54 protein-coding genes (1 of these 54 running past the window's edge) are annotated in these 57,671 nt (G+C 51.1%); 40 read left to right on the top strand and 14 right to left on the bottom strand.

The genetic code is table 11. The annotated features are described in order from the left end of the window. Both leuS and DEALDRAFT_RS04705 read left to right on the top strand, forming a co-directional pair. Positions 1-1,494, top strand: partial view of a leucine--tRNA ligase gene (gene leuS, locus DEALDRAFT_RS04710; protein ID WP_040378469.1) — the 3' portion only. It extends 990 nt beyond the left edge of the window; the window shows 1,494 of its 2,484 coding nt (coding positions 991-2,484); the start codon falls outside the window, past its left edge; its stop codon occupies positions 1,492-1,494. A 99-nt stretch (positions 1,495-1,593) separates the two neighbouring features. Next, positions 1,594-2,172: a helix-hairpin-helix domain-containing protein gene (locus tag DEALDRAFT_RS04705; protein ID WP_008515374.1), complete on the top strand. Its 579-nt coding sequence runs from the start codon at positions 1,594-1,596 to the stop codon at positions 2,170-2,172. A gap of 132 nt (positions 2,173-2,304) precedes the next feature. On the opposite strand, the gene DEALDRAFT_RS04700 is transcribed toward DEALDRAFT_RS04705, so the two are convergent. The 4 genes from DEALDRAFT_RS04700 to DEALDRAFT_RS04685 are packed head-to-tail and all read right to left on the bottom strand — an operon-like array spanning position 2,305 to position 6,554. Beyond that, the gene (locus DEALDRAFT_RS04700) at positions 2,305-2,502 is read right to left on the bottom strand and encodes a hypothetical protein (protein ID WP_008515372.1); all 198 of its coding nucleotides are present in this window, start codon (positions 2,500-2,502) and stop codon (positions 2,305-2,307) included. A gap of 15 nt (positions 2,503-2,517) precedes the next feature. Continuing rightward, positions 2,518-3,795 (bottom strand): Ger(x)C family spore germination protein, encoded by a 1,278-nt coding sequence (locus tag DEALDRAFT_RS04695; RefSeq protein ID WP_008515369.1) that lies wholly within the window; start codon positions 3,793-3,795, stop codon positions 2,518-2,520. Beyond that, positions 3,788-4,909 (bottom strand): GerAB/ArcD/ProY family transporter, encoded by a 1,122-nt coding sequence (locus DEALDRAFT_RS04690; RefSeq protein WP_008515367.1) that lies wholly within the window; start codon positions 4,907-4,909, stop codon positions 3,788-3,790. Before DEALDRAFT_RS04690 ends, DEALDRAFT_RS04695 begins: the two co-directional genes overlap by 8 nt. Next, positions 4,893-6,554, bottom strand: coding sequence for a spore germination protein (locus DEALDRAFT_RS04685; protein ID WP_008515365.1), 1,662 nt, complete (start codon positions 6,552-6,554; stop codon positions 4,893-4,895). The genes DEALDRAFT_RS04690 and DEALDRAFT_RS04685 overlap by 17 nt, the downstream gene beginning before the upstream one ends. A 143-nt stretch (positions 6,555-6,697) precedes the next feature. Here DEALDRAFT_RS04685 and DEALDRAFT_RS04680 point away from each other — a divergent pair, with 143 nt between their 5' ends. From DEALDRAFT_RS04680 to DEALDRAFT_RS04650, 7 genes are all read left to right on the top strand, one after another. Beyond that, positions 6,698-9,457: a UPF0182 family membrane protein gene (locus DEALDRAFT_RS04680; protein ID WP_008515363.1), complete on the top strand. Its 2,760-nt coding sequence runs from the start codon at positions 6,698-6,700 to the stop codon at positions 9,455-9,457. A gap of 327 nt (positions 9,458-9,784) precedes the next feature. Further along, positions 9,785-10,216 carry a ribonuclease HI gene (gene rnhA / locus DEALDRAFT_RS04675; protein WP_008515361.1) on the top strand — a complete coding sequence of 144 codons (432 nt, stop codon included), beginning with the start codon at positions 9,785-9,787 and terminating at the stop codon, positions 10,214-10,216. Between the two features lie 54 nt (positions 10,217-10,270). Next, entirely contained in the window at positions 10,271-11,155 is an 885-nt protein-coding gene (locus DEALDRAFT_RS04670) for a DUF4349 domain-containing protein (RefSeq protein ID WP_008515358.1), read from the top strand. A 166-nt stretch (positions 11,156-11,321) separates the two neighbouring features. Beyond that, entirely contained in the window at positions 11,322-13,655 is a 2,334-nt protein-coding gene (locus tag DEALDRAFT_RS04665; protein WP_161598015.1) for a DNA internalization-related competence protein ComEC/Rec2, read from the top strand. Positions 13,656-13,742: 87 nt separating this feature from the next. Further along, positions 13,743-14,999 carry a glycosyltransferase family 4 protein gene (locus tag DEALDRAFT_RS04660; RefSeq protein ID WP_008515355.1) on the top strand — a complete coding sequence of 419 codons (1,257 nt, stop codon included), beginning with the start codon at positions 13,743-13,745 and terminating at the stop codon, positions 14,997-14,999. Positions 15,000-15,031: 32 nt separating this feature from the next. After that, entirely contained in the window at positions 15,032-17,506 is a 2,475-nt protein-coding gene (locus tag DEALDRAFT_RS04655) for a sugar phosphate nucleotidyltransferase (protein WP_008515353.1), read from the top strand. Positions 17,507-17,638: 132 nt separating this feature from the next. Next, on the top strand, positions 17,639-18,097 hold the full coding sequence (locus tag DEALDRAFT_RS04650; protein WP_008515352.1) for a hypothetical protein: 459 nt from the start codon (positions 17,639-17,641) through the stop codon (positions 18,095-18,097). Positions 18,098-18,131: 34 nt separating this feature from the next. Here the strand turns inward: DEALDRAFT_RS04650 and DEALDRAFT_RS04645 are convergent, their stop codons facing one another. Both DEALDRAFT_RS04645 and DEALDRAFT_RS04640 read right to left on the bottom strand, forming a co-directional pair. Beyond that, positions 18,132-19,751 (bottom strand): glycoside hydrolase family 57 protein, encoded by a 1,620-nt coding sequence (locus DEALDRAFT_RS04645; RefSeq protein WP_008515350.1) that lies wholly within the window; start codon positions 19,749-19,751, stop codon positions 18,132-18,134. Continuing rightward, complete coding sequence (locus tag DEALDRAFT_RS04640; RefSeq protein WP_008515348.1) at positions 19,744-20,259, bottom strand: DUF4912 domain-containing protein; 516 nt, start codon at positions 20,257-20,259, stop codon at positions 19,744-19,746. Before DEALDRAFT_RS04640 ends, DEALDRAFT_RS04645 begins: the two co-directional genes overlap by 8 nt. Before the next feature lie 242 nt (positions 20,260-20,501). On the opposite strand from DEALDRAFT_RS04640, the gene DEALDRAFT_RS04635 reads away from it, so the two are divergent. From DEALDRAFT_RS04635 to holA, 4 genes are all read left to right on the top strand, one after another. Further along, on the top strand, positions 20,502-21,683 hold the full coding sequence (locus DEALDRAFT_RS04635) for a glycosyltransferase family protein (protein WP_008515346.1): 1,182 nt from the start codon (positions 20,502-20,504) through the stop codon (positions 21,681-21,683). Positions 21,684-21,714: 31 nt separating this feature from the next. Continuing rightward, positions 21,715-23,790 (top strand): alpha-amylase/4-alpha-glucanotransferase domain-containing protein, encoded by a 2,076-nt coding sequence (locus DEALDRAFT_RS04630; RefSeq protein ID WP_008515344.1) that lies wholly within the window; start codon positions 21,715-21,717, stop codon positions 23,788-23,790. Further along, entirely contained in the window at positions 23,790-25,487 is a 1,698-nt protein-coding gene (locus DEALDRAFT_RS04625) for a glycoside hydrolase family 57 protein (RefSeq protein WP_008515343.1), read from the top strand. The genes DEALDRAFT_RS04630 and DEALDRAFT_RS04625 overlap by 1 nt, the downstream gene beginning before the upstream one ends. Positions 25,488-25,564: 77 nt before the next feature. Continuing rightward, positions 25,565-26,602, top strand: coding sequence for a DNA polymerase III subunit delta (gene holA / locus DEALDRAFT_RS04620; protein WP_008515341.1), 1,038 nt, complete (start codon positions 25,565-25,567; stop codon positions 26,600-26,602). 121 nt (positions 26,603-26,723) lie between these two features. Here the strand turns inward: holA and rpsT are convergent, their stop codons facing one another. Then, positions 26,724-27,005 (bottom strand): 30S ribosomal protein S20, encoded by a 282-nt coding sequence (gene rpsT, locus DEALDRAFT_RS04615; RefSeq protein WP_008515339.1) that lies wholly within the window; start codon positions 27,003-27,005, stop codon positions 26,724-26,726. A 140-nt stretch (positions 27,006-27,145) separates the two neighbouring features. Between rpsT and DEALDRAFT_RS04610 the strand changes: the two genes are divergently transcribed. The 13 genes from DEALDRAFT_RS04610 (at position 27,146) to mtaB (ending at position 40,956) form a co-directional block, all read left to right on the top strand. Next, positions 27,146-27,472 carry a phage holin family protein gene (locus DEALDRAFT_RS04610; protein WP_008515337.1) on the top strand — a complete coding sequence of 109 codons (327 nt, stop codon included), beginning with the start codon at positions 27,146-27,148 and terminating at the stop codon, positions 27,470-27,472. A gap of 73 nt (positions 27,473-27,545) precedes the next feature. After that, complete coding sequence (gene gpr, locus DEALDRAFT_RS04605; RefSeq protein WP_008515335.1) at positions 27,546-28,541, top strand: GPR endopeptidase; 996 nt, start codon at positions 27,546-27,548, stop codon at positions 28,539-28,541. Positions 28,542-28,833: 292 nt separating this feature from the next. Further along, positions 28,834-29,904 (top strand): stage II sporulation protein P, encoded by a 1,071-nt coding sequence (gene spoIIP / locus DEALDRAFT_RS04600; RefSeq protein ID WP_008515333.1) that lies wholly within the window; start codon positions 28,834-28,836, stop codon positions 29,902-29,904. Between the two features lie 66 nt (positions 29,905-29,970). Beyond that, on the top strand, positions 29,971-30,180 hold the full coding sequence (locus DEALDRAFT_RS04595; RefSeq protein WP_008515332.1) for a hypothetical protein: 210 nt from the start codon (positions 29,971-29,973) through the stop codon (positions 30,178-30,180). A gap of 139 nt (positions 30,181-30,319) precedes the next feature. Next, positions 30,320-32,116 (top strand): translation elongation factor 4, encoded by a 1,797-nt coding sequence (gene lepA / locus DEALDRAFT_RS04590; protein ID WP_008515330.1) that lies wholly within the window; start codon positions 30,320-30,322, stop codon positions 32,114-32,116. A 1-nt stretch (position 32,117) separates the two neighbouring features. Then, entirely contained in the window at positions 32,118-33,260 is a 1,143-nt protein-coding gene (gene hemW / locus DEALDRAFT_RS04585) for a radical SAM family heme chaperone HemW (protein ID WP_040378465.1), read from the top strand. Between the two features lie 87 nt (positions 33,261-33,347). Then, positions 33,348-34,376 (top strand): heat-inducible transcriptional repressor HrcA, encoded by a 1,029-nt coding sequence (hrcA, locus tag DEALDRAFT_RS04580; protein ID WP_008515327.1) that lies wholly within the window; start codon positions 33,348-33,350, stop codon positions 34,374-34,376. 28 nt (positions 34,377-34,404) lie between these two features. Next, positions 34,405-34,941, top strand: coding sequence for a nucleotide exchange factor GrpE (grpE, locus tag DEALDRAFT_RS04575; RefSeq protein ID WP_008515325.1), 537 nt, complete (start codon positions 34,405-34,407; stop codon positions 34,939-34,941). Positions 34,942-34,990: 49 nt separating this feature from the next. Then, complete coding sequence (gene dnaK, locus DEALDRAFT_RS04570; RefSeq protein ID WP_008515323.1) at positions 34,991-36,829, top strand: molecular chaperone DnaK; 1,839 nt, start codon at positions 34,991-34,993, stop codon at positions 36,827-36,829. A 15-nt stretch (positions 36,830-36,844) separates the two neighbouring features. Beyond that, entirely contained in the window at positions 36,845-37,981 is a 1,137-nt protein-coding gene (gene dnaJ, locus DEALDRAFT_RS04565) for a molecular chaperone DnaJ (protein WP_008515321.1), read from the top strand. Between the two features lies 1 nt (position 37,982). Beyond that, entirely contained in the window at positions 37,983-38,924 is a 942-nt protein-coding gene (gene prmA / locus DEALDRAFT_RS04560) for a 50S ribosomal protein L11 methyltransferase (protein ID WP_008515318.1), read from the top strand. After that, positions 38,921-39,661 (top strand): RsmE family RNA methyltransferase, encoded by a 741-nt coding sequence (locus DEALDRAFT_RS04555; RefSeq protein WP_008515317.1) that lies wholly within the window; start codon positions 38,921-38,923, stop codon positions 39,659-39,661. The genes prmA and DEALDRAFT_RS04555 overlap by 4 nt, the downstream gene beginning before the upstream one ends. Continuing rightward, the gene (mtaB, locus tag DEALDRAFT_RS04550) at positions 39,661-40,956 is read left to right on the top strand and encodes a tRNA (N(6)-L-threonylcarbamoyladenosine(37)-C(2))-methylthiotransferase MtaB (RefSeq protein WP_008515315.1); all 1,296 of its coding nucleotides are present in this window, start codon (positions 39,661-39,663) and stop codon (positions 40,954-40,956) included. Before DEALDRAFT_RS04555 ends, mtaB begins: the two co-directional genes overlap by 1 nt. A 48-nt stretch (positions 40,957-41,004) precedes the next feature. On the opposite strand, the gene DEALDRAFT_RS04545 is transcribed toward mtaB, so the two are convergent. From DEALDRAFT_RS04545 to DEALDRAFT_RS15860, 6 genes are all read right to left on the bottom strand, one after another. Next, on the bottom strand, positions 41,005-41,127 hold the full coding sequence (locus tag DEALDRAFT_RS04545) for a cyclic lactone autoinducer peptide (RefSeq protein WP_008515314.1): 123 nt from the start codon (positions 41,125-41,127) through the stop codon (positions 41,005-41,007). 92 nt (positions 41,128-41,219) lie between these two features. Then, positions 41,220-41,816 carry an accessory gene regulator ArgB-like protein gene (locus DEALDRAFT_RS04540; protein ID WP_008515313.1) on the bottom strand — a complete coding sequence of 199 codons (597 nt, stop codon included), beginning with the start codon at positions 41,814-41,816 and terminating at the stop codon, positions 41,220-41,222. A gap of 22 nt (positions 41,817-41,838) precedes the next feature. Continuing rightward, positions 41,839-42,294: a hypothetical protein gene (locus DEALDRAFT_RS04535; protein WP_008515312.1), complete on the bottom strand. Its 456-nt coding sequence runs from the start codon at positions 42,292-42,294 to the stop codon at positions 41,839-41,841. 67 nt (positions 42,295-42,361) lie between these two features. Then, on the bottom strand, positions 42,362-42,853 hold the full coding sequence (locus DEALDRAFT_RS04530) for a hypothetical protein (RefSeq protein WP_008515311.1): 492 nt from the start codon (positions 42,851-42,853) through the stop codon (positions 42,362-42,364). Positions 42,854-42,878: 25 nt separating this feature from the next. Further along, a complete protein-coding gene (locus DEALDRAFT_RS04525; protein ID WP_008515310.1) occupies positions 42,879-43,364 on the bottom strand; it encodes a hypothetical protein in 486 nt (161 codons plus the stop codon). After that, on the bottom strand, positions 43,364-44,494 hold the full coding sequence (locus DEALDRAFT_RS15860) for a two-component system sensor histidine kinase NtrB (protein WP_008515309.1): 1,131 nt from the start codon (positions 44,492-44,494) through the stop codon (positions 43,364-43,366). The genes DEALDRAFT_RS04525 and DEALDRAFT_RS15860 overlap by 1 nt, the downstream gene beginning before the upstream one ends. A 179-nt stretch (positions 44,495-44,673) precedes the next feature. Here DEALDRAFT_RS15860 and DEALDRAFT_RS04515 point away from each other — a divergent pair, with 179 nt between their 5' ends. After that, the gene (locus tag DEALDRAFT_RS04515; RefSeq protein WP_008515308.1) at positions 44,674-45,213 is read left to right on the top strand and encodes a hypothetical protein; all 540 of its coding nucleotides are present in this window, start codon (positions 44,674-44,676) and stop codon (positions 45,211-45,213) included. 48 nt (positions 45,214-45,261) lie between these two features. On the opposite strand, the gene DEALDRAFT_RS04510 is transcribed toward DEALDRAFT_RS04515, so the two are convergent. Next, complete coding sequence (locus tag DEALDRAFT_RS04510) at positions 45,262-46,365, bottom strand: PRK06851 family protein (RefSeq protein WP_008515307.1); 1,104 nt, start codon at positions 46,363-46,365, stop codon at positions 45,262-45,264. 151 nt (positions 46,366-46,516) lie between these two features. Here DEALDRAFT_RS04510 and DEALDRAFT_RS04505 point away from each other — a divergent pair, with 151 nt between their 5' ends. The 13 genes from DEALDRAFT_RS04505 to cdd all read left to right on the top strand — a co-directional run bounded on the left by DEALDRAFT_RS04505 (position 46,517) and on the right by cdd (position 57,296). Next, complete coding sequence (locus DEALDRAFT_RS04505; RefSeq protein WP_008515306.1) at positions 46,517-46,849, top strand: histidine triad nucleotide-binding protein; 333 nt, start codon at positions 46,517-46,519, stop codon at positions 46,847-46,849. 119 nt (positions 46,850-46,968) lie between these two features. Continuing rightward, entirely contained in the window at positions 46,969-47,157 is a 189-nt protein-coding gene (gene rpsU / locus DEALDRAFT_RS04500) for a 30S ribosomal protein S21 (RefSeq protein WP_008515305.1), read from the top strand. 130 nt (positions 47,158-47,287) lie between these two features. Further along, positions 47,288-48,601 carry an NfeD family protein gene (locus DEALDRAFT_RS04495; RefSeq protein WP_008515303.1) on the top strand — a complete coding sequence of 438 codons (1,314 nt, stop codon included), beginning with the start codon at positions 47,288-47,290 and terminating at the stop codon, positions 48,599-48,601. 37 nt (positions 48,602-48,638) lie between these two features. Next, positions 48,639-49,607 (top strand): flotillin-like protein FloA, encoded by a 969-nt coding sequence (gene floA, locus DEALDRAFT_RS04490; protein ID WP_196776600.1) that lies wholly within the window; start codon positions 48,639-48,641, stop codon positions 49,605-49,607. Between the two features lie 17 nt (positions 49,608-49,624). After that, on the top strand, positions 49,625-50,068 hold the full coding sequence (locus DEALDRAFT_RS04485; RefSeq protein ID WP_008515300.1) for a hypothetical protein: 444 nt from the start codon (positions 49,625-49,627) through the stop codon (positions 50,066-50,068). 229 nt (positions 50,069-50,297) lie between these two features. After that, positions 50,298-50,585, top strand: coding sequence for a sporulation protein YqfC (gene yqfC / locus DEALDRAFT_RS04480; RefSeq protein ID WP_008515296.1), 288 nt, complete (start codon positions 50,298-50,300; stop codon positions 50,583-50,585). Between the two features lie 21 nt (positions 50,586-50,606). Then, on the top strand, positions 50,607-51,839 hold the full coding sequence (yqfD, locus tag DEALDRAFT_RS04475) for a sporulation protein YqfD (protein ID WP_008515294.1): 1,233 nt from the start codon (positions 50,607-50,609) through the stop codon (positions 51,837-51,839). Between the two features lie 5 nt (positions 51,840-51,844). After that, complete coding sequence (locus DEALDRAFT_RS04470) at positions 51,845-52,822, top strand: PhoH family protein (protein WP_008515292.1); 978 nt, start codon at positions 51,845-51,847, stop codon at positions 52,820-52,822. Positions 52,823-52,828: 6 nt separating this feature from the next. Continuing rightward, on the top strand, positions 52,829-54,952 hold the full coding sequence (locus DEALDRAFT_RS04465) for an HD family phosphohydrolase (RefSeq protein WP_008515290.1): 2,124 nt from the start codon (positions 52,829-52,831) through the stop codon (positions 54,950-54,952). Continuing rightward, positions 54,933-55,400 carry an rRNA maturation RNase YbeY gene (ybeY, locus tag DEALDRAFT_RS04460; protein ID WP_008515288.1) on the top strand — a complete coding sequence of 156 codons (468 nt, stop codon included), beginning with the start codon at positions 54,933-54,935 and terminating at the stop codon, positions 55,398-55,400. Before DEALDRAFT_RS04465 ends, ybeY begins: the two co-directional genes overlap by 20 nt. Continuing rightward, entirely contained in the window at positions 55,390-55,767 is a 378-nt protein-coding gene (locus DEALDRAFT_RS04455; RefSeq protein ID WP_008515286.1) for a diacylglycerol kinase family protein, read from the top strand. The genes ybeY and DEALDRAFT_RS04455 overlap by 11 nt, the downstream gene beginning before the upstream one ends. A gap of 77 nt (positions 55,768-55,844) precedes the next feature. Further along, the gene (locus DEALDRAFT_RS15855) at positions 55,845-56,888 is read left to right on the top strand and encodes a DUF881 domain-containing protein (RefSeq protein WP_008515284.1); all 1,044 of its coding nucleotides are present in this window, start codon (positions 55,845-55,847) and stop codon (positions 56,886-56,888) included. Between the two features lie 18 nt (positions 56,889-56,906). Next, entirely contained in the window at positions 56,907-57,296 is a 390-nt protein-coding gene (cdd, locus tag DEALDRAFT_RS04445; protein ID WP_008515282.1) for a cytidine deaminase, read from the top strand. The last annotated feature ends 375 nt before the right edge of the window (positions 57,297-57,671 follow it).

Raw genomic sequence — 57,671 nt, 5'->3', positions numbered from 1 at the left:
TATGTTTTGATGGGTTATGGTACCGGAGCGGTGATGGGTGTTCCTGCCCATGACCAGCGGGACTTTGAATTTGCCAAGAAGTATAACCTGCCCATTCAGGTGGTAATTTCGCCGCGGGATAAATTTCTGCAGGTTGAGGATATGCAGGAAGCATACGTTGATGCGGGGGTATTGGTGAATTCTTCCCGCTTTGACGGTACGGACAGCGTTGCGGCTAAAAAGGCCATTATTGAGTATCTGGAAGACAATGACTGGGGCACGGGGAAAGTTACCTACAGGTTGCGGGATTGGCTTATTTCCCGTCAGCGCTACTGGGGTGCGCCCATTCCCATGATTTATTGTGATGAGTGCGGGCCGGTGCCGGTTCCCGATGAGGATTTGCCGGTGATGCTGCCTGAAGATGTGAAATTTGAGGCCGGGAAGTCTCCCTTGGCTGAGCATGAAGGTTTTCTTAACGCCAAGTGCCCCACCTGTGGTGGAAAAGGACGGCGGGAGACCGATACCATGGACACCTTTATCTGCTCGTCCTGGTATTTCTTCCGCTATACGGATCCCAAGAATGAAAATGAAGCTTTTGCCAAGGACAGAAGTGATGCCTGGCTGCCGGTGGATCAGTATATCGGTGGCATTGAGCATGCTATCCTGCACCTGTTGTATTCCCGCTTTTTCACCAAAGTACTCCATGATGCCGGCATGACCGAGGCGGTGGAGCCTTTCACCCGACTGTTGGCCCAGGGTATGGTAAACAAAGACGGGGCCAAGATGTCTAAATCCAAGGGTAATGTGGTTAGCCCCGATGAAATTATTGAGAAGTATGGCGCCGATACCGGGCGGCTGTTTATTCTCTTTGCCGCGCCGCCGGAGAAAGATCTGGACTGGAGCGACCGGGGAGTGGAAGGGTGTTACCGCTTCCTGAAACGGGTCTGGCGTCTGGTGGACCGCTATGCCGACGATGTGCGGGGGCAAAACGGGGAAACGGCAGAGTATGACAAGCAGGACCAGGAGCTGCGCCGGGCGGCACATACCGCCTTGAAAAAAGTCACCGAAGATATTGAGGAGCGGTTTAACTTCAATACCGCCATCTCCGCTGTAATGGAGGCTGTTAATACAGCGTACGGATATATGAATGAAAAGGAAGACCATATTAACACTGCTGCCATGGCGGAGTTTTTGGAAATGCTGGTACTGGTATTGGCGCCCTTTGCTCCCCATCTGGGAGAGGAAATGTGGGAGCGGCTGGGCAAGGAAGGCAGTGTGCATCAGCAGCAGTGGCCCGCTTATGATCCGGACGTGCTGCAGGTGGCGGAAGTGGAGATTGTGGTGCAGGTTAACGGTAAGGTGCGGGGTAAGCTGACCATCCCTGCCGGCCTGGACAAAGAGGCCATGCAAAAGCAGGCTATGGCCGATGACCGTATTGGCCAGTTGGTGGAGGGCAAGCAGGTGGTTAAAGCCATTACTGTCCCGGACAAGCTAGTTAATTTGGTCGTACGCTGACATTTCCCAGGAAATAATGTCAAAAATTAAGCCTCCCTGGCAGGAAAAGAGTGACTTCGTCAAGAAGAATCACTCAAAATTTGTCGGGAGGCTGTTTTAATGCTGCAAATGACCAGAAAAGAGCAAATTGGCGCTCTGGTCTTGGCCGGCATGCTGGTGTTGGGACTTGTCATCCGCTTTGCCCTGACACCGAAAACCCCTGGTGAATTTGTCATCGAAGCTCCTGAAGAGAGCGCAGGAGAGTTGGAAGTTAATGAAGTTCATGAGATTATGGTTCATGTGGCCGGGGCGGTGCAAAATCCCGGGGTGTATACCCTCTCAGACGGTGCCCGCATTTATGAGGCGCTGGAGGCGGCGGGGGGAGTGCTGCCGGATGGCGATGCCCATGCGCTGAATCTGGCGGAACCGCTCTATGACGGGCGGCGGATTAACGTACCTTTTGCCGAAGATGTGGAAACACCGACCGGCGGTGTAGCAGAAAGCGGGAAGGTAAATATTAATACCGCCACCGCTGCGGAGCTGGAGGCATTGCCCGGCATAGGCCCGGCTAAAGCGGCCGCTATTAGCAGTTACCGGGAGGAAAACGGACCGTTTCGTTCCGTGGAAGATTTGGTGCAGGTCTCCGGAATTGGGGTTAAGACAGTGGAGTCACTAAAAGAACATATTACGTTGTATTGAGGAAAGCACACGCCCTGACAGTTAGGGCGTGTGCTTTTGTAGGAACTGAAAATGGGACAGTTGACCTGCCTGTCCTCGCAGAGGGTCCCCCTGTCCCAACCTGTCTGTCATGGTAGAGGGTGCCTTGTTCCACTAGGGGAGGAAGATTGCATGTAAGATGTCGGTGGGGTTGGGTAGGTCCACGCCAATAAACTGTGCTACGGCCAAAGAAGAGGCGATGGCCCACAAGCCCAGAAAAACAATTAGTTCTTTCCACATCTTTTTGAGCAGCAGGCGCGGTGCTTCCAGCAATACAATGAGGAAGAGGCCTGACAAAAGTAAAATCAGCATGTTCTACCCTCCAATTTAGCGGTTTACCCGGGTGGTGTGGGAGTGCTGGCCGGTGCGGCGGATATTGGCTTCCACGTGGATATCAACGTTTACCTTGCTGAATTCTTCGGGCCAGCGATCCGCCACTTCTCGGTACACCTGGGGGTGCCTGCGGTTTAAGCGCATGCCCAGGCCCATAACGTCTGTCTGCAGTTCCTGCAGTCTGCGCAGGGTCTTTTCCATCTCTTCCTTAATGACTCCGGCTAAGGCGTCGTTTAATTTTTCAATTTCTTCAGGTTTTGACAAGTCTGTTTCACTGCTCTGGCTCTCAAGGTCTCCTTCGGTATCAACTTCGATGCGGAAAGAAAATTCTCCGTTTTCCATAACCGGGGTGATTTTAGTCGCGGTGCGGGCGATACTGATGTTGACGATATGCTCCGGGTGAACCGGGTCACTTACCGCCATTATGCTGCGGCGCATGTTGTTGGTCAGCCAGAGAATGCCCCGGGATTCCGGGTACTTAAGAATGTCCGCCAGTTTGTCCCCGGCAAAAACGGCAATACCTTCCAGTGCATGCACATCATCTTCCTGATTACCTGTATCGTTTTCCTCACCGTTACCATTGTCTTGCTCATTTTCGCCATTTTCTTCTTGATCATTATCATTATTCTCATCTTCGTCGTCCTCATTGGCTATTTGTTCAGCCAAAGGCGCCTTCACCGTAAGTGCGCCGGCGTGGGGGTCTTTGCCCGGAGTAGCCATCTGGCGCAGAAAAATGAACACCTCATCCACCTCTGTTTCCGAAGTTTCCTGAGATGTGAAAATCAGGCTGAGAATCTCCTCACTGACACTTTCTTCCATCCGTTCAGTAAGCTGTAGGGCATCATGGGCCATTCCTTCTGTGACCAGCATAAACCCGTTTAACCGGGTCTCCGGGTGGCGGATAATAAAGTCCAGAAAAGGGGAGACCCCGGCTTTGGCAGCTTCTTCGCCTACCAGATATACTTCCGCGTGGGCTAAAAAGATGGTTTTGGACATGGAATTGGTGGCCTGCTGAATGGCCAGGTCAACTGAGGCTCCCACTCCGGAGTAAATAATGGTGGGTTCACCGCCTGCACCCCCTTGCTCATCAATGCCCGCAGGACGTTTGATTGCCAGGGTCACAAGATATGGTGATTGCCTTCCCGGCAGATAGTCTAAGCCGATGGCCCGCACCACAGCCAGATCTTCAATTTCCACCTGGTCCCAGCAGCCGGCAAAAAGAGGCAGAGTTAAGATAAGGATGGCGGTTATCAATTGTCTGAGCCTAATCACGTTTGGTCCCTCCAAATTTGGTGCCGAAAATTTTTTCGCGAATCAGTGTTACCGCCAAAAAGAGCGATGGCAGGCCCAAAAAATAGATGGAAATGCTGTAGCGAGGCCATATTTCCCCTAAGAACTGGGAGAGGACGGTGACATCGGGAAAAAGCAGGATGGATAGAGTGCCGGCCATTACTCCCAGGGGCAGTACCACCAGGCGGTATTCGGAGAGCCCCAGGACCTGTGCCAGGCCCAGCGAGGCGCAGTAATAAAAGATGGAAGTTTTGAGAAACACACCGGCCACCCAGGTGGTCATAACCACCGGTTCAAAGCGGGTGAGAAGGTCGCCGATATTGATGGTGCGGGTAAAAAGGTGAAAGGGAAAACGGAAAGACGACACCAATTCCGGGCCCAGTACCGCCAAAGCCGCCACAACACCCGTGGTCAGTAATATTGCTGAACCGATGATACCGCCGGCACCGGCCAGAAAAGCCCGGCCCGGCCGGGTCATAAAGGGAATAATGACGGCCAGCCATACCACTTCACCGTGCCAGGCGGCGGGGGCTTGGGCCCCTTCCAGAATAGGCATGATGCCGCGCGAATAAAAGGGCAGAAGTAAGCCCAGATCCCACCTGCCAATGGAGAGGGTAATGATGAGCAGTAAAAATGAAACCACCAGGATAATGATAAATTCGTTCATGCGGGCGATGGCTTCCAGGCCGGCAATGACGGCCCAGGCGCAGAGGACAAGGAGGCTGAAGTTAAATACCGACAGAGGAGTGTTGGGCATAAAGGAAGTGGTCATAAAATCGCCGAATTCGCGGACAATGATAGCCACCATATGTAAAAACAGCCATACATAGGCCAGCCCGATCAGTTTACCTATGTATTTGCCAAAGACTGTTTCACTGTACTGAAACAGATTCTGGCCGGGATGTTTTACACTGAGCCAGGATACTATGGCCAGGGTTACCAGCCCGAAAAGTGAACCGGTAAAGGTGGACAGCCACGCATCGTGGCCGGCGGCTGTGGCGGTGATGGCCGGCACAAAGAGGATGATGGTGGCATGGATGGATATGAATACCAGCTGGCCTGTCTGGCGGGGTGAGATTTTACCTTTTTCCAGCATTGTTATCCTCCGTTTTTTCATGGACCAGTTCCCGTTCATCACCGGGCGGTTTACGCATGAACATGTTATTGGCCTGCCGTGTGGTATCCTGGGGTTTCAATTCGTGGGGGCGCTTGCCGGTCATCCACCAGAAAGGACGGGCAAATGTTTTGGTCATATCCGGCAGTGTGCCGTGGACCATGGGTGAAAGATAGGGAACGCCAAAGGATTGCAGACCGGCCAGATGGATTAGGATTATCAGCAGGCCAAAGATTACGCCGTAGAGCCCCATTATTCCGCCCAGGACAATGAGGGGGAAGCGCAGGATGCGCAGGGTAATGGAGGCGTTAAAGGCGGGGATGGCAAAGGTGGAAATGGCCGTTGTGGCCACCACGATGACCATGGCGGGGGAAACAATCCCGGCACGGATGGCGGCGTCACCAACTACCAAACCGCCGACGATGCTGACGGCCTGGCCCACGGTTTTTGGCAGGCGCACGCCCGCTTCCCGTAAAACTTCAAACATGGCTTCCATGATCAGAGCTTCCGCCACCGCCGGAAAGGGGATGCCGGCGCGGGCGGCCAGAATGCTAAGCAGAAGTGGTGTTGGCAGCATCTCCTGGTGAAAAGTAACAATGGCCACATAAAGAGCCGGCAGCATCAGCGCAACATTGAGAACGAACAAACGAAGTATGCGCAGGGCCAGGCCCACGTAGGGGCGTTCATAATAATCTTCGGAAGCCTGCATGAACTGAAAGAATGTGGTGGGAACGATGAGGGAATGTGGGGTATTGTCCACCATAATCAGGATTCTGCCGTCAAGGATGGCGGCGGCCGCTTTGTCCACCCTTTCGGTATGTTCGATTTGCGGAAAGATGGAGAGGGGTACATCTTCTATGAATTCTTCGATATAACCTGATTCCAGGATGCTGTCGGTGTCAATGGCCGCCACCCGTTTGCGCACTTCATCCAGGGTTTGCGGGTTGGCAATATCGTTAATATAGGCCAGAATTATTTCGGTATCGGTGCGGCGCCCCGCTTTCATTGTTTCCAGCCGCAGGTTTTCGTGGCGGATGCGGCGGCGCAGAAGAGAAGTATTGACACGCAGTGTTTCGGTAAAGCCTTCCCGTGGCCCCCGCACTGCCGATTCCGTTTCCGGCTCGTCTACGGCCCGCATCTGCCATTCCCGGGTTCCGTAGATAAGGATTTTCTCCTCCCCGTCGATTAGGAGTGCTGTGTCACCGTTTAAGACAAATTTAATGGCTTCGTTGAGCGTGCCCACCACCATTACTTCACTGCTGCTGGTTATATGGCTCTGCAATAAATCCAGGGCATTTTTTAGGGTAAGTTCCTGGGAATAGCGGCTTACCACATTGTCTGACTGAATGGGGCGGATGATATGGTCATGAATCAGTTTTTTGTCACTTAAGCCGTCAATAAAGACTACCGCAAATTCAAGGCGGTGATTGCTGCTGGTAATCTGGCGGATGACCACATCGTTACTTTCTCCCAGTCGTTGCTGGATTAGCTCCATGCGCATCTTCAAATGGGCAGAGTCTTTGGCGCGCAGTTTAGTGCCCCGTTTCTCCGGCTGGGTTTCCACATCTTTGGCGGTGGCTTTTTTAAGTTTTTTAAGCTTTTTTAAAAAAGACAAAGCGTTAACCATAACGTCCCCCGAATTATGTCATATAGATTAAATATCTTCAATAGAGGAAGAATTTATACGGGTTTCCAGTAATCCATTGAGATAGCGCATTGCAGGAATCAGTGTGTTAAAACAAGAATAGAAAATAACCAGGGGGGATGTAAATGAAACCAATAACTTGGGTGGTTGCGGCCGCCGCAGTTTTACTCGTAATTTTAATTCGTCTGGCATCGGGAGTGTATATTGACTGGCTGTGGTTTGAACAATTAGGATTTGCAAGTGTGTTTGTCACTGCTATTAGTTCGTACTGGGTGGTGAGGCTGGCTGCCTGGCTTATTTTTGCCTTATTTTTGTACCTGAATCTGATGTTTACACTGAAAGCTCTGTTGTCAATGCCTAATCCGGTATTGCGGCAAATGTTAATGGAGACACGCTTTGGCAATCTGCTCACCCACAAGCGGATGCGAATAGTTTTTCTGCTGGTTTCTGTACTGGTGCCCTGGCTTTTGACGGCGGGGTTAGGAGATAACTGGCTTAATATCCGCTTGTTTCTGGCGGGAGGAAGTACCGGTACGGTGGACCCCATCTTTTCTCAGGATGTGGCCTTTTACCTGTTTTCACTACCGTTTCTTGAATTGGTATATCAATATCTGATGTTTGTTATTATCACCGCCACAGTTTTTTGCGGTGCCATTTATCTGTTTATTCAGCCGCCTCAGCAGCTGGGTATCCGCAACCTTTTTGTGCAGCGCGGCCAGGTTCACCTGTCTGTGTTGGTGGCGGCGGCATTTATAACCCGGGCGCTAGGCTACAGGCTGCAGATGTACGGCCTGCTCCTTTCGGAGCGCGGCGCCACCTTTGGGCCCGGCTACACCGATATCCATGCCCAGCTTCCCGCCTATTGGGTATTGCTGGCTCTTTCGGTACTGGCGGCGGCAGCACTTTTGATGAATATCAGGCTTAAAAATTCCCGCCTGATAACCGGCAGCATTGTGGCTTTGCTTGTGGTTTCCATAGTATTGGGTGGAGTTGTGCCCGGTGCGGTGCAATCGTTTATTGTGGAACCCAATGAATTTAATCGGGAAGCGCCGTATTTAGAGCATAATATTGCTTTTACACAGATGGCTTTTGGGCTGGATCAAATTGAGCGCCGGGAGTTTCCATTGACCGGCACTCTGGGATATGAAGAGCTGTTGGCCAATGAAGGGACTTTGCACAATGTGCGGCTTTGGGATTACCGTCCGCTGGGACGGACCTTCAACCAGCTGCAGAGCCTGCGGCGCTACTATGTGTTTAATGATGTGGATACTGACCGTTACATGATTGACGGAGAGTACCGTCAGGTAATGCTCTCTGCCAGAGAGCTTTCTGTTCCGGACTTACCGTCCCGTACCTGGGTAAACGAAAGACTAATGTATACCCATGGTTACGGTTTGGTGGTCAGCCCGGTAAACGAAGTTACTTCGCAGGGCCAGCCTAATCTGGTGGTGCGTGATTTACCTGTGCGCACCGAGACTGACCTGCAGGTAGATGTGCCGCAGATTTATTACGGTGAGCTGACCGATAATTATATTTTTACCGGCACCAACACCGATGAGTTTGATTATCCCATGGGTGAAACCAACGCTTTTTACCGTTATGAAGGGGACGGCGGCATTGAGATTGACGGCATGCTGCGCCGGCTGCTGTTTGCCATCCGTTTTGGCGATTACAGAATCCTCATCTCCGGAGAGCTGACTTCAGAAAGCCGGATTCACTACGAGCGAAATATTGCTAACCGGGTGCGAACTTTGGCTCCGTTTTTACAGTTTGATGAGGACCCGTACCTGGTGGCGGCAGAAGGCAGGCTTTCCTGGATAATTGATGCCTATACCACCAGCAATAACTTCCCCTATGCCGAGCCTTTTGGTGGAGTAAACTATATCCGTAATTCTGTAAAGACAGTGGTGGATGCTTATCACGGCAGTGTTGATTTCTATGTTTTCGAACCTGAAGACCCCATGATTAAGGCATATGCGGAGATTTTCCCCGGGCTTTTTAAGTCCAGGGATGAAATGCCGCAAAGCCTGCAGGCTCATATCCGCTATCCGGAAACTTTGTTTAAAATTCAGTCCCAGGCCTTTGCCACCTACCATATGGAAAATCCCCAGGTCTTTTATAACCGGGAAGACCAGTGGCAGTGGCCCCAGGAGATATATGAGGGCAGTTCCATTACCATGGAGCCTTATTACACAATAATTAACCTGCCTCAGGAAGAAGAGCCGGAATTTGTGCTAATGCTGCCCTATACGCCGGTAATCCGGGATAATATGGTGGCCTGGATGGCAGGCCGCTCAGACGGTGAGCATTATGGCGAGCTGATTGTTTACCAGTTCCCCAGAGGCGAGCTGCTCTACGGCCCGTCACAGATAGAAGCGCGCATTGACCAGGATTCCCGTATTTCCGAGCAGTTAACACTCTGGGATCAGCGAGGCTCAAGCGTAATTCGCGGCAACCTGTTGGTGCTGCCCATTAACGGCTCAATTCTCTATGTGGAACCCATTTATTTGCGGGCGGAAACAGGTGAACTGCCAGAGCTGGCCCGGGTTATTGTGGCCTACGGGGAACGGGTGGTGATGGAGCGCACCCTGGAGGAAGCGCTGGCGGCAGTCTTTGGTGTTCAGCCCGGGGTGGAGCCGGATCCCGATGATCCCACACAACCGCTACCTCCCATTGACCTGGGCGATGCGGTGCTCAACGAACTGATTGAGCGGGCTGCTCAACTGTTTGCTGAAGCAGAACAGGCACAGCGCCAGGGCGACTGGGCCGAATACGGCCGCCTGCAGCAGGAGTTGGGCACCATCCTCGCCCGCCTGCAGGAAGTAGCCGAAGGCGAACCTCTGGAAACCGAAGACCTGGAAGAAATAGAAGAACTCCTCGACTAATGCAAACCGGGGACGGACCTTTTTTCGCATAAACCATGCAAAAAACTGCATACCTCATGACCAGTTACATTGAGACTCCGGGGACCCTCTGCGAGGACAAGCGGTTTTCTCAAAGTCTCATGACACACTACATCTTGTGCATGCAAACTGGGATGTGCAAAAAACTGCAAAACTCAGGACCACAGATTGGGTCCTGAGTTTTTTCTTGCCGGAAATTATAAGGCTTCGCAGTTTGCCAAACAGGGTGATGGTGGCAGCAGGGTCTATTGCCTGCTCTGTTGGTTAGGTGGTATAATCAGGAAAAACAGAAGTGAATGTGGAGGGTCTATGAAAGACGTTATTATTTATACCGATGGAGCTTGTTCCGGTAACCCGGGACCGGGCGGCTGGGGTGCTGTTCTGCGCTATGGTTCCCATGAAAAGGAGATCTCCGGTGGTGATGAAAAAACCACTAATCAAAGGATGGAGCTGCAGGCAGCCATTTCCGCGCTGGAGCTGTTGAAGGAGCCCTGTAAGGTGAAGCTGCACAGCGACAGTGCTTATCTGGTTAATGCCTTTAAGCAGCGCTGGTTTGATAAATGGCAAAAAAACGGCTGGGTCAACAGTAAAAAAGAGCCGGTGGTAAACCGTGATTTATGGGAGCGGCTATTGGAGTTGGACCGCAAACATGACATAGAGTGGGTTAAAGTTAAAGGCCACGCCGATGATGAACTAAACAACCGCTGCGACCAATTGGCCCGTGATGCGGTTCCCCGTTAAGGAACTTTTTTTCCTCTTTTCCGTCAATAAAGGTAAATTAAAGGGGGGCTGCGGATGTTTGGGAAGAAATTTCTGGGCCTGTTTTTATTGTTGTTGCTGTTAATGTTTATGCTTACCGCTTGCGGAGCTGTACGGGAACAGGCGGGAAGAGGGTATGACGATGCCGCTTCACCGGAGGAACTCAATTCCCGCGCAGCAATGGAAGAGCAGTACGGTGAGGACAGTGACGGGGCAGGAGATGTGCAGCATATTATCCGGACTGCAGATTTGTCTTTGGATGTGGAGAATCTTGATAATGTGCTGGGTGAAGTCAGGCAGATTGTACAGCAGGCCGGCGGGTTTATAGCTGAATCCAGTGTGTACGGCGCGGAGGAAAACCGTCGTTCCAGCCTGACCCTACGCATACCGGCAAATCAGATGGACGATGTGTTGGCAGAAATTGATTCCCTGGGCAAGCAGACCCATAAAAGCACCGGCGGCAGAGATGTGACGCTGCAGTACGTGGATTTGGAAGCAAGAATCCGTAATCTACAGCGGCAGGAAGAGCGGCTTTTGGATATTTTGCAGGATGCGGATACTGTGGAGGAGATTCTGCAGGTAGAGCAGGAGCTGGGTCGCATCAGGGGAGAGTTGGAATCGCTGACAGCTGAATTCCGTTACCTTAGTGACCGGGTAGATTATGCCACAATTCATGTATCACTTCGCCAGACGCCAACGGCCAGCCCCACCATTACCGGTACCGGCTTGCAGGGGGTTTGGCAGCGTGGGGTAGCCGGTCTTATAAATTCTGTAAATGCCATGGTGACGGGGTTGGGTAATTTTCTGGTATTTTTGTTGACCGCCCTGCCTTATCTTTTGTTTTTTGCTGTGGTGGGTGTGCCCGTTTCTTTGCTGATTCGCAGGTTTGCAGGGAATCGTCCGCGAACTCCTGATGCGTAAGAATAAGTTTTGTCTGTTTTTGCAGGGTTGCTGCAAAAAAAGGTCCGCCTGTCCTCGCAGAGGGTCCCCGTTTTGCACCAGGTTTTTACACAAGATGTAGTGTGGTGTGAGACTTTGAGAACCGTCCCGGGGGTGTCACCCGGGGTCTCATTGGGAGGGAGTTTTGGTGGCTGCTTTGCCGTTGATAGGTGCTGCTTTTGCGGTGGGGATTTGGCTGGGCCGCCTGGCTAATGTTCCTCTGGTTTGGATTGCACTGGTGGGGATGGTAGCTGCTGCATTAACAATTGTGTTCACCATGAAGAAGAAGTCTGCCACCGTGCCGCTTCTTCTTCTTTTTTTGTTTGTGGGAATGTTTCTTTCTGTTTTGGCCGGGTACCAGATCCATCACCCCTGGAGCGGGCATCTGGGGGAAGAGAGGATTTATACCGGTTATATCCAGGAGGTTCTTCCCGCAGAAGAAGGCCGGGCGGCCTTTCTTTTCCGGACAGAGAGTGTAACGGTGGGAGAAAATGAGCAGCCGCTTTCTGCCACGGTTCGGGTCAGCATTTTTTTGGTACCGGAAGATTTTGTGCCTGAATACGGGCTGCGCTTGCAGCTTAGGGGGATTGCGCTAACGCCGGCGAGCCAAAGAAACCCCGGCGGCTTTGATTATGCTGCCTACCTGGAGTCCGTTGGCGTGGGTGCGGTGATGTCGGTTCGGGGCCATGATTTGCAGGTGCTAGACGGGCGTGGCGGGCATCTGCCGCTGTGGTGGGCCCATCAACTGCGTTGGCGGGCCTTGCATTCTTTGCAACACTATCTGCCGGAGAGCAGCGCCGGGTTGGCTTCCGGCCTGCTGTTAGGAGACAGGCATGCAGTTTCTGAGGAGACGGTGGAGGCCTACCGGCGGTTGGGCATCGCCCACTTACTGGCGGTGTCCGGATTACATGTGGGCTTTGTGGCTGCCTTTGCCTTGTTTCTGGCTTCCCGGCTGTTTCGGGGCCGGGGGATGTTGTGGCAGGCGCTTTTGGCTGCCATTTTGGTGCTCTGCTATGTTTATCTGACCGGAGGTAGGCCTCCGGTCTGGCGGGCCGGGCTGACAATGTTATTGGCGCTGTATGCGCGGCAAACCGGCCGGGAGCGGGACGGTTTGCTGGGACTGGCGGCGGTGGGTATGCTGATGTTGTTTTTCCGCCCGCTGTGGCTCTTTAGTCTTTCTTTTCAGTTCTCCTTTGCCGCCACTGCCGGGATTTTGCTGTTGTCCCCACGGTTGCAGCAGTATCTGGTTTCCCTTCCGCCGCAGGTGTCCGGCCCCATGGCCGTTACTGTGGCGGCCCAACTGGCGGTTTTACCGCTGCAGGCCAATCATTTCGGGCTGTTTTCACTGCTTGCCGTTCCCGTTAATTTGTTGTGCGTGCCTTTGGTGGGGCTGGTGATGGCTCTGGGTTTGGCGGGAATTCTTTTTGGCTTGGTATCTTTACCTTTGTCTGCTCCCTTCTTATTTGCCGCTCTGCCGGCTTTGTTGATCCTGGAAGGTTTACCGCAAAGCTTAGCGTCCCTGCCCTTTGCCGCCTTGCGGGTCCCGGTGGTTCACCCGGTAATTTGGCTTTTGTATGGAACCTTGTTGGTGATGTTTGTGGCCCGGATTTCTTTTCGTCCAGTGACGGGCAAAAAATTGCTGGCTGTTTTAGTGGGTTTGAATATTTTATTGTTTGCTTTGCTGCCTGTTTGGGGACAGGCTCCGTTGGAGGTAACCTTTATTGATGTGGGCCAGGGGATGGCGGTTCATGTTCGCACACCTGCCGGCAGTAACCTGTTAATTGATGCGGGAAAACCGGGACAGGGCCAGTTTGCTGTTCTCCCCTATTTGCGGGCCGCAGGAGTGCGCAGCCTGGACTTTCTCATCCTGACTCACCCCCATGACGACCATTATGGCGGCATGGAAGCCGTTGCAGAAGAGCTCCCTGTGGGGGTTTTTGCGCATAACGGGGAGGTTGAGGAGTCAGAAGCATATGGAAAACTTTTAACCACCCTGGCTGCGGCGGGCGTTATTGATTTGGTTCTGGAAGAGGGGTATCGTCTTTTTCTGGATGAAGTAAAGATTGAGGTGCTGGCTCCTCCGGCAGAGAGATTCACCTATACTGTGGATGATGTAAATAATAATTCGCTGGTGCTACGCTTTATTTATAAAGATTTTGCTCTTCTAATTACCGGTGATGCGGAAACCGATGCGGTGCGCTGGCTTGTTAATAACCGGCCTCAACAACTGAGGCATACCCTGCTGCAGGTGCCGCACCACGGCAGTGCCGGGGCACTGTCTGCTGAATTTCTGCAGCTGGCAAAGCCCCAGATAGCTGTGATTCCGGTGGGACATAATTCCTTTGGCCATCCGCGTCAGGAAACGCTGGATTTGCTGGCTGAGCATGGCATTTATACCTACCGCACCGACCTGCACGGTGCGGTCACGGTGACCACCGACGGATATGGCTGGCAGGTTCAGCCCATGTTTTCTGCACCGTAAGCATAGACCTTACTTTTTTTCATATATTGACCAGGATTGGATATAATACGCGGGAGTGTAAATAAACATATGCAGGGGTGAAGATATTTGCGTGTACTGATGTTCTCCTGGGAATATCCGCCGCGTGTAGTTGGTGGTTTGGCACGACATGTCCATGATTTGAGTGTGGCACTGGCAGCAGGCGGTACGGAAGTTGATGTGATTACTGTGGATGAAGACGGCACGGCGGAACCTGAGGAAATAATGAATGGAGTGCGTGTCCTGCGCATTAAGCCGTATCATTTGGTGCCGCGGGATTTTATTTCCGGTATTTTGCAGCTCAACCTAACCATGCTGGAGAAAACTTTATCACTTTTTCAGCAGGGGGAAAGCTATGATCTTATTCATGCCCATGACTGGCTGGTGGCCTATGCGGCCCGGGCGGTAAAGCATGCGGCGCGGCTGCCGCTGGTGGCCACAATCCATGCCACCGAATACGGCAGAAACCGCGGTTTGCATACCGATGAACAGCGTTATATCAGTGATGTGGAGTGGTGGTTGACGTATGAGGCCTGGAAAGTAATTTGCTGCAGCAGGTATATGTATAATGAGCTGCAAACGGTCTTTCATTTGCCCGACGATAAGATTGAAACTGTTCCCAATGGTGTGGATCCCCGCCAGTTTGTGGCGGGACGCCATGATAGTACAGTGCGCGAGCGGTTTGCTGCAGCAGATGAGAAGATTGTCTTTTTTATTGGCCGTCTGGTTCAGGAAAAGGGAGTACACGTTTTACTGGACGCGGCACCGCGCATTTTGGCCGCGGAGCCTAAAACCAAATTTGTTATTGCCGGCAAAGGCCCTGCCTTGGAAAGCCTGCGTTCTCAGGCACGGCAGATGGGTATTGAGAATCGTATCTATTTTACCGGCTATATTGATGACCATACCCGTAACGCACTGTATCAGTCCGCATCTGTGGCAGTTTTCCCCAGCCTGTATGAACCTTTTGGTATTGTGGCACTGGAAGGAATGGCAGCCAACGTCCCGGTTGTTGTCTCGGAAACCGGAGGCCTGGGAGACATTGTGGAGCACGGCATAGACGGTTTAAAGTGCTTCCCCGGTGATGCCGCATCTCTGGCGGACCAGGTAATTTCTTTGTTGGCAAATGAATCATCTGCCAGGAATATGGCCGAACAAGCTTTACAAAAGATTAAAAAACAGTATTCTTGGCAGGAAATAGCGGGGCAGACACGGAACATCTATCAACAAGTGCTGGCAGAATTCAGCAACTGTGAGTGGTCAATCCCACATCAGGAAATGGTTGCTGAAGAGAAGCCGCGTGTTCATGTGCTTCAGCGGCACCATTGAGCCCAAAACTTCCTTATCAAGGGGGAATCTATATGAAAGCTATTATTATGGCCGGAGGACAGGGGTCCCGCCTGCGTCCTTTGACTTGCGACCGGCCCAAGCCCATGGTGCCTATCATGAACCGGCCCATGATGGAGCATATCGTGTCACTTTTAAAGAGTTATGATCTTAAGGAAATAGGTGTCACCCTGCAGTATCTGCCGGAACAAATCGAGAATTATTTTGGAGACGGCCGGGAGTTTGGCGTAAATATGCGGTATTTCATTGAGGACTCACCACTTGGCACCGCAGGCAGCGTGAAAAACTCCGGTTCCTTTCTGGATGAAACCTTCATTGTTATCAGCGGTGATGCGCTGACCGATTTTGACTTGCAAAAGGCCATTGAGTTCCATCGTGCCAAAGGAGGTGTGGCCACACTGGTTTTGACTTCAGTGGAAACTCCTCTGGAGTATGGTGTGGTTATTGCCAATGATGAAGGCCGGATTACGCAATTTCTGGAGAAACCCAGCTGGGGAGAAGTTTTCAGCGATACCGTTAACACCGGTATTTATATCCTGGAGCCTGAAGTGCTGCAGTATGTTCCGGAAGGTGCACAGTTTGACTTTGCCAAGGACCTGTTTCCCTTGTTGATGCAAAAAGGATATCCTCTTTATGGCTATGTGGCCGAAGGATACTGGTGTGATATCGGAAATATTGAACAGTATCACGGGGCGCATCTTGATATCCTCAAGGATACCGTTAAGGTAAATATCCAGGAGCGGGAACAGTCTCCCGGTGTTTATGTGGGGGAAAATGTCATTATTGAGCCGGGAGCGCAAATTAACGCGCCGGCACTGATTGGCAGCGGGTCCCGCATTGGCCGCGGAGCCTGCGTGGATAGCTATACCGTACTGGGCCCCAACACCCAGGTAGAAGCTTATGCTTCGGTAAAGCGCGGCCTGATCTGGCGTAACGGTTATATCGGGCAGCGTGCCCAGATTCGCGGCGCCATGCTCTGCAACCGTGTCCAGGTTATGCGTCACTCTGCTCTTTATGAAGGCTCGGTGGTGGGAGATGATACCACCATTGAAGAGAACAGTATCATTAAGCCAAACGTGAAAATCTGGCCCCACAAACTGGTGGAAAGCGGCAGCGTGGTCTCTGAGAGCTTGATTTGGGGCGCAAAGCCGGCAAAAAGCCTGTTTGGTTTTGACGGTATCAGCGGCATTGTTAATGTGGAAATTACTCCGGAATTGGTGGCTAAACTCAGCGTAGCCTATGGTTCGCTTTTGGGTGAAGGCAGCCAGGTGGTGGTCAGCAGTGATGACTGGAAAGCTTCGCGGATGCTTAAAGAAGCTGCCGTTTCCGGCCTGTTGTCCGCAGGAATCCGGGTCTACGATTTGGGGGAGACCGTTACCCCCATAACCCGGCGCGCAGTAAAAGAACTGGATGTCAAGGGCGGCATCCATCTGCAGCTGTCCCGGGAAGATAACACCAACACCAAGATAAAATTCTTTGATTCCGAAGGACTCAATCTGGCTAAAGGCTGGGAGCGAAAAATTGAGCAGGCTTACTACCGTGAAGATTTTAAACGTATTAAAGGGCTGGAAGTTGGCGAAACCGTTAAGCTCACCAGTTTCACGGAAAAATACCTGCAGCAGCTCCTGGACGGCTTGGATCTGCAGGTTTTAAAAAACACTCAGCGCAAAGTGGTGCTGGCTTATCCCACGCCATGGCTGTACTCGCTCTTGGTGCCGTTTTTGCAGCAGCTAAACTGCGAGGTCTTTACCATTTCCTTGCCGGCGGGTGAGCCGCTGACCATGAGCGTGCTGCAAAATCATTTTAACGAAGTGGCTGAAGCAGTTACCGGCAATGGGGCGGATCTGGGCGTGGTAATGGATGCCAACGCGGAAAACCTGGTGTTGTTTGACAGTCAGGGCCGCTATGTGGATGAGGATATGTTCATGGCCCTTTCTTCGCTCATTATCTTTAAGGCTAACGCCGGCGGAACCATGGCTGTGCCCATTACGGCGCCGGGCGTTATTGAGCAGCTGGCCAAAGAGCATAAAGGTCGTGTACTGCGCACCAAAACCGAACCGCGCTCACTGATGGAAGCACTGTCAGAAAGCGAAGCGGAAAACATGAAATACGATCCGTTTACCCTGTCTTTTGATGCCATAGCTTCTTTGGGTCGGATTCTGGAATTTATGGCCAGTGAAGATGTAAGCTTGGCCACTTTGCTGGACAGTATCCCGCCGTTTTTTCTCCACAAACAGGATGTGGACTGCTCCTGGGGAGTGAAAGGAGCGGTGATGCGCCGGTTAATTGAAGAGACCCAAAACGATGATGTGGAGTTGGTGGACGGCGTGAAAGTCCGTCATCCCCAAGGATGGGCACTGGTACTTCCGGATTCGGAGCGGCCGGTTTACCGGGTCTACGGTGAAGGGTACTCCACCGAAACTGCAGAAGAGCTGACCGATATGTATGCCGAAAAAATTAAAAAAATCCAGCAAGAGCTGGGTAAATAAGGGAGAAGCGGGCCTGCAACAGGCTCGCTTCTTTTTATAGCTTTGCAGCCGGCAAAGCTGTATCTAATGGATAAACCTTCGTTTGCAGCAAATACTATATAGCAAGCAAAGGCGGCAAGAGGAGGTTTTTTGTTGGATAAAACAGCAGCGGGCGCCGGCGCCGGGTTTGTATCCGGTCTTGTGATTGGTTTGATTTCAATAGTTTTATTTATAACCAGTGTTTGTGAGTTATGCCTGATTAATATTGGCGGTGGGATTTTTATGCGGCAGATGCTGACGCAGAATGCGTTGCCGGTGTGGCAGGCGTTGGGTTGGTTAGTTCATCTGTCCGTAAGTGTGGTCCTGGGGATTATATTAGCCCATATTCTGTCTGTCACCGGCAAGGATTGGGCACTTCTTAAAGGGGCAATTTGGGGAGCAGTTATCTGGCTTATCACCATTGGCGGCGTATCTCCGTTGGGTGGGTACATAACAGTGCCCCCACGTCCTGAGGACATTTTTTTGCTGTTTGCATACCATGTTTTGTTCGGTCTATTGGCCGCATGGCTGCTTGTTCGTTTCGGCAGTATTTCTGAGACAAATAAGCTTTAACTAGAAACCAGCACGCCACCTGGCGTGCTGGTTTCTAGTTAATTGGTGTAGCCACTTTTTCCATGCTTTGCTGGGGGGCAAAAATGTGATAGTCCAGATGGGGGAACAGGTTATCCTTGGCTTTTAGTTTTTCAAGCCAGTCGGTATCGATATTGTTGGCATAAAGCTGCTCATGGAGCCTGTTGAAGCGTACCACATGATCTTCGATACGCTCTCTGGCATACTGTACCATGGTGCCGGTGGAAATGATGAATGGCCAGTCACTGGCCTGGGCTAAAAGCAGCTCCCGGCCCATCTGGTTGAGGGCCTCTTTTTGTTGGCCCTGTGCCAGGGGAAAGTCCACGGTGGCCTGGCGCATTCGCTGTGCCGCCATATGCAGGTGCCGATAGAGCCGGTCATTATCTTTGTTTAACCACACATCATGATACCCCTCACTGCCCCAACTGGATGAACTGGGCTCGGCCTCCTGCAGAGGCAGTCCCAGACCCAGATATTCACTGGGAGTGATGGTCTTAAAGGTATCCTGGTCATAATGCACTTTGCGGAAAAAATCCTCCAGCCAGGCCGGACCTTCATACCACCAATGGCCAAACAGTTCGGCATCATAGGGGGCCACAATAATGGGTGGGCGTCCCATTTCACCGGCCAGATATTCGATCTGTTTTTCACGGTTGAACATAAAGTTACCTGCATGCTCCGCCACTTTTTGTTGAGCGATATGGGGCTGGTAAGGTTCTTTGTGATCCGTTGTGCCGGTGATGCGGTGGTATTTAAAACCGGTATGCAGCCGAATGCCGTCAGGGTGGATATAGGGGCCGATATAATCCAGAGGGAGGTCATAACCGATATCGCGGTAAAAATCGCGGTAATAAAAATCGCCGGGATAACCCTCGGTCTTGCTCCAAACCTGTTTACTGGATTCTTCATCACGGCCAAATGCTGCCACCCCGGCGGGAGTGATGAGCGGGCTGTAGGTGCCAAAGGCGGGACGGGGTTTGGCAAATAAGATGCCATGGGTGTCCACAAAGAAATAGTGAATGCCCAGCTCCCGTAGGAAGTTATCAATGCCGTATTCATAGGCACATTCCGGCAGCCAGATGCCCTGGGGCTGTTTACCAAACAGGCGGGTATGCTGCTCAACGGCGGTATAAAGCTGTGCATAGACCGCTTCGGGCTGGGTATTTAAAAGGGGCAGGTAGCCATGGGTACCTGCACAGCAGATTAATTCCACCTTGCCTGATTCCGCCAGGCTGCGAAAAGCGCCGACCAAGTTACCCTGATGATGCTCAAAGAACTGATGATAGGCTTCCTGGAAGCGCTGACGGTAGTGACGGGCCAGTGGAGAAAACTCTGCATCACCGGCGGTCCGGGTTACTTCTTTATCTGCCAGGTCCAACAACCTTTCCAGGTAGCCGCGATATTTCTCCCGCAGATACTCGTCCTGCCACATGGCCGCCAGTGTGGGAGAAACAGAAACTGTAATGCGATAGTCAACATTATCTGCATTAAGGCGGTTAAACGTTTGCAACAGCGGCAGGTATGTTTCCGTTAACGCTTCAAAATACCATTTTTCTTCAAATGAATAGTCATATTCGGGGTGCCGCACAAAAGGCAAGTGGGCATGAAGAACCAGTGATAAATAGCCTTTAGTCAACGTATTTCGCCTCCTCTGCGTCTAACTGTCCTTCTCTGGAAAACAAGGCAAAGGAGGATAGGTTGGGTATCTGCCGGTGATAGCGCTCCTGCCAGAATGCAAACATCCTCCATCGGGGATCAATTACTGCCGAAATGGAATCACGGGGAGTGCGCACGGTGTTGGAGGTAAGCATGGAAATAAAACGCCCGTCGGGTAGCATGCGGCCCAATTCCACATAATAAGTCCGGTCTGCCGCATCAACTGAAATATACCAGTTGTCGGCGTCATGATTGATTTCCATATCCTGATTTGTCCTCATATCCAGATCGTGCAAGCGTATGATGAGTGTGCCCTTTCCCCAGGAATGTCCGTGTTGGTCCTGCATTTTTTGGTTAAGACCGGGAGTTATTTCCCAGTACACAAAAAGGGTGTGTGGGTTTTTGGGTAGCAGAACCAAACGGTCGATGCCATAAGCTTCCGGCAGAGTCCATCCCGCATTTAGTTCGTGTCGGTCCGGTGCGTGCATAGCTTCCTCCTTGAATCCTTATTTGTACTGTTATAAATTATATGGCTTTGCGCCGGCAAAGCCTTTTTGCCGCAATTTCTATAACAAACTTTAGTATAGCCAAACTAATTCTTTCTTATAAATGCATTTGCATCTAAATTGTTATTTTAGGGGCCTGATTGCGGAATAAAAAATGGTACCGGTGGTAAGCTATGTTTGCATCGACACAGTAGCTACAAGAGAGGTAAAGGACGGAATTTTTTGTGATTATTGGTTTAATTCGTCGTGGACAAAATGATAATCTGTCTCTGGCGCTGGCCTCCAGCGTGGCCGCTGAAGCGGGGCAGGCTTATTTATTTACCGATGATGCCCTCTTAGCCCGGGACTTGCAGATGTCGTCCTTTGCCCGGTTTAATCTGCGGGTGGGAGAGCGAATACAGCCGGTGACTGTAAAAGAAGCCGGCAAAGATGCGGTTCGCATCTTTTTTATTCAGGAGTCATCACCGCTTTTTTTTGCAGCGGCGGTGGCTGCCACATTAGGGCAGTTGGCGGCACAGGAAAAAACAAAGCCCGATTTTTTACAGCTGTTTTGCGCTCAGGATATAGTTTGTGCCTTACTTTGCCGGGCATACCGGCAAATTCCTTTTATTTATCATGTTTGCCGCCTGACACAGTGCAAGATGCCGCTGCGTGATCTGCATTCTTTGGGGCTGACGTTGCCTGCCGGCAGTTTGCAGCTGGGTGAAACTTTTCTGGCGGAAACCGCTGCCGCCGCAGCAGCCGTATATGTGGTGGATGAGTCCATGGGGCAAAAACCGCAGCACTGGGCGGATTTTTTTTCCGCTTATGCGGGAAAAGTAGTGGAAGGTTTCCCTGCGGTAAACACCGCTTACTGGTCCCACATTGCGACAAACGATGCCCCGCGGCCGCAGAGAAAAAAGCAGGTGTTGGCCGCTGCAAAAAAGACAGGATATTTGCTGGCTACCGGCGATCCCCCTTACTTTGGGGATGCATTACCGGAGGAAATAGTTTTTTTACCTCCTGCCGGTGATGAGAGCCGCCGGCAAACACTGCTGCAGGCTACCGATTTTTATTTTTTTGACGGTGAGCGGGGAAAGCCGCAGGAGGCGTTGGCCGCCATGGCGGCAGGCAGTATTGTAATAACGTCGGCTTCGCCCTTTACCAAAAGTTTGGTAACAGATGAAACAACGGATGCCCAGTATCCCACCGGCTACCTTTACCAGGACGGAGAACAGGGCTGGCAGGAGACAGTGGCGCGTGCGGTACGGGATTTCCGGCAGCGGACCGACTGGCAGCAGGCCATGCGGCAGCGCAGCCGCTCCCGTATTTGTGAGCGTTTTGGCTTGGAGCAGGCAGCAAAGCTGTGCGTTGGAACCTGTCGGGGAGTGGGCCCGGTGAAACTGCCTTTTATCATCAAGGACTAATAACGCCATTTGCGTGCAAAAGGAGATTTAGATGAGTACACAACAGGCAAAGAAAATTCACCTGATATTGGCACTGCATAATCATCAGCCGGAAGGCAATTTGCCGGAGGTTTTTGAGCGGACCTACACCAACGCCTACGAACCCTTTATTGCTGAGTTGGAGCAGTTTGGGCAAATCAAGGTGGTTCAGCACTATTCCGGAATTCTTTTGCGCTGGCTGCAGGAAAACCGCCCTGCTTTTATGTCCCGGTTGCGCAACCTGGTATCTTCCGGTCAGATAGAGATGATGGGTGGAGCCTTCTATGAGCCCATTTTGGTGATGATCCCCGATGAAGACAAAGTGGGGCAGATTGCCAAGCAGAGCCGCTTTATCCGGGAAAATTTTCAGACCGATGTGAGCGGAGCCTGGTTGGCCGAGAGGATTTGGGAGCCGCACCTGGCCAAGCCGCTGGTTCAGGCCGGCATCGGTTATACCGTTTTGGATGACGCCCATTTTCGTAACGTAGGTTTTACAGAAGAAGAAACGCTGCACTATTATGTCACCGAAGAGTCGGGATCCCGCCTGTCCATTTTTCCCATCAGTGAAACGCTGCGCTACAAAATTCCCTTTGCCGAGCCGCAGGAAACCATAGATTATCTGGCTCAGATGGCCACCCCTGAGGGAGACCGGGTTGTGGTGCTGGCCGATGACGGCGAAAAATTCGGTTCCTGGCCCGGAACGGCAGATCTGGTTTACAAAGAGCAATGGTTGCGCCGCTTTTTTTCTTTACTGCAGGAAAACAGCCAATGGCTGCAGGTGACCACGTTCCAGGAATTTATGCAAAAGCAGCCCCCTGCGGGCCGTATCTATCTGCCTGCCGGTTCCTACCGGGAGATGATGGAGTGGTCCGGAGGTTTTTGGCGCAATTTCTTTGTGCGCTATCCGGAGAGCAACCAGATTCACAAGAAAATGCTACATGTGCGGGATAAATTGAGCCGTGTTCCCGCCGGACCGCAAAAAAGTGAAGCCGAGGAATACCTGTGGGCCGGACAGTGTAACTGTGCTTACTGGCACGGTGTTTTTGGCGGGCTGTACCTGAATTTTCTCCGTTCCGCCCTTTACAGCCGGCTCATTGCCGCTGAAACGCTGACCGACCGGATGCTCCACAACGAGCAGAGTTGGGTGGAAGTGGAGCAAAAAGATTTTGATTATGACGGCGCCGAGGAGGTGCTGGTGAGCGGACCGGAGTTGGGCTTTGTGGTGGCGCCGGCTCAAGGGGGTTCACTTTTGGAGCTGGACTTTAAGCCCCGTCGCTTTAACCTCTTTGATGTGCTAAGCCGCAGGCAGGAGCCGTATCACTGCAATATTTTTGAAATGGCCCAGGGCCAGTGCTCCACCGACGAAATAAAGACAATCCATCATATCACCCGGGTTAAAGAAGCGGGCCTTGAGAACCTGTTGGTCTATGATAATTACAGGCGCGCCTCCCTGATTGATCACTTCTATCCGCCGGGCACCACCATTGAAGAGCTCTCCGGCGGTCCCGGCGCTGCAGATATCGGTGATTTTACCGGCGCCGTTTATGAGCTGCAGGGTGCCAATGCAAACGGAGCGGCACAGGTTGGCCTGAGCCGCAACGGGACTGTCCGTCTAAACGGTACAGCTCAGCCTGTGCGGGTGTCCAAAACAGTGGGGTATACACCGCAGTCCGGAGAAATACGCTATGAATATACGCTGGAAAACAGCGGCGACAGTCCGCTGGAGACCATGTTTGCCGTGGAGTTTAACATTACTTTTCTGGCGGGACAGGCGCCGGATCGCTATTATTCTTCGCCGGGACGGCAGCTGGCCAATGCACGCCTTGACTCCCGTGGCGAACTGCATCAGACCCGACAGTTTGGCCTCACCGATGAATGGCTGGGAATTTCCACCGAGTTTTCATTTGAACGTCCCGCCACCGTCTGGCGTATGCCCATAGAAACGGTGTCTCAGTCTGAAGACGGGATGGAGAGGGTTTATCAGGGATCCACACTGATGCCTGCCTGGGATTTGCGCCTGCAACCCGGCGAAGCGCAGACATTTTCTTTCTCCCAGCAGGTACGTGAAGTGATAAAGGAGGTACACTAGTGAAACCATTGTATATTGCCTTTGTCTGGAACCAGCACCAACCGTATTATCTGGACACCATGAAAAAAGAGTACATCATGCCCTGGGTACGGCTGCATGCCACCAAGGATTATTATCAGATGGCCGCAATTCTGCGGGAGTACCCGCAAATCAGGCAGACATTTAACCTGACCCCGTCATTGGTGGCGCAGCTGGACGATTATCTGGAAGGAGCCGATGATTATTACCTGCGGGTAATGAAGCCGGTGGAAGAGCTCTCAGCGGAGGAAAAGCGCTTTCTGCTTTCTCATTACTTTGATATCCACTGGGAGCGGGTAATCGGCTGCTGGCCCCGCTATAGTCAGCTATTATCCAAACAGGGGCGCTGCAAGGAGCCGGAATCGGTGGAAGCTGCCCTGGCCCGTTTTACCGACCAGGATTATCTGGATTTACAGGTCTGGTTCAACCTGGCCTGGATTGACCCGGAAGTGCGCCAAAAGGATGAGGAATTATCCGCTCTGCAGCAAAAAGGTCAGTCCTTTAGCGAAGAAGATAAAGCGCTGGTGCTAAAAAAGCAATGGGATATAATCCGGCAGGTGGTACCGGTGCATAAAGAGCTGGCACAAAGCGGCCAGATTGAGCTGATTACTACGCCTTTTTACCATCCCATTGTTCCTTTGTTAATCGACAGCACCAGTGCGCTGCGGGCAACACCGGGGCTGCATCTGCCGTCTACCTTCAGTTATCCTGAAGACGCCGCGGAACAAACGGTGCGGGCTGTTAACCAGTACCGCCGCTATTTTGACGGCACGCCCAGCGGTATCTGGCCGCCGGAACAGGCTGTGAGCCCGGAGGCGCTGGCCATGTTTGCCGATCACGGGTTTGACTGGACCATTACCGATGAAGATATTCTGGCCAGGTCATTAAACTGTGAAATCTACCGGGACGGTTTTGGCCACGTTTTAAACGCCGATGAATTGTATAGGCCCTACCTTGCACAGGTACAGGGTCGTGAAATTGCGGTTATCTTCAGAGATCATCATCTTTCCGACCGCATTGGTTTTGTCTATCATCAGATGAGCATGGATCATGCCGTGGATGACTTAATTCATCGTTTCCATAAAATCCGGGAAAGCGTAGCCAACTGCCAGGGGCCTCACCTGGTCACCCTGGCTTTGGACGGGGAAAATGCCTGGGAATGGTATCCCGGCGACAAGCAGGAGTTTTTACATAAACTTTATAGCCGCCTGTCGCAGGATACGCTCCTGCGTACCGTGACTGTTTCCGAGTTTTTGCAGGAGCATCCGCCTGGGCGGCACTTGGAGAATTTGCACAGCGGTTCCTGGGTGGATCACAGCGTGACCCGCTGGATTGGCAGCGAAAGCAAAAACCGGCTCTGGCAAATGCTGCTTGATGCCCGGCAGATGCTGGAGCGGGTGCGGGGTACCATCTCCCCTGAAAGGTTGATGCGGGCCAAAGAGAACCTGCTTATTGCCGAGGGCAGTGATTATACCTGGTGGGTTGACAGCATGCCCTACTATCTGGCTGCGCCTTTTGAAGCGCTGTTTCGTAAGCACCTGGCCAATGCCTACCGGGAATGCGGTGTGGCCAATCCGCCATATCTGGATGAGCCGGTAATCCGGCCACAGCATGGTGAAGCGGCCTGGGTGGACAATCCGTTGGCCGGTCCCACCGCCATGGTACAGGCGAAAAACTGAACTTGCAAATAGCGGCAGGAATTGTCCGTAAGGTGTGGAAATAATATGTACATCACTGACACCTACGGAGGAAAGCAATGAAAAAGTATGGCAAAGAACCGGATTACCTGCGCTTAAAACGTGAGCTTGAAGCCGGTACGCTGCACCCTGTATACATATTTACAGGCAGTGAGGATTTTCTGATGCAGGATGCGGTGGCAGCGGTTTATGGCCTGATGGAGGCTAAAGCGGCAGTGTCCACCGATTATTCCAGAATAGAAGGTCCCCAGTATGCCCTGGGCGACGTGCTGGATATGGTGGATACAGTTTCCCTCTTTGGCGACAGCCGCATGGTGACGGTGGCTGATGCGCCCTATTTTGCCAAAGGAGCAGGCAGCAAAGAAGATCTGGCCAAACTGCAGGCCTATTTGGCCCGACGGGATGCCGCTTCCTGTGTGGTGTTTTGTGCCCGGGACTTTATGAAAACCACCAAAGCTGCCAAGGAGTTGGCAGCTTCCGGCGGAGTATTTGTTTTTGAGCCCCTAAAAGGAGCAGCGCTGGCAGACTGGCTGCGCAAAAGGGTAGCCTCGGTTGGCAAAACTGCTTCCAGTCATACATTAAATTTACTGGTGGAACGGGTGGGGCGTGATTTGCGCCGCCTGGCCAATGAGGTTGATAAGCTGGCCACCTACCTTGGGGATGACAGGCAGGAGCTGGATGAAAGCACTGTAATGCTTGCCACCTCCCGCTCTATACAGGGAGATATTTTTGCGCTGACGGATGCGGTGGTCTATGGCCGCGCACCCAAAGCGCTCTTCTTGTTAAAGGACTTGTTGGGTGCGGGCGAGCCGCCGCTGCGTATCCTGGCCATGCTGGTACGGCAGTTTCGCCTGCTGGGCAGTGCCCATGAACTATTAAATAACGGTTGTCGTGCAGACGAGTTGTCGGCACGGCTGGGGATACATCCCTATGCGGCGGAGAAGCTGGTGGCCCAGGCTTACAAAGCAAGTGATGCCCAGCTGGGTCGTGCGGTGGAGCTGTTATTACAAACGGATTTGGATATTAAGCGCGGTAAAATAGATCAGGTTCTGGCATTGGAAACGCTGGTGGTGGCGTTGGGAGAAAAAAGCGCCTGAGAAATAATCAAGCCCGGGAACGACACACGTTCCCGGGCTTTTTCTTGGGTCAGATCCCAAACTAAACAACAAATAAAATAACAAAAAACCCGGATTGTCCGGGCTCTCTGTAATAGGTAGATTACTCAGCTGCTACTTGAGCTTGAGCTTTGTTTAAGCGCTTTGCCAGACGGGATTTCTTCCGTGCAGCGGCGTTTTTGTGCACGACCCCTTTGCTGACAGCTTTATCGATGTTTTTTACGGCAGCTTGCAATTTATCACTGGCTGTATTCAGGTCACCCTGATCCAGTGTGTCGCCGAAACGGCGTACGGCAGTTTTAACCGAACTTTTCACATGTCGGTTGCGCGCCGTCCGTCTCGCGGTTACTCTCATGCGTTTTAAGGCCTGTTTTGTGTTGGGCATGCGTTCACCTCCTTCATCTTGCTTGAGGACACAACAATTTTACCATGTGTTTCTTGAAAATGCAACTAAAAGTGCAAATGTATAGTGAAAAGCCGTTTGGTTAAGCTATTAGCAGCAAATTTAACACTGGAGGTGAGAACATGATTGGTTTAATTGTTCGCTTTATTGTCTCCGCAATTGTGCTGATGCTGGTTAGTTTCCTTCTGCCCGGCTTTGCCACCCTGGGATTTGGGGCAGCGCTGGCGGCGGCTGTGGTGATTGCCGTTTTGGGGTTTGTGGTGGAGAGTGTGTTTGGCAAAAAAATCTCTCCTCATAACCGGGGCATTATCGGTTTTGTCGTTTCCGCCATTGTGATTTATCTGTCTCAGTTTGTGGTCCCCGGTATGAGCGTAACCATCATCGGTGCTGCCCTGGCCGCTTTGGTCATTGGCATCATAGATGCTTTTGTGCCCACGGAACTGAGGTAAAAAGTAAATTAGCAAATTTCCCGGGCAGAGAAACGTTTTCCTGCCCGGGAAATTTTTAAGGAGGAGCAGCGCCATGACCGCAATTAATATAAAACGTCGTAATATCCGCACCGATCTGGCCATTGAAGCCCGTGAAATGCTGATGGGCGAGGTGCAGGAAGAAATCCCCGGTGTGCAGACACAAACTGAGGATATTGGTGAAATGACTGTAACCAGGGTTCATATCACCACCCCCGATGCGGAAGAGAAAATGGGAAAAAAGCAGGGTCGTTATATTACTTTGGAAGCGCCGGGACTGCGGCAAAAAAATACTGAGCTGCAGGATACGGTTTCCCGCCAGTTTACCCAGGAATTGTTGTCTATGCTGGATTTGGGGCCGGAGCAAACAGTTTTGGTGGTGGGACTGGGTAACTGGAATGTGACTCCGGATGCGCTGGGTCCCAGAGTGGTTAAAGATTTGCTGGTAACCCGCCATATCCTGGAGCTGCAGCCGGAAACGCTGGGCGAGGGTTTTCGCCCGGTGGGAGCCATAGCTCCCGGTGTTCTGGGCATAACCGGAGTAGAAACCAGTGAAATTATCCAGGGCCTGGTGGAGAAAGTAAAGCCCGATGCCCTGATTGCCGTGGATGCCCTGGCAGCCCGGAACTTAAGCCGCTTGCATACCACGGTACAGATTGCCGATACCGGAATAACCCCCGGCTCCGGTGTGGGTAATAAACGGATGGGTATCTCGCAAGAAACCATCGGAATTCCGGTAATTGCGGTGGGCATTCCCACAGTGGTGGATGCCGTTACCATTGCCGATGACCTCACCGATCACATGATGGAGGCCATTATGCAGGAGGCGGGCAAGGATTCGCCCATCTACCCGGTTATCCAAAGCATTGCCGAGGGAGATAAACGGGCTGTGATGCAAGAAGTGCTGGAGCCCTACGGCGGCCGCCTGATGGTTACTCCCAAGGAAATCGATACGCTGGTGGAGGATATAGCCAGGTTGCTGGCTGGGGGTATCAACGCCGCCATGCATCCGGCCATCCGCAGTGAAGAAACAGGTAAATATCTGCACTAAAAACGCAAAGGGCCAAAACGCCCTTTGCGTTTTCTTTAGCACTGCCAGGAAATTTTAACGCTTCGCAGATAGCGAAGCTGCTAAGGTAGGCAGTAGTGAAAAGCGCGCGCTGAGGAACCCGAAAGAGCGCGCCTTTCTTGCCAGGCATATTCTTTGATCTGGAACATATACTTTATTGTATTTCCAACAAATGGCTGACAAATTTCAGGCATAAGCTTTGCCTGTTAACATACCATTATATATAGGGGTTTAAATTTATTAAACAGCCAGCAGGAAAAGGGAGGGAGTTCCCGTGGCCAGAAGTGTCTTTTTCAGAGTCCGCGGCAGAAAACGGAGTAAACAAAAACAGTATAAGTTCAAAAAAGTGATTTTTCTATTACTGGCCATACTATTTGTACTAGCCGGTGTGCGGTATTTTTCCCAGCCCGTAGCGGTGCCTGCCATGGCAACTGTAGTTGCTGAAGAGGAAGAAATCACAGGTTCTTTGCCACAGGCGCTTTATTTGCATATGTTAGCCCAGGTTATTCCCGGTTTTGAGCCGGCGCCGCCTCAGAAAAACGAAGGTGAGTCCGGTGCTGTGGTGGAGGAGAAGAAGACAACCCGGCTCAGTGACTTAAGCGACCCCAAAAACCTGATTTCTTCACAGATTCCTTTCATGGTGGATGCAGAGCTGGAAAAACAGCCTCAGGTTAATAATGTGCCCATGAGGCAAAATGACCCAGAAGAAGAGGAGACGCCCAGAATCGTTATTCCTCTCAGGCAGACATTGAGCGGTGAGGGCAAAGTAATCATCTATCATGTCCATACCACGGAATCTTTTGTTCCTACCTCCGGAAAGACCTTCACAGATGACCTGACAAAGACCGTTGCCCAGTTGGGCAGCGAATTGGGTGACTTGCTGCGCTCCCAGTATAATATTCCAGTCATACATAATGATAAAATCCATGACATCCCCCGCACCGGATCATATGAAAGGGCGCTGCCAACCATCAAAGATTTGTTGGAGCAGAATCCCGATGCCGATTTAGTTATAGACCTGCATCGGGACGGAGTGGCCAGAAATGTAACTACCACAGAGATTGACGGGCAATCGGTGGGCAGGATACTTTTTGTGGTGGGTTCACGCCATCCCGAATGGCAGGAAAACAACAGAAAAGCGCAGTTTTTGCATAAACAACTGGAGGAAATGGTACCCGGCATTTCCCGGGGCGTAAGGGAGCGCCCGCTGGTATACAACCAACACGTTCATCCCGGTTCCCTGTTAATAGAAGTGGGAGGACACGAGAACTCGCTGGAGGAAGCACGGCGTGCCTTGCCGTACCTGGCCCGTGCCCTGGCGGAACTATATAACTCCGGCAACTGATAACTGCATAAAGCCTACCTCATCACGGGATAATAACCGTTAATGAAGATGCAGGGAGGAATAATTATGAAAAAGCAAACGGTATTTTCCGTCTTGCTTATTTTTTTGTTTGCAGCTCTGCTGTTTACCGCCGGGCTGTATATTACCGAAAGGGGCCTGCAGGAAGTCAGCGGCAGGCAGGAAACTCCGGGAGCTTTGCACCTTAAGCGCGGTGAAGATGATTCCTGGGTACTGATTTTTGCCGGCCGAACCTGGCAGCTGCCCTTGGGTCAATAAAAGTCCTGCTTGCATTGCCGCAAATCTTCCCGGTCACATTTTCTTGTCTACGTTAGCCTCTGATGATATAATTAAAACTTAATGGATCACTCAAAGATAGCGATTTATATCTGCTTGGGAGACCGACAGGAGGATGACAATGCAGCGAAGCCATATTCGTAATTTTAGTATTATTGCCCATATTGACCATGGCAAATCCACTCTGGCCGACAGGCTACTGGAATATACCGGCGCTCTGACACAGCGGGAGATGGCTGATCAGGTTCTGGACCAAATGGATCTGGAGCGGGAGCGGGGAATAACCATTAAACTGCAGGCGGTACGATTACGTTACCAGGCCAAGGACGGTCAGGAGTATACCTTAAACCTTATTGATACTCCCGGCCATGTGGATTTTACCTATGAGGTTTCCCGCAGTTTGGCGGCCTGTGAAGGAGCGCTGTTGGTGGTGGATGCAGCGCAGGGGATTGAGGCCCAGACTTTGGCCAACGTCTACCTGGCCCTGGAGAATGACCTGGAAATTATCCCGGTTATTAATAAAATTGACTTACCCAGTGCCGATGTGGAAAAAGTAAAACGGGAACTGGAAGATGTTATCGGAATTCCCGGGGATGAAGCGGTGCTGGTATCGGCCAAGGCCGGTATGGGCATCGAAGACGTGCTGGAAGCGGTGGTCCAACAGATTCCTCCGCCCACCGTAGAAGAGGATGAGCCGCTGCGCGCGTTGATTTTCGATTCCCATTATGACTCTTATCGTGGGGCGGTGGCCTATATCCGCGTGATGGAAGGCCGGATTAAAGACCGGATGAAAATTAAGATGATGGCCAACGACAAAGTCTTTGAAGTATCGGAAATAGGTACATTCCAGCCCCAAATGACCAAAGCATCCGCTTTGGCCGCCGGCGAGGTGGGGTATCTTGTGGCAGGAGTAAAAAATGTTAAAGACACTCAGGTGGGCGATACCATAACTTCCGCCGACCGGCCTGCAGAAGCCCCTCTGCCCGGCTACCGGCGTGCAAACCCCATGGTGTATTGCGGGTTGTATCCGGTGGACAGCGGTGAATACGAAGATCTGCGGGATGCCCTGGACAAGTTGAACTTAAACGATGCGGCGCTGAAGTACGAACCGGAAACCTCCGAAGCGCTGGGCTTTGGCTTTCGCTGCGGGTTTTTGGGACTTTTGCACATGGAAATTATCCAGGAGCGGTTGGAGCGGGAATATAAACTGTCCCTGATTACCACCGCACCAAACGTGGTTTACCAGGTGAATATGCACACCGGGGAGACCTTAAGCATTGATAATCCGGCAAGGATGCCTAAGAACCAGGATATCGCTTTCATTGAGGAGCCCTACGTTTCCGCCCGGGTTATTGTCCCCAGCGAATATGTGGGCGCTGTGATGGAGCTCTGCCAGGAAAAGCGGGGCAACTTTATGAATATGGAGTATCTGGATACCAGCCGCGTCCTGTTAACGTATGAGTTACCCCTCTCAGAAATTGTTTTTGACTTCTTTGACTTATTAAAATCCCGCACCCGCGGCTACGCTTCCTTTGATTATGAGCTTCTTGGTTATCGCCAGTCCAAACTGGTTAAAGTGGATGTGCTGATTAACGGCGAAACGGTGGATGCCCTGTCTTTTATTGCCCATGAGGACCGGGCTTATCAGCGGGGACGGGAATTAACCGGCAAACTGCGGGAAATTATCCCCAAGCAGATGTTTGAGGTGCCCATCCAGGCCGCCATCGGCAACAAAATCATTGCCCGGGAAAGTATCCGGGCCATGCGCAAAAATGTTTTGGATAAATGTTACGGCGGCGATATCAGCCGTAAGCGTAAGCTGCTGGAGAAACAGAAAGCAGGGAAGAAGCGCATGAAACAGGTGGGGAATGTGGAAATTCCCCAGGAAGCATTTATGGCTGTGCTGGGCATCGAATAAGATGAGAACTTCTGTTTACCTGCACATTCCCTTTTGTCCGGCCAAATGCCACTACTGTGATTTTCTGTCCTTTTCCGTCACCGGCAGTGCTTTGTCCGTCCACCGGTATCTGCAGCTGTTGGAGAAGGAAATGGCGCTTCGGGGCGCTGAATTAAAAGCCGGCGGACATGTGGTTGAAACCCTTTATATCGGCGGCGGAACACCCACCGTTCTGGAGGAGGCTCAATTAGAATATCTGCTGCTTGCCTGCCGCAGGCACCTGCCGCTAAATGATGCGGAATGGACGGTGGAGGCCAATCCCGGAACCATTACAGCTCAGAAGGCAAAGCTGTTGGCATCCTACGGGGTTAACCGGATTAGCCTGGGGATTCAGGACATAAATGATTGCAGGCTCGCCCTGCTTGGGCGCACCCATACCGCAGCCCAGGCCAGGCAGGCCTTTTTCCTTTGCCGGGAGCACTTTCCCACTGTTTCGGTGGATATCATGACCGGCCTGCCGAAGCAGTCCGCAGAAGATGTGGAAGAGGCGGTGAGCGAAGTCTGCCGCTGGCAGCCGGACCATATTTCCCTCTACGGTCTGAAAGTGGAAGAAGGGACGGAGCTGGCCAGCCTGGTGGAAAAGGGGAAAGTGGAGCTTCCTGCCGAGGAAGATGTGCTGTCCATGATGCTTGCCGGAAAAGACCGCTTGCTGTCTCACGGCTATGAACACTATGAGATTGCCAACTTTGCCCGGCCCGGAAAAGTGTGCCGGCACAATCTTACCTACTGGCAGAACCGGCCTTATCTGGGCCTGGGGCTTGGCGCACACTCCTTTTGGCAGGATAAACGGTTCCATAATACTGTCCATTGGCAGGGGTACCGGCAAGGCCTGGAGCAGAATAGCCTGCCGCTGCAGGAGGAGACCTTTGTCACCAGGCGGCAGATGATGGAGGATACCATGATGCTGGGACTGCGCCTTATGCAGGGAGTTTACTTTGCCGAATTTCAGGCTCGTTTTGCCTGTGATTTGCGCCAGGTATTTGCCAAAGAAATTGCCCTCTTAAAAAAGCAGGGATTGATTGTCTGCGATGCAGAGCGCATTTATCTTTCATCCTCCGGTTATCCCCTGGCAAACATTGTTTTTGCCCAGTTCCTTACTGTCTGAACCTTGACAAACCTCCGCCGGAAATGGTATTTTTTATATAGCTTTAGCACTCACCTAAAGAGAGTGCTAAACTAAGGGGGAAAACAAATGGCTGGTTTGAACGAGCGAAAACAAAGAATTCTCCATGCCGTTGTAACCGACTACATTCAAACAGCAGAGCCGGTGGGTTCCAGATCCATTTCCAGACGCCACCAAATGGATCTGTCTGCGGCCACCATCCGCAATGAGATGGCTGATCTGGAAGAGCTGGGTTATTTAACGCAGCCGCATACATCTGCAGGACGCATTCCGTCGCAGCAGGGGTATCGTTTTTATGTTGACGCCCTGATGGATGCCGCACAGCTGGCCAAAGAAGAGCATGAATATCTTAGCGGTGTGTTTACCCAGCTGGAAAAAATGCGTGAAATCGACCAAATCATTCAGCAAACGGCCAAAGTGCTGTCGGTTATGACCTGTTACACCTCTCTGGTGATGGGCCCTCAGTTTCGGCGCAGCGCCTTTAAGCAGATGCGACTTATTCCCCTGGATGAACAACGGGCCTTGGTGGTATTACTTACCGATACCGGATATATTAAGAACAAAGTTATCGACTTGCCTCAGGCTTTAAGCAGTGATGAACTGGTACGGATTGTTAACTATCTTAATGAACAATTGGCGGGACAAACCATCTCGTCCTTATCTGCTACACGGTTAAAGAAGCTGCGCAGCGACCTGTATGCCCGCATTGAACTGTTGGACCACATGCTGCATTTGCTGGAGGACTGTTCTGCTGAAGGAGAAAGCCGTGTTTTTCTCGGCGGCACATCCAACATTCTCAATCAGCCGGAGTTTAAAGATATGGAGAAGGTACGGCACCTGCTCACGCTGTTTGAACAGGGCGAGCGGCTGTCATTTATCCTGGAGACATCTCTGGGAGGGGTCTCCATCCGTATCGGCACAGAAAACGCCATCACCGAGATTAGCGACTGCAGCCTGGTGACCGCCACCTATCATCTGCATGAACGGCCGGTGGGTACCATCGGCGTTTTGGGACCCACACGCATGGAATATTCCAAGGTGATAACCATCATTGAGCATATCGCAGGCCGCTTAAACGGAGTGCTTGATACTCTTTGATGGGAAGATATAAGTGAGGTGAAAGGAATTGAGTGAAGAGGAGCGCAAAGAGTGGGAGGAGGAAGCAGAGCAGCCCCGGGAAAACGGGGATGCCGATGATACTCCACAAGAAGAAGCCAAGCCGCAAACCGAGGATTTAAAAAAACTGCAGGAAGAAAACGCACAATTGTTTTCCCGCTTGCAGCGTTTGCAGGCCGACTTTGACAATTACCGTAAACGGGTAAAAGCAGAGAAGCAGGAGTTGACCCGACAGGCCGTCTGTGACCTGGTACGGGAGCTTTTGCCTGTCATTGACAATCTGGAGCGGGCCAAAGAGGCCAAAGGCTCTGAAGAAGCGTTGGCCGCCGGAGTTGATCTGGTCTACAAGCAGTTTATGTCTGTTTTGGAGAAGCAGGGCCTAAGTGGCATTGAGGCCTGCGGAAACGAGTTTGACCCTAACTGCCACCATGCTGTTATGCAGGTGGAGTGTGACCTGCCGGAAAATGAAGTGGCCGAAGAGCTGCAAAAAGGGTACCGGTTGCACGATAAAGTTTTACGCCCCAGTATGGTAAAAGTGGCAAAATAGCCAGTAAAAAAATACAATAGAATTTGACAGTCGGGAGGTTATACTTACAATGGGTAAAGTTATTGGCATTGATTTAGGAACAACAAATTCAGTAGTAGCAGTTATGGAAGGTGGCGAACCGGAGGTTATCGCCAACGCCGAAGGCGACCGGATAACCCCGTCGGTTGTGGCTTTCAGCAAGACCGGTGAACGGTTGGTGGGCCAGGTGGCCAAACGGCAGGCCATCACCAATCCGGACAAAACCATCATGTCCATTAAGCGCCATATGGGTACCAACCATAAGGTGAAAATTGACGATAAGGAATACACACCGCAGGAAATTTCCGCCATGGTGCTGCAGAAGCTAAAAGCCGATGCGGAAGCCTATCTGGGTGAGGGCGTAGATAAGGCGGTTATCACTGTTCCTGCGTATTTCAGTGATTCCCAGCGTCAGGCCACCAAAGATGCGGGTAAAATCGCCGGCCTGGAAGTACTGCGTATCATCAACGAGCCCACCGCCGCAGCCTTGGCCTACGGTATGGACAAAGAAGATGAAGACCAGACCATTCTGGTATTTGATTTGGGCGGCGGTACTTTTGACGTTTCCATCCTGGAGTTGGGAGACGGCGTCTTTGAAGTAAAAGCCACCAGCGGAAACAATCGCCTGGGTGGTGATGATTTTGATGAAAAAGTAATAGACTATTTAGCAGAGCAGTTTAAAAAGGATGAGGGGGTGGATCTGCGCAACGACCGCATGGCGCTGCAACGCTTAAAAGAAGCGGCGGAAAAAGCCAAAATCGAGCTCTCCAGCGTAACCACCACCAACATTAACCTGCCCTTTATTACAGCCACCGCCGAAGGACCCAAGCATTTGGATATCAATCTGACCCGGGCCAAATTTGATGAGCTGACCAGCGATTTGGTGGAGGCCACCATGGGGCCCACCCGCCGAGCTATGCAGGATGCGGGCCTGAAGCCGGAAAACATTGACCGCGTTATCTTAGTGGGTGGTTCTACCCGTATTCCGGCGGTGCAGGAAGGCATTAAAAAGCTCACCGGCAAAGACCCCCATAAAGGCGTAAACCCGGATGAGGTGGTGTCTCTGGGTGCGGCAATCCAGGCCGGTGTATTGGCCGGAGAAGTTAAAGATGTACTGCTTTTGGATGTAACACCCTTGTCTTTGGGTATTGAAACCCTGGGCGGCGTGTTTACCAAAATCATTGAGCGCAACACCACCATTCCCACCTCTAAAAAGCAGACTTTCTCCACCGCAGCGGATAACCAGTCTCAGGTTGATATTCATGTGCTGCAGGGCGAGCGTCAGATGGCCGCGGACAATAAGACCCTGGGCCGTTTCATTCTGGACGGCATTCCCCCCGCACCACGCGGCGTACCGCAAATCGAGGTTTCCTTTGACATTGATGCCAACGGCATTGTAAACGTATCTGCCAAGGATTTGGGCACCGGTAAGGAACAGAAGATTTCCATCACCGCCTCCAGCGGACTCAGTGATGATGATATTGACAACATGGTGAAAAACGCCGAACAGTTTGCCGAAGAAGACCAGAAACGCAAGGAGCTGGCGGAGGCCAGAAACGAAGCGGATTCCCTGGCGTACTCCACGGAGAAAATGCTTAAAGACTTAGGGGATAAAGTGGAGACAGACAAGAAATCAGAAATTGAGGCGGCCATTGGCAAGCTGCGTGAAGTGGCGGGCCAGGAAGATGCTGCAGCCATTAAAAGCGAGATTGAAAACCTGACCAAGTATCTGCACGAACTGTCCTCTCAGATGTACCAACAGCAGGAGGACCAGGGTGGCGAACAGGCCGCCGACGGTGGTGACCAGGGAGACACGGTGGATGCAGAATACGAAGTGGTGGATGAGGAAGAAAAGAACAACGATAAGTAAGGAATGGGAGAGCAAATGGCCAAACGTGATTATTACGAAGTTCTGGGCGTATCCAAAGATGCGTCCGCTGAAGAGATAAAAAAGGCGTACCGGAGGCTGGCAAGAAAATACCATCCGGACGTCAACCCCGACGATAAGAGTGCGGAGGAAAAATTTAAAGAAGTCAAAGACGCTTTCGATGTGCTCAGTGACTCCAATCGCCGGGCCCAGTATGATCAGTTCGGCCATGCTGCTGAAGAAGGTGGTTTTGGTGCCGGCGGCTTTGGCGGCCAGGGCGGTTTCCAGGGATTTGGCGGGTTTGAAGATATCTTTGACACATTCTTTGGCGGCGCACAGCGTGGCGGTCGGAGAAACGGCCCGCAGCGCGGCAATGATCTGCGCTACGATATGGAAATCACCCTGGAGGAGGCGGCCTTTGGCCTGGAAACAACGGTGGACATTCCCCGCAGCGAAACCTGTGAAACCTGCAGCGGTAGCGGGGCCAAACCGGGTACTCAGCCGGAGACCTGTGCCCATTGTAACGGTACAGGGCAGGAGCAGGTTATGCGCAATACGGCCTTTGGGCGCTTTGTCAGCGTAAAGCCCTGTGATGTCTGCCGCGGCGAAGGTAAAATCATTAAAGAGCGCTGCCCCGATTGCCACGGCAACGGCCAGGTACGGCGCGAACGTAAAATTGAAGTTAAAATACCCGGCGGTGTGGATACCGGTTCGCGTCTCCGGGTGTCCGGTGAGGGCGAGGCCGGCTTACGCGGCGGCCCTCCCGGTGATTTATATATTGTCCTCCATGTCCGTCCCCATGAAGTGTTCAAGCGTGAGGGCAATGACATTATTGTGGAGATGCCCATCTCCTTTGCCCAGGCTACCCTGGGCACCGAACTGGAAGTGCCCACCTTAGACGGCAAGGCACGGGTCAAAGTGCCTGAGGGGACACAACCGGGCACACTCTTTAGGCTGCGCGGCAAAGGAATTCCCCATCTGCGCGGCTACGGCCGTGGTGATCAGCATGTCCGCGTAGCGGTTAAGATTCCCAAGAAACTTTCGGGTAAGCAAAAAGAACTGGTGCGCCAGTATGCGGAGTTGGCCGGCGAAGAAGTTTTGCCGCAGGATAAAGGGATCATCAATAAGATGAAAGACGCGCTGGGAGGCAAATAAATTGCACTGGCTGGAAGTTATGGTCATTACCGGTCGCCAAAGTGCCGAGGCAGTGTCGGAGAAGCTTATGGACCTGGGAGCAGGCGGTGTGGCGGTGGAAGACCAGTGGGACTGGGAAACCGTCAAAAAAGCCGGCCTGGGTGATTATTTCCCCCCTGCCGCCGATGCCGGACATGATAATATGATAACCATAAGGGGGTATTTCCCCCTTTCTTTTTTAGGCAGTAAAAAGGAAACGGAGCTGGTGTCTTTCCTGGACGGACTGCCGGGCTTCGGTTTGGCCCCGGCCCAAGTGATGTTCCGGGAAGTAGACGAGGCCGACTGGGAGCAAGCCTGGAAGCAGTACTGGCAGCCCACGCCCATCGGAGAGAAGCTGGTAATTATGCCGGCCTGGCTTAACGAAAACCCCTGGCCACAGCGGAAGGTGCTGCGCCTGGATCCCGGGGCGGCTTTTGGTACCGGCACCCATGAAACCACCCGGCTTTGTCTGGAGATTCTGGAGAAAGTAGCCACTGAAGACACCACCATGCTGGACTTGGGCTGTGGCTCAGGAATTCTGGCTTTGGCGGCACGGCTATTGGGCATTAAGGACGTTATGGGCGTAGATGTGGATGAAGCTGCCATTCGCGCCAGCCTGGAAAATGCCAAAAGAAATGACATGGAAGATGTGCCTTTTATCCACGCCGATCTGTTTGCTGAAGAAGCCTGGAAGGAACTGCGCGCCGCCGATGTGGTGACCGCCAATTTAACAGCCGATGCCCTGCTGGCCATTACGGGGCGGATCCGCCATGTGCTGCGCCCCGGCGGTCTCCTCATTGCTTCAGGCATTGTCCATGACCGGGCCCGGGAGGTTTATGAAGCGTATCAGAGGGAAGGCTATGAGATACACCAAACCCGAAGTGCCGGTGAATGGCAGGCGCTTCTTTTGGAGTTGAAGGTATGAGCCGGTTCTTTTATGGCCCCGGACAAGTACACGGGGATGAAGTTATTCTCACAGATGACGACGCGCACCACCTGCTGCGGGTCCTGCGGGCGTCCGTGGGGCAGGAGGTTGAGTTGTGCGATGACAAGGGAAGCTGTCGCCGGGCCGTTATTGCCGGTGTGGACCATGGTGAAGTGCGCTGCCGCCTGGGCCATGAACTGCCGGACAGTGAGGCCGTCATCCGCTTTTACCTGGCCTTTGGCGTCCTAAAAGGGGAAAAGACCGAATTTATCCTGCAAAAAGCCACCGAACTGGGGGCAGCAGGATTTTTCCCGTTTACCAGCGAACGTAGTGTTGTACGGCCGGACAAAAAGGCCGAAAAAATCCAAAAGCGCTGGCAAAAAATTATCCACGGAGCAGCGGCCCAGTCGCGCCGGGCAATAATTCCCCAACTTAACCCTCCCTGTAAGTGGCCAGATGTGCTGGATTTGAGCAAAACATTTGACAAAGTAGTATTTTTTTGGGAAAGTGAAGAGGACAGGCCTTTGGCAAAATCCCTGGAAGGATGCAGCCGCGGTGACCGGGTGCTCTTAATAACCGGCCCTGAAGGCGGCTTTAGCGCAAAAGAAGCGGCCGCTTTGGGCAAGCTGGGCATTGAACCGGTTACACTGGGGCCGCGCATCCTAAGGGCAGAGACGGCGGCGGTGGTAGCCACTGCTGTTGCCCTGTACCAAGTGGGGGAACTGGGAGGTAAATAATGGCGAATGCTGCTTTTTATACACTGGGCTGCAAAGTAAATCAGACCGAAACCGCCGCATTACAAAATCTGTTTGGCGAAGCGGGCTATGAAACGGTTCCTTTTGAAGAGACTGCAGATGTCTATGTTATTAATACCTGCACCGTCACCCACCTCAGTGACCGTAAGTCACGGCAGATGATTCGCCGGGCCCGCCGCACCAATCCCGACGCGGTGATTGTGGTTACCGGCTGTTACGCCCAGGTGTCTGCCGACGATATAATGGAAATCCCGGAGGTGGATCTGGTTATCGGGACCCATTCCCGCCACCGGCTTCCTGAGCTGGTACAGGAAGCAAAAAAAGGCCGCCTTAACTGTGTGGCGCCCTGGGAGGAAAAACAGGGATTTGAAGCAATGCCCGCCAGCCAAAGCGGAGAGCGCACCCGCGCCTTTCTTAAAGTGCAGGAAGGGTGCCGCCAGTTCTGTTCCTACTGTATTGTCCCCTACGCCCGGGGACCGCTGCATAGCCGTCCTCCTGAGGATGCCGCCGCCGAAGCGGAGCGTTTGGCAGAACAGGGCTTTTCGGAAATGGTCCTTTCCGGAGTACATCTGGGTTCCTACGGCGAAGATTTGCCCGGTGAGCTGGCCCTAAGTGATTTAATCCGGGAGCTGGTGACCATTGAAAAAATCCGGCGCATCCGTATCTCTTCCATTGAGCCTACGGAAATCACACCGGATTTAATAGAGGTACTCCTGGACTATCCTAAGGTCTGCCGCCATTTACATATCCCCTTACAAAGCGGCGATGATCATGTGCTGCGCCGCATGAACCGCAAATATGATTCCGCTGAGTTTTTGCAGTTGATTCGCTGGTTGCGGGCACAGATTCCTGAAATGGCCATCACCACCGATGTGATGGTGGGCTTTCCCGGAGAAACTGATTCGCAGTTTGAGCGGACGCTGGAAGTGGTGCGCAAATGCGGTTTCAGCCGGATCCATGTTTTTAAATATTCACCACGCAGCGGTACCCCCGCCGCTAAATTTGACGAGCAGATTTCTCCCCAGGTCAAGGAAGAACGCAGCCGGCGCCTCATTGATCTGGGTGAAGAGCTGGCCGGCACCTTTCGCCGCCGCTTTATCGGCGAGACGGTGGAGGTTTTGTTTGAGGAAAGTGCCGGAGAAGGGCAGATTACCGGCCTCACAGAACACTACGTCCGGGTCACAGCAGAAGCTCCCCAGGCTATGCTGGGCCAGATTGTAAAGGTGGATATCTTGTCGGAGCTAAAAGATGGCCTGCTAGGAAAGGTATCAAAATAACTTTAGCATGAATAAAGCCGCCATTTTTTGGCGGCTTTACTACATTAACTACTTTTTCAGTGCTTCCGGCAGTTCCGGTTGATAAAGAGTTGCCGTGCAGGCAGAAGCTGCTCCACTTAGGGCGACCAACGTCAAAATGCTAGACAAAAGGATGAGGATTCTTTTTTTCATGATAAAACCTCCTGTGATGTTTTCGCAGTCATTCCATATAAAGAGCAAAAAACCCTTCTTTTGTCGAAATGTTACATTGTTCGACAGTGCTGTCAGCGTGAGAAAATAGGGTTAATTTTTTTGATGAAGCTAAAGCCTGCAGGCGTTAATAAAAATGCTTGCCAAAGTATACCAAGGCTTCCTGCGTAAATTATCCATACCGGCAACTTTGCCAGGGCAACGGTTGCAGTCCAAATACATAAGCATATAATACTCAGAGTGCGTAATGCCGTTCGTTGTCTTTGATTATTAATAGGTTTTTCCGGCACATCGGCAGGAGCATAGAAATATGTAATAACCAGAGCAATTAAGGGCGGAAACAGTGTGAGAAGCAATTGGTACTGTAGGCTGACAGGTATCCTTATACTCAGAAAAGCAAGGACTATTACTGATGTAGTACCCACTACCACGCAACCCAATGACGAAATACAGTGAGCACCTCCACTAAGTTTCCGATAAATCATAATTACAAACAATATTACCATTGCTTCATAAAACAGATTCAGCAGTAATGAAGTAATAATGACGGCCAAAATTCCTTGTAATGTGGAAGCAATAGTTTCGACCCCATAGCGGATTATGTCTCTTTGAGATTCATTTAAATTTAATTCATTAGAAAGATAAATTAAAAATAATTCAATTAATTTCATAGAGCTACAATGCCTCACTCGCTTAACGGAGATGGAATTTTCGTAAACGATAGCCAATGCCAAAAATTATCAAAAGCATCAGCAGATTAGGAAGTGATGCTGCGATGCGCAGCCAGGGACTGGCCAGGATCTCTGCAACGGAAAGGTCCAGGATATTCATAAACAGTGGGAGAAAAATATTTTCTCCCAGTGCCAGGAAAACAAAGGCAGAAAAAACAGCTGCAACAGCTTTAATTAAAGTTATTTTAAACTGATAAAACAAAAATCCTGCCAGAATCAGCAAAAGTACAATGGAATGTAAACCTGGAGGAAACGGGAGCTGTCGAACTACAAAGGCAGTTATGGCATATAGTACAGCGATGAGCAAAATAGGCTTCAGCCTGGGGCGTGTGCCCACTACAGTGAGGCCCACCGCACTTAAAAGCATAGCTTCCGGCATGGCGACAAAAATCAATGTTACAAAGGGCATAATATCCATGTTGTCAACGTCCTTTCAGGCTGTCAAATCATCATGTTTTGAAATGGATTTATAATTTATATAGTAATCAATAATAGGTTCTTATTGAACTGTAGCTGTCCGACTGCATTCCCCTTAGCAGGTAGGCAATGTATGCTGTGGCGGCAAGAAGATTTATTTGCGGCAGCGCTACCAGCACCCGTAGTACTGCATTTTCCGGGGCCATAATCATTTCCACAGTAAGCGGTGTATTCTGTAAAATAATACTTAACATCAGCCCTTCAAAAACCAGTAGTAAGAATGTGGCTACAATAACGGCGCTAACAGCTTTCACTACAGAGAGCCTAAACAAGAAAAACAAAAAAATAACATTAAGGCCAGACAGCGTTAACAGCAAAATCAGAAAGTCCAGGCCCAGTTGCCGGAGGAAATAAGAACTGAGGGCGCTGAGAGCACCATAGATCAGAACCTTGCCAAACTGCGGCCTGACCCCGATAATGATTAAACCTGCTAAAGCCATGGCAACTGCTTCGGGAAATGAGTGAAAAATCAAGGCGATCAAAGGAATCGTTTCCTGCAAATAAAACCCCTCCTGTTCCAAAGTTTTAGCTAGCTTTTTGTACAGCTTCACTAATTACAGCCTGCAGTTGTTGAATCCAGGTTGTTTTTTGAAGGATAAGTACAAAAGCCAGCAACATCAAATTGCTTGGTAGTGCATACAGAGCCACATGCCACCCGGTGCTAAGCGTGACAGCACCGGGTAGTACAAAATGTTCCGCTATCAGGAAGACAGTACTTTCGCTCAGAAGGAGAAGTAAAATTGCAACAACAAACCATTTCAGGGCCCGGCTGTATGAGAATCTATAAAGAAATGAAACAAGAGCCGGAACAATAATTATGGCGCTAACGGTATGTATTCCCGGCGGGAAGAATTCACGCACCGCCACAAGGATTGGTGCGTACAGCAGAGCTGTAACGATAGCCGGCTTTACGCGCAGGGTTATACCGGCCAGGGATACTGTAAGACAAACCAGTAACGTAATTTCAGGAATAATAGCAAAGAGAAGATGCGCCCAAACAGGACTTTGCATCAGAGGGCACCTCCTGCTTGCTCTTCAGTAAGTTTGTGTAGTGGTAATGTTATGATAAATTCGGTCCCCTGTCCCGGCGTGCTGTCAACTTTAATCTCGCCGCCGTGGGCGTGAATAATGGATTGGCTGATAGATAAACCAAGTCCTGTTCCATTTTCCTTTGTTGTATAAAACGGCGAGAAAAGCCGCTGCGCCGTTTGGGCATCCATGCCGGTGCCGCTGTCCAGTACCTTGATGGTTACCAAATCAAGGTGCTTGTCATAGCCGGTATAGACGGTAATGGTTCCGCCCTGGGGCATAGCCTGGATGGCGTTATGAAAGAGGTTTAAAAAGACCTGAATCAGCTGATCCTTGTCCAGAAGTACGGTGGGCATATCTGCATCGGGGTATAAAAAAATCCGTACATTATGGCGCATTGCCTCGCCATAAATCAGGGAGGCTGAGGATTCTATCACTTCATTGGGGTTCACTTGAGATTTTTGCGGTTGATCCGGACGGCTGAAGCGCAGAAAGTCGGAAATAATATCGTTTGCTCTATTTAGCTCATCCAGTAGTAAGGAGAATGAATCTTCGCTGTTACATTGCTTTTTGCACTTGGCGGAGATAAGTTGAATGTAGCCCTGCACCACGGTAAGGGGGTTGCGAACCTCATGGGCAATGCCGGCGGCGATTTCTCCGGCCAGCATCAGCTTTTCCATGTGACGTGCCTGCTGGTGCAGTCGTTCGTTTTCAACCAGCTGCTCTTTGAGACGTTCAATATTTTCCCGAAACCAGTTTACAGTTATAACAATTATAAAATACATGGCAACGAAGGGGTAGATTTCCAGGTCTGCCACTGAAAGTTGCTCAAAAGTGAGTCCCTGTGGTACAAGAATTGACGAAGCAAGAATACTGCTAAGCACAGCAATTACTATCCCCGGCATAAAACCACAGAGAAATGTAGCGGCAAAGATAATTATATAAAGAAAATACAGAATAAGGCGCCATTCCTGGGTTGACAGGAAGCCGCCGGAAAAAGTTATATACAGCATTGCATATAAGAATAGTGCGATTATGAAAACGGTTAATTTCAGTGACAGGGAAAATGAGCGTTCGCTAAAAAACTTTTCTGCCAGGGTATGAGGTTGCATAATGTTTTCTCCAAATAAAAAAGAGACATAATAACCAAATATAAAAGTTAGTTCGACAAAAATAGTATATCTCCTTTAAAAGATTAAAGCGTGTCCATTTTATTTTCAAAGAGTGGACATATTTTTTTTTGTCCGTGAATAGGATGAATCGAAAAGACAGGCGGAAAAGAGGTGGAAGAATGGGTAAAAAATTGTTTGTGGTAGAAGCGCGGCGACTGCTCCCGCTGCTGTTTCTCCTGGTGCTTTTGGTGTCACTCTCCGTTTATGATTCTTTTAGGGCCAGCCCCACCATTAATCCGGAAGAGGTGGCTGCCCGAAATGAGGTGAGTTTCACCACTGCAGACAAGGGCGAGAGGAAGGAACAGCCGACCTTCCGCCTGGCCGCTGATGAAGAGGCCTGGGCGAATGTGGCTGAAGAATGGTCCATCCAATTGCCGCAGTATCCTTTCCAGCCCCAGCATGAAATGGCCCTGTTTGCCCTGCATGCTGAAGTAAAGAATGTTAAGGCAAACCCCAGGGGTGAAGGGGAGATGGAAGTTGAAGTGCAGGTTAATCCCAAGCGCGACTTCTTCCAGGTAGTAACCGTGCCGGCAGCAGATGTGGTGCTGGACGCGGGCGAAACAACATGGACCTTCGTGGATAAAAAAGGAAATATCCTGGAGCAGTTTACTGCGGGAGACGCTGCCGAAACGGCGGCAGAAGAAGCTCCGCAGAAATAAGCTAAAAGGCATGCCGACGGCATGCCTTCTTTGTACTTTCAATTGGGCTTACTCTGAAAAGAGCTCACGGATGATTTTATCACGCATGGCTTCTGTTTGGGAGAAATCCATGGCCCGGATGTAGTGGCCTTCCAGTTGGTCATGGTTGCGTTTGGCACTGCGGATCATCTCCACCGCTTTGCCTGTTAAAAACCAGAACCTCTCCTGGCTCTCCGCCCGTTCTGAGGAAGATGCCCTAAGCAGTGAGGCTCGGGAGTGGCGGCTCAGAGCCAGGGTATATTGTTCCTTTACCGGATGGGTGGGGGGGACGGTGAAGGTGTGCGGGTAGGTCATTTTCACAAACGCTGTTTTCAGTGCCGGGATCACCACGGCGTCAAGGCGCTCAGGGTCAAAGCCGCAATGGTACACTTCCACGTCCTGGCCGGCACGCAGCACTGTTTCGTAAATATGTTTCAGCAGGGTTGATTTGCCGGAACCGGGGTCGCCGGTTAATTGATAGAACCGTTCTACTCCCTGGAAAATTGAAGGGTATAAATTAACAAGTCCTGCCGGTGTGATGGCGTTGCCGAAAAGATGACGCTCCTTCGGGGGTTCCTCTTTTTCCGGCAGGGCCGCTGCCAGTTCGGTTAAAAGCTGCTGGGTCATTTTTGCCAGTGCACTGTAATCCATGGCCTTAGCCATCAGGTAGCGCATTTTCTCCATCACCACTGCGGCTTCTTTTAGGTACTGGTATGCCTGGATGAAATATTCACCATTTTGTTTTACCAGGGCTGCTATTTCCTCTCTGTGAGGCCGTAGTGCCGCAGTGTCCCAGCAATCTCCCAGGTTCAAAATTTCGTCATAGGCACCGGGGACTTTGGGGTCAATTACATGAGGGGCGGTACCGTCCACCATGGCAAGCCCCAGTGCCGGCACCACCAGTCCGTCCAGGGACTCATTATCTGATGAGCAGTAAAACAGCTGAGTGGACATGCCCTGTTCCCGTGCTTTCTGGCCAACTTGTTTCATCAGGGTTGACTTGCCGGTGCCGGGACCGCCTTTAATGATAATCAGCCGTTTTGTGTCCGGCTCCGGTATGTAGTGGAAGAGTGAGTGAAAACCGCGGCAGGTATTGCCACCGGCAAAATACTTGTGAGTCATTCCGTAACCCATGGTCGTCTCCTTTCCTGTTCTCGTTTTATCTACTCTATTGTATGACAGGCCCAAAACAGTGTGCCTGTCCCTGTGCCGGCGCGCACCGTTTGCCTGCTTTTTGAGAAGATGGTATAATATAACTATTTACAGGACAGGAGGGATAAAAGAAATGGAAGACTGCATCTTCTGTAAAATTGTCAGGCGGGAGCTTCCTGCAGACGTGGTTTTTGAAAACGAAGAAACAATAGCTTTTAAAGATATTAATCCGATGGCTCCCACTCATGTTCTGGTGGTGCCCAAAAAACATCTTGCCTCCCTGGATGACTTAACCGGGGATGATGTTGGACTGGCCGGTAATTTATTACTGGCTGTAAAAGAAGTAGCGGCACTAAGCGGCGTTGCCGGCGGTTACAAAATGCTTTCAAACTGTGGGGAAGCGGCAGGCCAGGTAGTACCTCATCTTCATTTTCATATTCTGGCCGGCAAGAAGTTTGTCCCCTGAGTTGTGTTGACAGATTCTCGTTAAAACGTTATAATCAATAAAGTAATTTCAGGTATAATTATTCTCTCTTGCATCCCGGCATACGTCAGGCAGGTTGTTATCGAGGGGAGGGAAAGCAGTTGACGGAGATTAAGGTAGGCAAAAATGAAACGCTAGATAGCGCGATTCGCCGCTTTAAAAAACAATGCTCAAAAACCGGCATTATAGCTGAAGTTCGCAAACGCGAGCATTATGAAAAACCCAGTGTCAAGCGTAAAAAGAAATCAGAAGCCGCCAGAAAGAACATGAAGAAAAAGCGGTTTGGCTAAACAGCACGAAACAGCAGGCATATTTGCCTGCTGTTTCTTTGTTGTTAATAATGGTATAATAAAAAGGGATTTCAAGAAAGTCCTGTATTTATTATCTTTTTTTGTAAAAGAAAAAAGGAGGGTCCTGACTGTGAAAAATCGTACTGTTGCACTTATTATGCTCCTCCTGTTTACCGGAATGTCCATTTTTACCGTACAGCCGCCTGCTGTATCAGCCGAGCAGGAGACGGTGTATGTAATTCCTATTGGTGGAGCTGTGGAACAGGGCCTGCATCGTTACCTGGAGCGTTCGTTCCGCGAAGCGGAGGAAGCCGGTGCCCAAGCAATTATTTTAGAAATAAACACACCCGGCGGTGCCGTGGATGCGGCCACACAGATACGTGACTTGATTTATGGTGCCGATATGCCGGTATATGCCTATGTGCGCTGGAGCGCCATATCCGCCGGGGCTTATATTGCTTTATCTGCTGATGCTTTGTACATGGCGCCTGGTAGTAACATTGGTGCCGCGGAGATCCAGGATATGTCCGGTGCGGAAATAGATGAAAAGACCCGGTCATGGTGGGAAAGCGAAATGCGCAGTGTGGCTGAAAGGCAGGGAAGGGATGAGCAGGTGGCGGCAGCTATGGCAAGTCCCGAAATTGCCATTGAAGGCCTGGTAGCCGAAGGGGAGATCTTAACTCTTACCACTGCCGAAGCAGAGCGCATCGATTTTACCGATGGTGTATTTACTACTTATTCAGAACTTTACGAGCATCTTGGGCTGGCAGATGCCGCTGTGGAGAGGATTCCCCTCAGCCCGGCAGAGGAGTTGGCCCGCCTGATAACCCACCCCGCGGTGGCCACGCTGCTGATTACCATCGGTCTTGCCGCACTGGTCATGGAAGTGATGACCGCCGGGTTCGGTGTGGCCGGTCTTGTCAGTCTGCTATCCTTTAGCCTCTTTTTCGGAGGGCATATTGTGGCGGGCTTGGCAGGCAGGGAAGTGATATTTCTTTTTGTCATTGGGGTAATATTAATGCTGGTGGAAGCTTTTGTGCCTAACTTCGGAATCCTTGGCCTTTCCGGCATTGCCAGCCTCACCGCATCGGTGGTGCTTTCTGCCTCCACCACTGGGCAGGGCTTACGGATTATGATTATATCTGTGTTTTTGGCCGGGGTAATTATCGCTTTATCATTCCGTATGCTGCAAAAAACGGGCCTGTGGTCGCAGATTATCTTGCAGTATGCGGAAACAAAAGATCTGGGTTATGTAGGACCCAGTGATTTAACGTACCTGTTGGATAAGACCGGGAAGGCAGTTACATTTTTGCGCCCGTCGGGTACCGCTGAGATTGATGGAAAGCGTGTGGATGTGGTGAGCGAGGGAGGTTTTATTGCACAGGATACAGAAGTAAAGGTTGTCAAAGTGGAAGGAACAAGGGTTGTTGTCCGCCCGCTATAACAAATGAATGGAGGTATGAATATTGGTTGAATTTCTTATTCTTTTGGGTCTGATTGTTTTAGGTCTGTCGCTTTTGTTAAGTTTTATTCCGCTGGGACTGTGGATATCGGCTATTGCCGCCGGAGTCCGCATTGGTATTGTTACGCTGGTGGGTATGCGGCTGCGCCGCGTGGTTCCGGGTAAAGTTGTTAATCCGCTGATTAAAGCCACCAAAGCGGGTTTGGAACTTAGCGTTAATAAGCTGGAAGGACATTACCTGGCCGGTGGTAATGTGGACCGGGTGGTAAACGCTTTGATTGCCGCTCAGCGGGCCGGCATTGATTTAGGTTTTGAACGGGCCGCCGCCATTGACCTGGCGGGACGTGACGTTCTCCAGGCGGTACAGGTCAGTGTTAACCCCCGTGTCATCGAAACCCCGGTGGTTGTAGCGGTGGCCAAAAACGGTATTGAGGTAAAGGCCAGAGCCCGGGTTACCGTACGGGCAAACATTGAGCGCCTGGTAGGCGGCGCCGGTGAAGAAACCATCATCGCCCGTGTGGGTGAAGGTATTGTTACCACCATCGGTTCAGCCACCACACATAAAGAAGTGCTGGAAAACCCGGACACCATCTCCCGCACTGTTTTGGGTAAAGGGTTGGATGCCGGCACCGCCTTTGAAATTCTCTCCATCGATATTGCCGATGTGGACGTAGGTAAAAACATCGGTGCCCAGCTGCAGACCGACCAGGCCGAAGCCGACAAGCGGATTGCCCAGGCCAAGGCGGAAGAGCGTCGGGCCATGGCTGTGGCTCACGAGCAGGAAATGAAGGCCAGCGTTCAGGAAATGCGCGCCAAAGTTGTGGAAGCGGAAGCGGAAGTACCCCGTGCCTTTGCACAGGCGCTGCGTGAGGGTAAGCTGGGCGTAGTTGATTACTACAACCTGCAAAATATTCAGGCCGATACCCAGATGCGCGATTCCATCGGCAAAATGGGTGGTTCGGACAAAGGTGGGAACAGTGACAAGTAAAGCGGGGTGTACATAACATGGAATCCCTGATAATTTTTATCATTTTTATTGTGTTTTCTGTTTTGCGCTCTTTGGGCGAATCACAGCAAAAACAAAAGGGCCGCGGGCCTGTTTCTCCACCGGCACGCCCTGTGCGTCCCGGACGGCCTCTGGCTCCCAGTCCCCGTCCCATTGACCAGCCGCAGGAGTATGAGGATTGGGTGCTGGAGACGGACTCGGCTCCCACGGAGGATTTTGAACCTGAGCCGGTCCGGAAAAAGCCTGTGCGCAAAAAGCAGCCCAAAGCAGCAAAAGAACAGCTAAGGCCGGCACCGGCAGAAATAGATCATTATGCCATCAATTTGCAAGACGAGGATGGTTCTCTGCAGATAGATCAGCAGATACTGGTGCAGGGCATTATCTTTTCCGAGGTCCTGGGCGCTCCCCGGTCCAAAAAACCATGGCGCCCCCGGCAACAATAAAAAACCAAGCACCACAAGCACCGCAAAGCACGCCAAAACAAATGGCGTGCTTTTCATTTTGGGACGGGGGGACAGGTCCCTTGTCCCCAAAAACACCGATAAGTACTCACAGTTACCCGGCAAAAAAACAAAAAGTGGGACAGTTGACCTGTCCCCTTGTCCCATTTTGGTTGGAAACATATGCGTGTTTTTGTTTGCATAGTATTTAAGCAGGACAGGAGGGAAGCGCGTGGACGGTAAAGGGAAAGGCGAAAAAAAATGGCGTAGGAATCTGGCTGATTTGTTGGAGCTGCCGCGTGAGATTATCCTCAACCTGCCGCGGATTACTGTGGTGGGCAATATTCAGTGTTGCCTGGAGAATCACCGCGGAGTAATTCAATATACCTCGGAGAAGGTCCGTGTATCGGTAAACGGTGGTGAGATTATTGTGGAGGGGCAAGAATTGTCAATCCGCTACCTGGGAAATGAGGAAATAGCCATTGATGGCAGTATTGATATTATTCGCTATGAGTTTTAGTCGGAATAGGGGGATAATGGCGTGTCTATACTAAAATTGCGGCATAAGTTCACCGGATATCTGGTAATATCGGTAGAGGGTGCGGCAACGGAAAAGTTTATCAATCTGGCTATGCGTCAGGGAATTAAATTTTGGGATGTCCGTCAGACCCCGCAAAGTGCCGTGTTGAAGGTTGATGTGGACAGTTTTTTCGATTTGCGCCATCTGGCTAAAAGGACCGGCTGCAGAGTCCGTATTCTGCGCAAGGCAGGCCTGCCCTTTCTGTACAGCCGGTTGTTTAGGCGGCGCGGATTGGTTGCCGGCCTTTGTTTTTTTGTGCTGACCCTTTATGTTTTGTCATCTTTTGTTCTGTTTGTGGGAATTGAGGGCAATGAGCGGCTGGATGAGGAATATATCCGGCAGTTGGCTGCAGAAGCCGGAGTGCGGCCCGGACTCCCTAAAACACAGTTGGATAAGGATGTGGTGGCCAACAGGCTGATTTTGGCCGAGCCTGATATCGCCTGGGTAGGAATTGAGGTGCGTGGTACACGGCTGATTATTGAGGTGGTGGAAACCATTGATCCTCAGGTGGATATGGATACCCCCGGAAATGTACTGGCTAAGAAGGACGGCTTGGTCACCGATGTGTTGGTAATAAGCGGTGAACCGCGGGTGAGCCCCGGTGATATAGTTACCCGCGGGCAAATTTTGATTGAAGGTGTGCTGCAGGCTCAGCCTAAGCCGCCGGTGGAAGGCGAGGACGGTGAAGAAATATATGAAGAGCCGCCCACCGTGCCGGTGAGGGCCAGGGGTGAGGTGCTGGCCCGGGTCTGGTATGAAGGGTACGGTGAAGCGTCTCTGACAGAAATTGAGCGTGAGCGTACCGGGCAGAGTATTTCTGTCTGGACTCTGGTGGTGGATGGCCAGCCGGTACTGCGTATCGGTCGGCAGAATGTTCCTTATCTTGATTATGAGCAGGAAACGTCAAATGCCAGAGTTCTTGAAAGGATTCTCCGTGTTCCTGTCGAAATAATAACGGAAACCACATATGAAATCGAACGGAAGAAACGTCATCTTTCTGCTGAACAGGCACTGGATTTGGCTGCTGAGCGGGCCCGTACCCTGGCTGAACTGCAGCTGCCTGTAGGTGTGGAAGTGGAGTCGGTGACGGTAGAAGAAGTGGAGTTGGAGCAGGAAAATTTGCTTGGCGTGCGTTATGTGTTGGAAACATTGGAAAATATAGCAGTACAGGAGACAGATTCGGGAGGCGATTAAACGCTTTGACCAATGAGCAGTTTCGTAAAACCATACCTGTAGAAAACAACGATGAAATTCGCTTGCTTCTGGGTAAGTTTGATCAGCATATAACCCTGTTGGATCGTTATTTTCAGGTGCGTGTGATTCCACAGGGCGATATGCTTGTGGTGGAAGGAAACCGTGAAGATGCAGAAAAAGTAGGCGTGCTGTTTGAGGAGCTCTTATGGCTTTTGCGTCAGGGCCAGGTTCCCAATGTGCCCGATGTGGAGTACGCCATTGAGCTGATTCGTGCTGGACAAGCAGACCGCCTGCGTACTCTTTTTGGCGATATGATTTTTGTGACGCCTCGTGGGAAAAAGATTAAGCCCAAAACTTTGGGGCAAAAGGGCTACATTGAGGCTATCCGCAAAAATGATATCGTCTTTGGCATCGGTCCGGCGGGAACAGGCAAGACCTATCTGGCGGTAACCATGGCCGTTAAGGCCTTAAAGGAGCGGACGGTGCAGCGTTTGATTCTGACACGCCCGGCGGTGGAAGCGGGCGAGAGTCTGGGCTATCTTCCCGGAGACTTGCAGGAAAAGGTAGATCCGTATCTACGGCCGCTTTATGATGCCCTGCATGACCTGTTGGGAACCGATGTATACCGGACGTATATGGAAAAAGGAATTATTGAAATTGCGCCGCTGGCTTATATGCGGGGGCGCACCCTGGATGATTCTTTTATTATCCTTGACGAGGCGCAAAACACTACAGCAGAACAGATGAAGATGTTTTTGACCCGGATGGGTTTTAAATCAAAGGTTATTGTAACGGGGGATATTACGCAAATCGATTTGCCGCGGGGACGGTTTTCCGGGCTGGCGCAAATTGAAAAAATATTAACAAATATAGAGGGGATTTCTTTTATCCACTTGTCGGATCAGGATGTGGTACGGCATCCCCTGGTACAGAAAATTATTCGCGCCTATAACGAACATGAAGAAGGCCGGAAACAGGAGTGAGTTTACGTGGGTGTTGGCAGCCGGTTTCAGGATCTGCTTGACAAAAAGGATATTCTAAAAGGTAACGCACGCTGGCAGCGCATACTGCTGGCGGTTATCTTTTATTTGTTAATTCTTTTTATTTTATTTTTCGCCCTCTCCGCCACCCGTGTGGATTTGGAGTTGGGGCGGCCCAGTCCCCGCAAGATTGTGGCGGAATGGGATGCCATAGATACTTATACCACAAATCAGCTGCGTGAAGCGGCGGCAGAGGCCGTTCAGGAATCTTATGATTATGACCCCACCGTGCTTGGCAGGGCGGAGGAAAGGGTGGAATCCTTTTTTGCGGCAGTAAAAGATGTCCGGGCAGATGAAGAAACGGAGCCTGAAGAGCGGGCGGAATTGCTCGATTCACTGACGGAAGTTGAATTGAATGAAACGTTGGCGGAGTCTCTTCTGGAGGCACGATCCCAAGATTTGACGGAAATGCAGTTGCAGTTGATGGAAACTGTGGAAATGGTTCTGCAGCAAGGTGTTAAGCCGCCCGGACTGGAGACCGCCCGGCGTCAGGCTGTGCAGGAGATAAACATGATGTTGTTTACCCAGGATCAGAGAAGGGCTTTGGGTAAACTGGCACAGGAAATTATTGAACCCAATATGATTTACAATGCCGAGGCCACCATGCTGGCCCGGGAAGCGGCCAGGCAGGCGGTTCAACCGGTTCGCATCCTGCGGGGCACAGAAATTATCAGTGAACGGGAAATAGTTACAGAGCGGCACCTGGCGCAGTTGGAGGCGTTAGGCCTTTTGCGCGATACCACCGGTTATTCCATGTTTTTTGGCCTGGCCATGATTTTACTGGGGCTATTTATTGTGGTGGGCATTTATCTGTTTATTTTCCAGACAGACATATATCATGATAATTCGTTATTGACGCTGCTGGGTCTTATAGCCTTAATTACTCTGACCTTTACCATTGCGGCCAACTATTTTTCCGGATATCTGGTACCGGTGGCCATGGGGACCATTTTAATTGCTGTGCTTCTAAACTCAGGACTGGCAGTATTGATGAGCATGGTATTTGCAGTCTTTGTGGCCCTGATAACAGGCAATGACTTCCGCTTTATGCTGGTGGCTTTGTTTGGAGGCTTAATTGCCATCTACAGTACGGCACATTTATCCCGTCGCTCCGATTTAACCAAGGCCGGATTTTATGTTGCTGCTTTAAACGTGATTACTGTCATTGGTCTGTTTTTGTATATCGGTACTCTACGGTTTGAGTACGATCTTTTGCGGGAATTTAGTATCAGTATTCTGGCCGCCATCGGTAACGGCTTGTTTTCTTCGGTAATGGCCATCGGGCTGTTGCCCTACCTGGAAAGTGGTTTTGGCCTTACCACGTCGGTAACGCTTTTGGAGTTGGCCAATCCCAACCATCCATTGTTAAAGAAACTGCTGATGGAAGCGCCGGGTACGTACCACCACAGCCTGGTGGTGGCTAATTTGGCCGAAGCTGCGGCAGAAAGAATAGGGGCCGACCCCCTCATGGCTCGGGTAGGTGCTTTTTACCATGATATAGGTAAACTGAAACGGCCGTATTTCTTCATCGAGAATCAGCACGGCGAGAATCCCCATGAGAAAATCTCCCCTAACCTGAGCACATTGATTATTACTTCCCATGTAAAAGACGGCATGGAAATGGCACGGAAGGGGAAACTGCCCAAGGTGATTCAGGATATTATTGTCCAGCATCATGGCAATAGTATGGTTTCATACTTCTATCACCTGGCTGAGAAGTGTAGAGACGGTAAAGATAATCTTTGTGAAGATAATTTCCGTTATGAGGCACCGCTGCCGCAAAGTAAAGAAGCCGCCATCATTTTGCTGGCCGATTCGGTGGAAGCGGCAGCCCGGTCTATGCCCAAACCGGTGGCAGGCCGAATTGAAAGCATTGTGCGCAAAATTATCAGAGAAAAGTTAAACGACGGTCAATTTGATCAGTGCGATATTACCTTAAGAGAGTTGGATATTGTGGGAGAAACTTTTGTTAAAATTTTAAGCGGTATTTATCATACGCGAGTTGAGTATCCTGAAAAAGAGTTAAAAGCAGAAATTGAAAGGAGCCGGAAAAATGACGGTCCTGTTGAATGATGAACAAAACATCCCGTTGTCCTCCGGTATAGTTTCAGCCATGGAAATAATCACCAAGGCTGCCCTGGTAGACCACAACTTTCCGTCTGATGCGGAAGTGAGCCTGACCCTTTGTGATGATGCAACCATTCATGAATTAAACAAGACCTGGCGCTCTGTGGATGCACCCACCGACGTCCTCTCGTTTCCGCTGCTGGGGGATATGACCCTTAAGGTTCCTCCGGGAGAAGAATTGATGCTGGGTGATGTGATAATTTCTGTGGAGCGGGCCAGGGCACAGGCGCAGGAGTTTGGCCACAGTGTGGAACGGGAAATTTTATATCTGTATGTGCATGGCCTGCTTCATCTTCTGGGGTATGACCACCTGGAAGAAGAGGAAAAGCGGGAGATGCGCAGCCTGGAAGAAAAACTGCTAAAAGAGGTGGGGGCCGGCCGGGATGAGTTTTAAAACCAAAGACATGCGGGATAGCTTTCGCTGTGCGCTGAGCGGGCTGGGTGATGCCTGGCGCAGTGAAAGAAATATGCGTATTCACACCCTGGCTGCTTGTATTGCTGTGGTGGCCGGCCTGTGGCTTGGTCTGGAACGGCTGGAGTGGCTGTTTCTGTTCTCAGCTGTGTTTTTGGTCACCACCATGGAGATGCTAAACACTGCTCTGGAACGGGTGGTGGATTTGTTTACCCGCGACTATCACCCACTGGCACGTCTGGCCAAAAACGCAGCGGCCGGTGCAGCTTTGCTGGCAGCGTTTTATGCTCTGACCGTGGCGCTGCTTATTTTTGTGCCGAAGCTGATGGAGAGATTTAATTTTTTTTAATACTTTGATAAAGAGTCTTTAAAAGATCTTTGATAGATTGTAAATATATGTGAGTGTTTATAGGGGGGCGTCTTTTCTTGGAATATAAAAATAATACTCCCGTTCCGTTGGAACGGAAAATTTTTGTCGCAATCTTAATTGTATTATTTTTTAATGTTATACTTATACTGGGTGGTTTTTACCTGATTAACAACAGACTGGCTCCTCCGGCGGAAGATTTTGTGCAAGCCCAAAAAATAGCCAAGGAACTGGTGGAGTATAATCGCCGCCTGGCACAGACCCTTGGAGTTGAGTCCCGTTCCCAGGTGCATGTGGCCCTTTCCCAGTTTAGCTATGACATAGAGCAGGCTGATAACGGAGAAGATTTAAACCGCGCCATATTGGCCCACGGCAGCCGCACCCAGGAAAAAATTCTGGAAGAACACGAAACCAGGCAGCGGGAAACGGTGGTGGCGTTGGTCAATCAGGATGAGGGTATCCACGATCTGGACGGCAGGGAGCGCCTGACCATTACTGTTAATTCAGAGGGTGTCCAGGTGGAGCCCATTAATTTTCTGCAGGAAGAAACACTGATAGATATTGCTGAAAACGTTGCACTGGGTGAGCAATCTTCAAGTCTCATCGTTGACGTTGAGCTGGATGATGGGCGTGCCCGCTTAATGACGCCCTATGATTCTGTGGAACATATTCGTACACTTACAAGAGAAATAGATTCATTGCGTGTTACCCTGCATGAGCTGCGCAGCCAGGCCGGATATGCTGAAATGAGCGGCCCCGGTGTGGTGGTGCGAATTTATGATGCCGAAGATGGTTATACCAATGACACCATTATTCATGACGGCGATGTACGGGATACGGTGAATGAGTTATATGCCGCCGGTGCAAAAGGCATCTCTGTGGGTAACCAGCGTTTGGTTAACACCTCGGCGATTCGTTGTGTGGGCCCCTCGATTTTGGTAAATGATGAGCGGATTGCGGTGAATCCTGTGGTTATCCGGGCGGTGGGAGATCCGGAAGTTCTGGCCAGTGGTTTGGAAATAATCCGCATCACTCTGGAGGTTTCCCGGGATCTTGAGATTGAAATAGAGAAGGTAGATAATCTTACTCTGCCGGCATACTAAAGTGAAGGGGGCGGTATCATGGATGCCATTAACCGCTTATTGGTTGCAGCCCGTGAGGCCCGGGAGAATGCTTATGCGCCATATTCCCGGTTTTCTGTGGGCGCAGCGCTGCTTACCGCAGACGGGGAGATTTTTACCGGCTGTAATGTGGAGAACCTGTCTTTTGGCCTGACTCTTTGTGCAGAGCGGGTGGCAGCTTTTTCTGCTGTGGCAGCCGGCAAACGAGAGTTTACCGGCCTGGCATTGATTACCGATACTCCCCAACCGGTCACACCTTGCGGTTCGTGTAGGCAGGTGCTGTATGAATTTTCCCCGGACCTATGGATTATTTCCGCCAACTTGGAAGGTAAGCAGCAGATGTACAGGCTCCAGGATTTATTACCTGATGCTTTCTCAGCAGATTTTTAAATAGATTAGCTGTTACAGAAAAAAAAAGCACGCCGAGTGCTTTTTTTTGTTGTACCGATTTCATTGTTTTAAACCCCCAAAGAGCGCGCCTGAGAGGCGCGCTCTTTTCTTGAAAAGTTCTTTGCCCCACCCCCCCCATACCCCCATTAATTTAAGTTAGGGTAGATATACAGCATTAAGAAAGATAAAGGAAATGGCCGATTGCAATTGCCGAAAATGCCAAACTCGATTACGGGTACAAGTAAGGATCGCGGGCGAAGAAGAATCCACGAAAAAAAAAATGTTCATGATGAGGACTTTTGGCCCATCGCTTTGCAGTTGTCAAAAACCTTCGGTTATGGATTTTGCTGTGTGGCAAAATGTACCACCTCGTCG

Source organism: Dethiobacter alkaliphilus AHT 1, from assembly GCF_000174415.1.
In the GTDB taxonomy this organism is placed as follows: Bacteria; Bacillota; Dethiobacteria; order Dethiobacterales; family Dethiobacteraceae; genus Dethiobacter; species Dethiobacter alkaliphilus.
This window is presented reverse-complemented; position numbering and strand designations above follow the sequence as displayed.

Excerpts from the sequence above, each read along its gene's own strand:
- DEALDRAFT_RS04540 (WP_008515313.1), bottom strand. The coding sequence starts at position 41,816 with ATGAAATTAATTGAATTATTTTTAATTTATCTTTCTAATGAATTAAAT.
- DEALDRAFT_RS04485 (WP_008515300.1), top strand. The coding sequence starts at position 49,625 with ATGGAATCCCTGATAATTTTTATCATTTTTATTGTGTTTTCTGTTTTG.
- DEALDRAFT_RS04455 (WP_008515286.1), top strand. The coding sequence starts at position 55,390 with ATGAGTTTTAAAACCAAAGACATGCGGGATAGCTTTCGCTGTGCGCTG.
- dnaJ (WP_008515321.1), top strand. The coding sequence starts at position 36,845 with ATGGCCAAACGTGATTATTACGAAGTTCTGGGCGTATCCAAAGATGCG.
- DEALDRAFT_RS04655 (WP_008515353.1), top strand. The coding sequence starts at position 15,032 with ATGAAAGCTATTATTATGGCCGGAGGACAGGGGTCCCGCCTGCGTCCT.
- DEALDRAFT_RS04510 (WP_008515307.1), bottom strand. The coding sequence starts at position 46,365 with ATGGGTTACGGAATGACTCACAAGTATTTTGCCGGTGGCAATACCTGC.
- DEALDRAFT_RS04690 (WP_008515367.1), bottom strand. The coding sequence starts at position 4,909 with ATGCTGGAAAAAGGTAAAATCTCACCCCGCCAGACAGGCCAGCTGGTA.
- DEALDRAFT_RS04700 (WP_008515372.1), bottom strand. The coding sequence starts at position 2,502 with ATGCTGATTTTACTTTTGTCAGGCCTCTTCCTCATTGTATTGCTGGAA.
- DEALDRAFT_RS04670 (WP_008515358.1), top strand. The coding sequence starts at position 10,271 with ATGTTTGGGAAGAAATTTCTGGGCCTGTTTTTATTGTTGTTGCTGTTA.
- holA (WP_008515341.1), top strand. The coding sequence starts at position 25,565 with ATGAAAAAGTATGGCAAAGAACCGGATTACCTGCGCTTAAAACGTGAG.
- mtaB (WP_008515315.1), top strand. The coding sequence starts at position 39,661 with ATGGCGAATGCTGCTTTTTATACACTGGGCTGCAAAGTAAATCAGACC.
- DEALDRAFT_RS04640 (WP_008515348.1), bottom strand. The coding sequence starts at position 20,259 with ATGCACGCACCGGACCGACACGAACTAAATGCGGGATGGACTCTGCCG.
- DEALDRAFT_RS04555 (WP_008515317.1), top strand. The coding sequence starts at position 38,921 with ATGAGCCGGTTCTTTTATGGCCCCGGACAAGTACACGGGGATGAAGTT.
- hrcA (WP_008515327.1), top strand. The coding sequence starts at position 33,348 with ATGGCTGGTTTGAACGAGCGAAAACAAAGAATTCTCCATGCCGTTGTA.
- dnaK (WP_008515323.1), top strand. The coding sequence starts at position 34,991 with ATGGGTAAAGTTATTGGCATTGATTTAGGAACAACAAATTCAGTAGTA.
- ybeY (WP_008515288.1), top strand. The coding sequence starts at position 54,933 with ATGACGGTCCTGTTGAATGATGAACAAAACATCCCGTTGTCCTCCGGT.
- DEALDRAFT_RS04515 (WP_008515308.1), top strand. The coding sequence starts at position 44,674 with ATGGGTAAAAAATTGTTTGTGGTAGAAGCGCGGCGACTGCTCCCGCTG.
- DEALDRAFT_RS04535 (WP_008515312.1), bottom strand. The coding sequence starts at position 42,294 with ATGGATATTATGCCCTTTGTAACATTGATTTTTGTCGCCATGCCGGAA.
- DEALDRAFT_RS04545 (WP_008515314.1), bottom strand. The coding sequence starts at position 41,127 with ATGAAAAAAAGAATCCTCATCCTTTTGTCTAGCATTTTGACGTTGGTC.
- DEALDRAFT_RS15860 (WP_008515309.1), bottom strand. The coding sequence starts at position 44,494 with ATGCAACCTCATACCCTGGCAGAAAAGTTTTTTAGCGAACGCTCATTT.
- DEALDRAFT_RS04685 (WP_008515365.1), bottom strand. The coding sequence starts at position 6,554 with ATGGTTAACGCTTTGTCTTTTTTAAAAAAGCTTAAAAAACTTAAAAAA.
- DEALDRAFT_RS04595 (WP_008515332.1), top strand. The coding sequence starts at position 29,971 with ATGAAAAAGCAAACGGTATTTTCCGTCTTGCTTATTTTTTTGTTTGCA.
- gpr (WP_008515335.1), top strand. The coding sequence starts at position 27,546 with ATGACCGCAATTAATATAAAACGTCGTAATATCCGCACCGATCTGGCC.
- hemW (WP_040378465.1), top strand. The coding sequence starts at position 32,118 with ATGAGAACTTCTGTTTACCTGCACATTCCCTTTTGTCCGGCCAAATGC.
- DEALDRAFT_RS04680 (WP_008515363.1), top strand. The coding sequence starts at position 6,698 with ATGAAACCAATAACTTGGGTGGTTGCGGCCGCCGCAGTTTTACTCGTA.
- lepA (WP_008515330.1), top strand. The coding sequence starts at position 30,320 with ATGCAGCGAAGCCATATTCGTAATTTTAGTATTATTGCCCATATTGAC.
- rnhA (WP_008515361.1), top strand. The coding sequence starts at position 9,785 with ATGAAAGACGTTATTATTTATACCGATGGAGCTTGTTCCGGTAACCCG.
- DEALDRAFT_RS04610 (WP_008515337.1), top strand. The coding sequence starts at position 27,146 with ATGATTGGTTTAATTGTTCGCTTTATTGTCTCCGCAATTGTGCTGATG.
- rpsT (WP_008515339.1), bottom strand. The coding sequence starts at position 27,005 with ATGCCCAACACAAAACAGGCCTTAAAACGCATGAGAGTAACCGCGAGA.
- DEALDRAFT_RS04505 (WP_008515306.1), top strand. The coding sequence starts at position 46,517 with ATGGAAGACTGCATCTTCTGTAAAATTGTCAGGCGGGAGCTTCCTGCA.
- cdd (WP_008515282.1), top strand. The coding sequence starts at position 56,907 with ATGGATGCCATTAACCGCTTATTGGTTGCAGCCCGTGAGGCCCGGGAG.
- DEALDRAFT_RS04630 (WP_008515344.1), top strand. The coding sequence starts at position 21,715 with ATGAGTACACAACAGGCAAAGAAAATTCACCTGATATTGGCACTGCAT.
- DEALDRAFT_RS04705 (WP_008515374.1), top strand. The coding sequence starts at position 1,594 with ATGCTGCAAATGACCAGAAAAGAGCAAATTGGCGCTCTGGTCTTGGCC.
- DEALDRAFT_RS04525 (WP_008515310.1), bottom strand. The coding sequence starts at position 43,364 with ATGCAAAGTCCTGTTTGGGCGCATCTTCTCTTTGCTATTATTCCTGAA.